Raw genomic sequence first — 57,671 nt, 5'->3', positions numbered from 1 at the left:
CAACGAGAATTGCAGGCAACCCTGGGCCTGGCGACCCGGTTCGATCAAACTGCTCAAGCGTGCACCGAGTTCGGTGCTGCACCCGCTACGGGCGCGGATAAAGGCCATATGGCTCGCGGGAATGGGGGTGGACATGTTCGACTCTCCCGTTGAGAAGTGATGCTCGGCAAGCACAATGAGGGCGTGTTGCCACAGGATCAAAGATAACGGCGCGGCGGTAAGCGCGGTTAGTCAATTCCTGCAGGCTTATTGCACAATCCTGCGAGAAGCGTAGGGAGGACGTTCGGTCTCAGAATTTATTCCAGGCCCAGGCCCCATGTTTCAGGCAGATGACAGGCTGCGTACTTGCCTGATTCACGCGATCTCGCAGGATCAGGCAAGGATGCTGCAGAATCGACGTAACACTTTTTGAAAAGCCGCCGCTAAGCTGAGCCCATCAAAGCCGCGTGTAGAGGACGCCCCATGCCGTCGCCCGAATCCAAGCCCGTTCCCCTCGATGCCGAGATGGAGAAACAACGCGCCGAGCTGGCCAGTATCGTGCACCGCCATACCTGGGAGGACGGCTCCTACGGCACGGCGATCACCTCGCTGTACCTGAACCGCCACAACGCGCCCCGGGATTTCATGCCGGTGCTGGTGGAACCCGCGCTGTGCATCCTAGCCAGTGGCAGTAAGGAAGTGCGCCTGGCCGACGAGATCTTTGCCTACGACCCGCTCAACTACCTGGTGTTCTCGGTGGCGATGCCGGTGGCCGGCCGCATTATTGACGCCACCGCCGAGGACCCGAACCTCTCGGTGCGTATCAATATCGACCCGGCGCAGCTCACCGCGCTGATCGCAGAGGCCGGGCCGATGGGCGTGCCCTCGCGCCCGACCTCACGAGGCATGTACGTCGACCGCATCGATCACGCACTGCTCGACGCGGTGCTGCGCCTGACCCGCTTGCTGGACACGCCTAAAGACATCGCGATGCTCGCGCCCTTGATCAACCGTGAAATTCTCTACCGCTTGCTGCGTGGCCCGCAGGGTTATCGCCTGTATGAAATCGCTGTGGCTAACAGCCAGAGCCATCGGGTGAGCCAGGCGATCACCTGGCTGAACGGCAACTATGAACAGCCGCTGCGTATCGACGACCTAGCCAAGGAAGTGAACCTGAGCGTCTCGACCTTGCACCATCGCTTCAAAGCGATCACGGCCATGAGCCCGCTGCAATACCAGAAGCAACTGCGCTTGCAGGAAGCCCGGCGGCTGATGATTGCCGAAGGGCTGGAGGCCTCGGCGGCGGGCTATCGGGTGGGGTATGAAAGCCCGTCCCAGTTCAGCCGGGAGTACAGCCGGTTGTTCGGTGCGCCGCCGCTGCGCGACCTGGCCCGGTTGCGCCAGAGCATCTGATGTACGCAGAGCAACATGTGGGAGCTGGCTTGCCTGCAATGGCGGTGTGTCAGTCACTAATGAGTCAACTGAACCACCGCTATCGCAGGCAAGCCAGCTCCCACATTTGATCTCAGGTGTTTGTTAGTCCAAGGTTCTTGGTAGTTGCAGGGTGACGCGCAGGCCGCCTTCGCGCAGGTTCTGCAAACTCACTTCGCCACCATGGCTATGGGCAATATTGCGCGCAATGCCCAACCCCAGTCCGTAACCCTGCTGCTGGCCGGCCAGTCGAAAGTGCGGTTCAAATACCTGTTCCAGCCGCTGCTGCGGCACACCAGGCCCCTCGTCATCCACATGCAGAATGAACTGCGCGCCATCGTCCTCGATATGCAAATGCGCGTTCTGCCCGTACTTCAGCGCGTTGTCGATCAGGTTGCCGATGCAACGCTTGAGCGCCAGCGGCTTGCCTGGGTAGGCTGACAGCGCCGCGCCATCGAGGGTCACTCGGCCATTGCCATGGGGTGCCAGGTATGGCTCCACCAGGCATTCGAGGACGTGGTTGAGGTCCACCGGCTGGATGTTTTCGTGAATATCGGTGTCTTTCACGCATTGCAACGCACCCTTGACCAGCAATTCCAATTCATCCAGGTCACGGCCGAATTTGTTTTGCAGGTTCTCGTCCTCCAGCAATTCCACGCGCAGGCGCAGGCGGGTGATGGGTGTGCGCAGGTCATGGGAAATCGCGCTGAACAACTGGCTGCGCTCGGTCAGGTAACGGCTGATGCGTTCACGCATGGCATTGAACGCACGGCCCACTTCCACCACTTCACTGCCGCCGCCTTCAGCCACCGGCTCCACATCGGCGCCCAGGGACATGTCCCGCGCCGCTCGCGCCAGGCGCTTGAGCGGTCGGCTTTGCCAGTGCACCAGCAGGCCGATGAACAGCAGCAGAAAACCGCTGGTGAGCACGATGAACCACACCTGCTGGGACGGCAGGCCTTGCTCTTCCAGGCTGGTGTAGGGCTCGGGCAATAGCGAGGCGATGTACAGCCATTCACCGGGTGCCAGTTGGATCTGGGTGACCAGCACCGGCGGGTTCACCGGCTCCAGGGTCAACGCGTAATGGGCCCAGGAGCGTGGCAGTTCGTCGAGCTTCAGGCCGGCATTGAAGATGCGCAGGTCTTCGGCGCTGACGAACTCCACCGAGATATGCACGTCGGCACCCAGGGTCTGGCGCAGCACTTCATCCACTGCCACCAGCACCGCCTGCTTGCGTGGGGTTTCGGGCAATAGCTGCATGTCCAGCGGGCGATCATTGAGGGTCACCACAAAACGCGTGCCGCCCATGCTGCGCAATTGGTCCAGCACCAACGGGCGATAGGCCACCGGCAGCGACCGGAAGTAACTCACGCTGGCAGTCATTGAATGCGCTAGGCTGCGGGCGCTGGTGACCAAGCCCTCAAGCTGGGTGGCGCGCAATTGCGACACCCAGATCACGCTGGACAGCGCCTGGGCGAACAGCACCGCCAGCAAGGTCAACAGTAACATGCGCCCCAGCAGCGAGCGGGGTACCGGGAAGCGGCGGCGACGTTCGTTCAGCGCTTCAGTGGGCATTGCCGGCAACCACGCTGGCTGCCAGTTGATAGCCGCTGCCGCGCACGGTGCGGATCAGCCGCGGAGGTTTCTCGGTGTCGCGCAGGCGCTGGCGCAAGCGGCTGACGGCCATGTCGACGATACGGTCCAAGGGCATGAGGTCGCGGCCACGGGTGGCGTTGCCGATGGTGTCGCGGTCGAGGATCTGTTGCGGGTGGTCGAGAAACAACTTGAGCAAGGCGAAGTCGGCACCGGAGAGGATCACCTCTTCACCATCCACATGAAACAAGCGGTGGCTGATCATATCCAGGCGCCATTCATCGAACACCCACACATCACCGCCGCTGCTGCGCTCCTGGCCGAATTGGCAGCGGCGCAGCAGTGCCTTGATACGCGCCTGCAACTCGCGGGGGCTGAATGGTTTGCCGATATAGTCATCGGCGCCCAGCTCCAGGCCGATCACGCGGTCGGCTTCGTCGGAACTGGCGGTGAGCATGATGATCGGCACCTGCGCCTGGCGCGGGTGCTGGCGAATCCAGCGGCACAGGCTGAAGCCGTCTTCGTCTGGCAACATGACATCGAGGATGACCAGGTCGCACGGCGCCTCGTTCATTGCCTGGCGGAACCCCGCACCGTCGGACACGCCACGGACCTGGAAGCCGGCGCGACTGAGGTAGGTTTGCAGCAATTCGCGGATTTCCTGGTCGTCGTCGACGAGGAGAATGGATTTACTGATTACGCTCACGGGGGCCTCCTTGTTGTTATGGCCTGGCTTAAATCATCGGGTGCGCTTTAGGCCGTCATCGCAGGCAAGCCAGCTCCCACACTTGGAATGCATTCCAGACTGTGGGAGCTGGCTTGCCTGCGACGGCGCCATTATGACCTATGCAAAAGCTTGCTCAAGCGCCACACCCGCCCCAGTCAGCCCGGAATACGGCGCCGTCACCAACCACACTGGAATACCTTTGAAGTAGTCGCTCATGCAGCCTTTATCCGCGAAGCTTTTAGCGAAACCACTGGCGATAAAGAAGTCGGCAAACCTCGGTATCACCCCACCCACGATGTACACGCCACCGCGTCCACCGGTGGTCAAGACGTTATTGCCCGCCACCCGGCCCAGCCAGATGCTGAACTGGTCCAATACTTCCATCGCCACCGGATCGCCGGCCAGGCCCGCCGCCGTGATGGCTTCGGGGGTGTCGAGCACCGGCTCATGCCCATCCACCGCACAAATCGCCCGGTACAGCCGCGGCAGGCCGCCGCCGCTTAACGCGGTTTCGGCGCTGACATGCCCGATCTCGCTGTAGATGTGTTGCCACAGCTGGGTTTCCCGTGGGCTGCTCAGGGGCAGGTCGACATGCCCACCCTCCCCCGGCAATGCTGCCCAACGGCCTGCGCCGAGGTCCAGCAAGGTGCCGACACCAAGACCCGTACCTGGGCCGATCACCACGGCCGGGCGCAAGGGCTCCGGCGTGCCTTCGCAGACCACGCGGAATTCGTCGGGCTTGAGCCGGGTCATGCCCAGGGCCATGGCCGAGAAGTCGTTGACCAGCAACAGTTCATCCACCTGCAGGGCCTGGCAAAACGCGGTTTTGCTCAGGCGCCAGTGGTTGTTGGTGAACTTGAATTCATCGCCACTCACCGGCCCGGCCACCGACAGGCACACCGCACCGATGTCGCCGATTTCCAGGCCTTCCTCTTTGAGATAGACCTTGATCGCCTCTTCAGGGCTGCCGTGATCCGCCGTGGCATGCACGCGGATCGAATGCAGTTCCTGATCCCGCCATAACGCAAAACGGGCGTTAGTCCCCCCGATGTCACCGACCAGCGCAAGCTTCACTTAAGCGTCTCCAAGGCAGAGGTAAAGGCGCTGGCGCCCTGCTCTGCGGAGCTTGCGGCCAAGCGCATGAATGCAAACAGCTCGCGACCGGCTCCCACGTTATTGCCCAACAGGCCCGTGGCAGGCGTGCGCGCTGCAAATACTTTGGCGTCCACCTTAAGCTCCAGGGTGCCGGTAACGCCATCCACACGGATAATATCGCCATCCTGGACCCGCGCCAGCGGCCCGCCGCTCTGGGCTTCGGGGTTGACGTGGATCGCGGCAGGGATCTTACCCGACGCGCCGGACATGCGCCCATCTGTTACCAGCGCCACTTTGAAACCACGGTCCTGCAACACGCCCAGGAACGGGGTCATCTTGTGCAGTTCCGGCATGCCGTTGGAGCGCGGCCCCTGGAAGCGCATCACCGCAACGAAGTCTTTTTCCAACAAGCCGGCCTTGAAGGCATCGGCCAGGTCCTGCTGGTCCTGGAACACCACCGCCGGCGCTTCGACAACCTGATGCTCCGGGGCCACCGCCGACACCTTCATCACGCCACGGCCAAGGTTGCCTTCCATCACGCGCAAGCCGCCTTCCGGCGAGAACGCACGGGCCACCGGGCGCAGGATGGTTTCGTCGAGGCTTTCGATCGGGCCGTCGCGCCAGACCAGTTCGCCATCCACCAGGAAAGGTTCCTGGATATAGCGGCTCAGGCCCTTGCCGGCCACGGTGTTGACGTCTTCGTGGAGCAGGCCGGCTTCCAGCAGTTCGCGGATCAGGAACGACATACCGCCCGCCGCCTGGAAGTGGTTGATGTCAGCCTTGCCATTTGGATACACGTGGGACAGGGTCGGCACCACCTCGGAGAGGTCGGCCATGTCCTGCCAGGTCAGGATGATGCCTGCCGACATGGCAATGGCCGGCATGTGCAGGGTGTGGTTGGTGGAGCCGCCAGTGGCGTTGAGCGCAACGATGGAGTTGACGATGGACTTCTCGTCGACAATCTCGCCAATCGGCGTGAAGTTGCCATTGGCCTTGGTCAAACGCGTAACCTGGTGCGCAGCTTCACGGGTCAACGCATCCCGCAGGGGCGTGTACGGGTTGACGAACGAAGCGCCAGGCAAGTGCAGGCCCATGACTTCCATCAGCAACTGGTTGGTGTTGGCGGTGCCGTAGAAAGTGCAGGTGCCGGGGCTGTGGTAGGACTTCATCTCCGATTCCAGCAGTTCTTCGCGGCTGGCCTTGCCTTCGGCATAGCGCTGGCGCACATCGGCCTTCTGCTTGTTGGAGATACCCGAGGGCATCGGCCCGCCTGGCACGAAAATCATCGGCAGGTGGCCGTAGCGCAGCGCGCCCATCATCAGGCCAGGAACAATCTTGTCGCAGATGCCCAGCATCAGCGCGGCGTCGAACATGTTGTGGGACAGCGCTACCGCCGTGGACATGGCAATGACTTCACGGCTGAGCAGGCTCAGTTCCATGCCCGGCTCGCCCTGGGTCACGCCGTCGCACATGGCGGGGGTGCCGCCGGCGAACTGGCCGACCGAGCCGACTTCGCGCAGCGCCTTTTTGATTTGTTCGGGGAAATGCTCGTAGGGCTGATGCGCCGAGAGCATGTCGTTATAAGAAGAAACAATTGCAACGTTGGCGGCATTCATCATGCGCAGGCTGTTTTTGTCTTCGGTGCCGCAACCGGCCACGCCGTGGGCGAAGTTGGCGCATTGCAGCTTGCCGCGCATCGGACCGTCGCTGGCTGCGCCGCGAATGAGCGCAAGGTAAGCCTCGCGGGTGGCGCGGCTGCGGGCGATAAGCCGTTCGGTGACCTCAAGAACGCGGGGATGCATGTATAGAACTCCAGGCTAACGGATGTGGCGACCTGAGAGTCTATGCTGATCAAACGCCCACGGCTCATGGGATGGCAGGGGGTCGTTTGGATCATCGGACCAGTTGATTCAGGTCACTCGTTGTAGATTGAACAAAATATTGCCACTAAAAAGGCTTGTTTTCTATTTTTATGCGAATAATCTTGTAATTCTTACAACAAATCGACGACAGGCACTTTCCGATGACTCTTCGAATCGCAATCAATGGTTTTGGCCGTATCGGCCGTAATGTCCTGCGCGCACTGTATACCCAAGGCTATCGCCAGGATCTGCAGATCGTCGCCATCAACGATTTGGGCGACAGTTCGATCAATGCCCACCTGCTCAAGTACGACACCGTACACGGCACTTTCGACGCAGAGGTTGCCCACGATCAGGAAAGCCTGACCGTCAATGGTGACCGGATTGCCGTGAGTGCCATTCGCAACCCCGCCGACCTGCCGTGGGCTGCGCACAAGATTGACGTGGTGTTCGAATGCACCGGCCTGTTCACCGACCGTGACAAGGCTGCCGCGCATATTAGCGCTGGCGCGCGCAAGGTGATCATCTCCGCCCCGGCCAAAGGCGCGGACGCGACTGTGGTCTACGGGGTAAACCATGACATTTTGCGTCAATCCCACCAGATCATTTCCAACGCATCGTGCACCACCAACTGCCTGGCGCCCGTCGCCCAGGTGCTGCATCGCGAGCTGGGCATCGAAAGCGGGCTGATGACCACTATTCACGCCTACACCAACGACCAGAACCTCACCGACGTGTACCACACCGACCCGTACCGCGCGCGTTCGGCCACCCAGAACATGATCCCGAGCAAGACCGGCGCCGCTGAAGCGGTGGGCCTGGTGCTGCCGGAACTGGCAGGCAAGCTGACCGGCATGGCGGTGCGTGTACCGGTGATCAACGTGTCGCTGGTGGACCTCACCGTGCAGTTGAAGAAAGAAGCCACGGCCGATGAAGTCAACGCCCTGCTCAAACACGCCAGCCAGCATTCGAAGATCCTCGGCTACAACACCCTGCCGCTGGTTTCCAGCGACTTCAACCATAACCCGCTGTCGTCGATCTTCGACGCTAATCACACCAAGGTCAGCGGCAAATTGCTCAAAGTGCTCGCGTGGTATGACAACGAGTGGGGCTTCTCCAACCGTATGCTGGATAACTGCCTGGCGTTGTGTAACGCCGAATAAGCCCCGGGCTGGATTGTGTGAACTGGCTTGTGTGGGAGCCGGGCTTGCCCGCGATGCAGGCGACTCGGTCGTTCAGTCAAACCGAGGTGATGCTATCGCAGGCAAGCCAGCTCCCACATAAGCCTGGCTCCCACACAATCTCCAAGGCATCTCAAAGTGCCACTTGCCATTTCAGTTGATGATAAGCATTATCATTCACTGCAAATCGGTCTGGTATCACTGTGAGCCAATCTCGCTTCAACCACGTCTTCCTCACCCAACGGGTGATCCTGCTACGAACTCTGCAACGCATGGTGCATAACCACAGCACTGCCGAGGACCTGTTGCAGGAAACCTACCTGCGCGTGACTCGGGCCCTGAGCGAGCGGCCAATCGACCACCTTGAACCCTTTGTCTACCAGACAGCCCGCAACCTGGCCCTGGATCACTTGCGTTCGCGCAGGATTCAGGCGCGTACCCTGCAGGAGGATGTCCCGCTGGATGTCCTGCAAAGCGTCGCCGCGCCGGCCAGCACGCCGGAGGAAGCTACCCAGGCAGAGCAGTTGCTGGAGCACTTGAGTGTCAGCCTCGGCCAGTTGAGCGCCCGCCAGCAACGGATTTTCATCCTCAGCCGCCTGCACGGTTGCAGCTACCAAGAGATTGCCGATCAATTGGGCGTGTCCTTGAGCACGGTGCAAAAGGAACTCAAATTGATCATGGCTATCTGTGTGGGTGTGGCCGAACGGCTGGATCAGCCTTAAGCTTCACCCGACAGAGGTGTCGATCCAAGCTGTAGGAAAAATGAATAAAACGTGGCGAAGACCCGAGGAACACCGTGACGGACCCGAATAAACTGCGCCCCCATGCGTTGGCTCATGAGGTGTTGCAAGACGCGGCCATGGACCAAGCCCTCGATTGGCTGATCGCCTTGCAGTGCCCGCAACCTGGGCAGCAGGCCGCGTTCGACGCCTGGCTGGCCCAGGACCCGGCGCATGTCCACGCCTTCAGCAAGGCCCAGGCCGCCTGGGGGGACGCGCCGGTACACAGCGCCGCCGTGGCCCTCGCCGCACCGCGCAAGCCCAGCGGCTGGCGCCGGATCAGACCGCACTGGAAACCCCTGGCCACCGCCGCCGTGTTACTGGTCGGCCTGTTCAGTTTCAGCAACCTGCCGGTGCGTTTGCAGGCCGACCATCTGACGGTGGTGGGCGAGCGCCAGCGCCTGCAACTGGACGATGGCTCCAAGGTGCTGCTGAACACCAATTCGGCGTTTTCCAGCACCATCAAGGACCATCAGCGCATTGCCCGCCTCTACCAGGGCGAAGCGTACTTTGAAATAGCGCCCACCCGTGGCCTGCCGCTGGAGATCGACGCGGGCCCGGTGCGCGCCAGCGTGCGCGACACCGCCTTTGCCGTGCGCTACCTCAATGGCGAAGCCCAGGTTCAAGTGCAGCGCGGCGATGTCGACCTGAGCAACACGTTCGACGATGCCCGCGTGCGCCTGAGCGCCGGTGAAAGCATCCGCATCGGCCCCAAGGGTTTCGGCCAACCGGCCAAGCTCGACCCCAGCAAGGATCTGGCCTGGGTGCAGGGCCGGCTGGTATTCGAAAACTGCCCGCTGAGCGAAGTGCTGGCTGAGCTGCGCCGCTATTACCCCGGCTGGATCGTCAACAACAACGAGCAGTTGGCCAGCGTCGCTGTCACCGGCAACTACCGCCTCGACCAGCCCCTGGACGTGGTGCGCTCTCTGGCTCACATCACCTCGGCCAAGCTGTCGGAGTACCCGGCGCTGGTGATCCTGAACTAAATGAGAATTATTTTTACTCGATATTAACCGGCGATACGTCTCGTTATAGCCAATGCAACTGATTCCTATTTGGTTCGGTTCGCAACTATAAGATTCGTATCCCGGAGCGCTCTCGATGTCCTCTCGTTTCAACCGCCGGTCTGCTTCGCCCGTTTTGTCCTTGCTGACCGCCGCGATCCTGCTGGCTGGTACGCCCGTCATGAGCGCCACCGCCGCGGAACCTGCCGCTCGCAGCCACGCCAATTACACGTTCAGCATCGAACAGCAGCCACTGGTGTCGGCACTCAACGCCTTCACCGCAGTGACCGGCTGGCAAGTCGGCCTGCCGGCCGAACTGGGCCAGGGCGTGTCGTCCCCTGGCGTGCGCGGCCCGCTGCCAGCGGAAAAAGCCCTGGAGCGGCTGTTGGTGGGGACCAACCTGAGCTATCGCAAACTGGGCACCAACAACATCGTGCTGGAAAAACGTAGCGCCGGCAGCGCCCTCGCCCTGCAACAGGTGACCATCAGCGCCACCCGCAATGAACAGGATGTGAACAGTGTACCGAGCACCGTCAGCGTGCACGACCGCGCAGAACTGGACCGCCAGCACGTCAACAACATCCGTGAACTGGTGCGCTACGAACCCGGCGTCTCCGTAGGCGGCGCCGGTACGCGCTCGGGTAACGCGGGCTACAACATTCGCGGTATCGACGGCGACCGCGTCCTCACCCAGGTGGATGGCGTCGAAGTGCCGGACAATTTCTTCAACGGCCCTTACGCCAAGACCCGCCGCAATTACGTCGACCCGGAAATCGTCAAGCGCGTGGAGATCCTGCGCGGCCCGGCCTCGGCCCTGTACGGCAGCAGCGCCATCGGCGGCGCGGTGAGTTATTTCACCCTCGACCCGGATGACATCATCAAACCAGGCCAAGACGTCGGCGCCCGCCTGAAGACCGGCTACAGCTCCGCCGACGAGAGCTGGCTGACCTCCGGCACCTTCGCCGGGCGTGTGCAAGACTTCGACGGTTTGCTGCACCTGAGCCAGCGCAATGGCCATGAAACCGAGTCCTACGATGGCAACAACGCCACCGGCCTGGCCCGTACCGGCGCCAACCCGGAAGATGCGCGCACCACCAACGTGCTGGCCAAGCTGGGCTGGAACTATGGCGATGACAACCGCCTGGGCCTGACCTATGAGAAGTTCAAGGATGACCGCGACGTCAATCTGAAAAACGCAGTGGGCGGTCCGTTCATCGGTGGTCGGGGCATGAACCTGTACCGCGACCGTCGCGGTAACGACACCATTACCCGCGAGCGCTTCGGCCTGGAAAACACCTTCGCCCTGGAGTCGCCGATTGCCGACCGCATCAAGACCAGCCTCAACTACCAGATCGCCAAGACCGACCAGACCACCGCCGAAATCTACCAGGCCGGCCGTCGCGTCTTGCGTACCCGCGACACCCTTTACGAAGAAAAACAGTGGGTCTTCGACGCGCAACTGGACAAAGCATTCAGCCTCGGCGAAACCGACCACCAGGTGACCTACGGCACCACCCTCAAGCAGCAGAAAGTCACCGGCTCACGCGAAGGCTCGGCCTCGTGCCTGGCCATTGGCGCCGGCTGCACCGCCATCGGCGCGCCCAGCCCATCAGCCAGCGACAGCGTGAAGAAGGCCAGCGACTTCCCCGACCCGACCATCAACACCTACTCGCTGTTCGCCCAGGACCAGATCACCTGGGACAAATGGACCTTCCTGCCCGCCGTGCGTTATGACTACACCCGACTCAAGCCCAAGCTGACCCAGGAATTCCTCAACACCGTCAACCCGACCGGCGCCTATACCGTCGATGGCAAAGACAAGACCTGGAACCGCGTCACACCCAAGTTCGGCCTCACCTATGCCCTGACCGACAACTACACCTGGTTCGGCCAATACGCCGAGGGGTTCCGCACGCCGTCTGCCAAAGCACTGTACGGTCGCTTCGAAAACCTCAACCTGGGCTACACCGTCGAACCCAACCCCGACCTCAAGCCGGAAACCAGCAAAGGCATCGAAACCGGGATTCGCGGCAAATTCGACGAAGGCTCTTTCGATATTGCGGTGTACTACAACAAGTACCGCGACTTTATCGACGAAGACAACGCCGTGGTCGGCGGCACCGTGGAGCAGTTCCAGGCGGTCAACATCAAGCGCGCCACCATCAAGGGCGTGGAAGCCAAGGGCCGCCTGAACCTGGATACCCTCGGCGCGCCGAAGGGTCTGTATACCCAAGGCTCGGTTGCCTACACCTACGGTCGCAACGACGACAATGGCGAGCCGTTGAACAGCGTCAACCCGCTCAAGGGCGTGTTTGGCCTGGGCTACGATCAGGACAACTACGGTGGCCTGGTGAGCTGGACCGTGGTGAAAAAACAGAACCGCGTCGACAGCACCACCTTCCACGCGCCCGACGGCGGCACCGACGGCCCGTTCAAGACCCCGGGCTTCGGCATCCTCGACCTGACCGCTTACTACAAGGTGAGCAAAGACGTGACCGTCAACGGTGGCCTCTACAACCTCACCGACAAGAAGTACTGGAACTGGGATGACGTGCGCAGCTACGACAGCGTCGGCGAAGCCGGTGTGACCGGCCCGGCCAACCTCGACCGCCTGACCCAGCCCGGTCGCAACTTTGCGATCAACGTGATCTGGGACATCTGACCCATCCGCCTCACCTCGCCGCCCTTGCAGCCGCGGCGAGGTGAGGATTTTTTACTGTGCCGCGTCTTCTTGTTCGTCTAGTTGATAACAGCTCTCTTCAGGGCGCCCAGGCGCTTCTCTTCTCAAGGACTTTTTTCATGACCGCTTCTTCCACCGCAGAACGCCCAAGCCTGCGCTCCCAACGCCTGAACCAGATCACCAACGCGCCGCACACCAAGCTCGACGCCTTGGTGAAAGCTCACGCGCCGTTCGAAACCCAAGCCAACTTCGCCCGTTTCGTGGTGGCCCAGTACCTGTTCCAATCGGAACTGGTGGCCTTGTACAACGATGCCGAGTTGAACCAGATCATCCCTGACCTGGCCGCCCGCTGCCGCGCCGAAGCGGCCAAGCTCGACCTGGCAGACCTGGACACCGAAATCCCGGCCCCGGTTGCCGGTGCGGTGAACAACCCCAGCAAAGCCGAAGCTTTGGGCTGGCTGTTCGTCTCCGAAGGCTCCAAGCTGGGCGCTGCGTTCCTGATCAAGCGCGCCGTGGGCCTGGGCCTGAGCGAAACCTTCGGTGCCCGCCACCTGGGCGAGCCGGCCGGTGGCCGCGCCGAAGGCTGGAAAAGCTTCACCCGCACCCTCGACGGCCTGGCATTCAGTGCCGAAGAAGAAGCTGCCGTGGAAAAAGGCGCGATTGATGCGTTTGTGCGCTTCACCGTGTTGCTGGAACAGGCGTACGCTAGCGCCCCAGAACTGGCGTAAGTGTTCTGGTAATCAGCGGTTCAATGTGGGAGCTGGCTTGCCTGCGATGGCGGTGGGTCAGCTCCGGATATTTAACCTGATACACCGCCATCGCAGGCAAGCCAGCTCCCACACTTGGGTGCATTTCATGGCTGATAATGTGTAAACCTTCCCACCAGAAAACTGCAGCATGACCGGCAAACCCCAATCCTCCTCCAAAATCGCCCAAGTCCTCTTTGGCCTGCTGGCCTACGTGAGCCTGGGGATCGGCTTGGTGGCGATTGTCATACCGGGGTTGCCCACCACCGAATTCATCTTGCTCGCTGCCTGGGCCGCCACCAAAAGCTCGCCGCGCCTCAGCGCCTGGCTGGAAAACCATCGCCTGTTCGGGCCGATTCTGTCCAACTGGCGCAATGGCAAGATCATCGCCCGCCGCGCCAAGGTCAGCGCCACGGTGAGCATGTTGCTGTGCGCCGTGCTGATGCTGGTGATGCTCGATCACGGCTGGCCGGTGTACCTGGCGATTGCCGGGATGAGCCTGGGCAACCTGTGGATCTGGTCCCGCCCCGAGCAGCTCGCACGCCCCGTATAACGGCCGGTGTAGGCATTTTCCTACCGCTCATCGCCTATTTCTCATGAATTGATTTGTGACGCCGATGTTTCAGGTACGGCGCCGAATGGACTTGGCTCTTCTGCGTGCATTCCAACAAGTCCATTCGTGAGTGAACCTATGTTCGACACCCTCTCCATCCGCTTGAAAATCGTGTTGCTGTCCGGCCTGTGCCTGCTGGGTGTGATTGCACTGGTGGTCGGCATCAATATCTACAACACCAACCAGAACGATCGGTTGGTCAGTGATTCAAGCTCACGAATGCTCACCGCCAGCGTTGAGCAGTTGCTGCAATCCAAAGCGGCCGAACAGGCCGGCCACTTGCAGCAGACCTTCGGCGAAAACCTGCTGGTGGTCACCGCCCTGGCCGACCAGATCAAAGACCTGCGTCAGTTGGGCACCCAACGCGCCCTTGAAGCCGGGGCCCTGCGTGAAGAGCTCAACCGCAGCGTCAAAACCGCGTTCGAGCGCAACACCAAAGTGCTGGGCATCTGGTTGTCGTTCGAACCCAACGGGCTGGATGGCAAGGACAGCGAATTCATCGACGACAAGGCCCGCGTCTCCAATGAAAAAGGCCGGTTTTCCAGCTACTGGAGTCGTGCTGGCGGCGAAGGCCAGAACACCATCATGGTCGAAGATGACCTGACCAAGACCACCCTCAACCTCAGCGGCACGCCCTACAACATCTGGTACACCTGCCCACGGGACACGCGCAGTACGTGCCTGCTGGACCCGTACGAAGACACGGTGGCCGGCAAACCGGTACTGATGACCACCATTTCCCTGCCGCTGATCGTCGACGGCAAAGTCATCGGTGTCGTCGGCGTGGACATCGCCCTCACCGCCCTGCAAGCGACCACCGATGCTGCGCAGAAAGACCTGTTCAACGGTGCCGCCCACCTGGAGATTCTGTCCAGCACCGGCCTAATCGCCGCCTACAGTGGTGAACCGGCCAAAGTCGGCAAGAACCTGATCGACAGCATCGGCGCCGAAGGCAAGGAGATCGTGCAACTGTTGGCCAATGACCGTCCGGTGATCCGTGAGCAGGACGACACCATTCGTGCCGTGTACCCGCTCAAGCCGATTGCCGGTGCCAAATCCTGGGGCGTGGTGATCAAGCTGCCCAAAGCGGTGATGCTGGCCGACAACGAAAAACTGCAAGCCGTACTCGACGAGGCCCAGGCAACAGGCACGCTAAAAGCCCTGCTGGTGGCCGCCGCCGCTGGCCTGCTGGGCTTGCTGTTGATCTGGCTGACCGCTACTGGCGTGACCCGCCCTATCAATAGCGTGGCCGCCATGCTCAAGGACATCGCCAGCGGTGACGGCGACCTCACCCAACGCCTGGCCTACGCCAAGAAAGACGAACTGGGCGAGCTGGTGAACTGGTTCAACCGCTTCCTCGACAAACTGCAGCCGACCATTGCGCAGATCAAGCAAAGCATTACCGAAGCCCGCGGGACGGCCGATCAGTCGTCCGCCATTGCGCGCCAGACCAGCGAAGGCATGCAGGTGCAGTTCCGTGAAATCGACCAGGTCGCCACCGCGTCGAACGAAATGAGCGCCACCGCCCACGACGTGGCCAACAGCGCCTCCAATGCCGCCAGCGCGGCACGCGGTGCCGACCAGTCGGCTCGCGAAGGCATGTCGATCATCGAGCAGAGCACCCGCGATATCACCACCCTGGCCGACGAAGTCAGCAAAGCCGTGGGCGAAGTCGAAGCCCTGGCGGTCAACAGCGAGCAAATCGGTTCAGTGCTGGAGGTGATCCGCAGCATTGCCGAACAGACCAACCTGCTGGCGTTGAATGCGGCGATTGAAGCGGCACGCGCCGGGGAAAGCGGACGTGGCTTTGCGGTGGTGGCCGACGAAGTGCGCAACCTGGCCAAACGCACCCAGGACTCGGTGGAAGAAATCCGCCTGGTGATCGAGCGTATCCAGAGCGGTACTCGTGGCGTAGTGGCGACCATGCACTCCAGCCAGCACCAGGCGCAGAGCAATGCCGGGCAGATCCATCAAGCCGTGCAAGCCCTGGGCAAGATCAGCGACGCGGTCACCGTGATCAGCGACATGAACCTGCAAATCGCCAGCGCGGCCGAACAGCAGAGCGCGGTGGCCGAAGAGGTCAACCGCAACGTCTCGGCGATTCGCACCGTGACCGAAACCCTCACGGGCCAGGCCACCGAGTCGGCGGCGATCAGCAGCCAGCTCAATGCGCTGGCCAGCCAGCAGATGAAGTTGATGGATCAGTTCAGGGTCTGACTCGGTTCTGAAAACACTAAACATCTGGGTGGGAGCCGGGCTCGCCCGCGATGCAGACAACTCGGTGTATCTGTGAAACCGAGTCGATGCCATCGCAGGCAAGCCAGCTCTCACATAGAGCAGAACAGCGGTGAATTACCGGCCGGGCCAGGCCTGGACGAACGGCGCCAGGTCTTCCTTCGGCGCCGTACGCGGTGGGTTCTGCGGTGTGCCCAGGTAGAGAAAGCCAATCACTTCTTCATTCGCCGCCAACCCCAGGCCTTTGGCGACATGGGCCGAGTAGGACAATTCGCCAGTACGCCACACCGCGCCAATACCCTGGGCATACGCCGCCAGCAGAATGCCGTGGGCCGCACAGGCGGCGGCCAGCAATTGCTCGGACTTGGGCACTTTGAAATGCTCTTGCAAGCGTGCAATCACCACCACCACCAGCGGCGCACGCAGCGGGCCGTTCTGGGCTTTATCGATGGCGGCTTGCGGTGCGTCGGCGTCTTGCAGGCGGGCGGCTTCAGCCAACAGCGTGCCCATCTGTTCACGGGCTGCGCCTTCGACGGTGAGGAAACGCCACGGGCGCAGTTGACCGTGATCGGGCGCGCGCATGGCGGCGGCGAACAGCAGGTCGCGCTGCTCCTGGGTCGGTGCCGGGTCGAGCAAACGGGGCACGGAAACACGGTTGAGCAAAGCGTCGAGAGCCTGCATTGGCCACCTCCATAAAAAAATGTGCAGCCATTCTAGCGGGAAAGAATCGGGATGCCACCAAACGATAATTGCTCTTATTCAATCTGCCCTGCCCTGTTAGACTTTGCGCCTTAATTTTCTGCCCTCGTCCAGGAATCTCGATGTTCCGTGCGCTTTTGTACCTGCCTGCAGCGTTGATGGCTTTAAGCCTGACTGCTTGCGATGACGCCCCTCGCTTCACGAAAGCAGAGCCGGGTGAATCGCGGGCCGGTGGCGCGGCGACGGTAAACAAGCGCGACCAGAACGCCTTTTCCCTGCCCTCGGCCAACCTCGCGCCCACGCGGCGCCTGGACTTCAGCGTCGGCAACAGTTTCTTTCGCAACCCGTGGGTGATTGCGCCGTCCACCACCACGGCGCGCGATGGCCTGGGCCCACTGTTCAATACCAACGCCTGTCAGAACTGCCATATCAAGGATGGCCGTGGCCACCCGCCGCTGCCCGACGCGCCCAATGCCGTGTCGATGCTGGTGCGCCTGTCCATCCATCCCTCTATTACAGAGCAGCCAGCCTACGCCAAGCTCATCGAACAGATCGGCGTGGTACCCGAGCCGGTCTACGGCGGGCAACTCCAGGACATGGCGGTGCCCGGCGTTGCGCCGGAAGGCAAGGTGCGGGTCGACTACACACCGGTCAACGTCAGGTTCAAGGACGGCACGCTCGTTGAATTACGCAAGCCCGACCTGCAGATCACCCAACTCGGCTACGGCCCGATGCACCCTGACACACGCTTCTCGGCGCGTATCGCCCCGCCGATGATCGGCCTGGGCCTGCTCGAAGCGATCAGCGACGCCGATATCCTGCGCAACACCGACCCCAAGACCGCCGACAAAGAGGCTATTGTCGGCCGCGCCAATTGGGTCTGGGATGACGCTCAGGCCAAAACTGTCCTCGGGCGTTTTGGCTGGAAAGCCGGGCAGCCCAACCTCAATCAACAAAACGTTCACGCGTTTTCTGGTGATATGGGCCTCACCACGTCCCTGAGACCCTTCGATGACTGCACCGACGCCCAAGTGGCCTGCAAACAGGCGCCCAACGGCAATGGCCCGCAGGGTGAACCGGAAGTCAGCGATAACATCCTGCGCCTGGTGCTGTTCTACACCCGCAACCTCGCGGTGCCCGCACGTCGGGACGTTGATACGCCGCAAGTGCTGGCCGGCAAGAACCTGTTCTACCAGGCCGGTTGCCAAGGCTGTCACAAGCCCAGCTTCACCACCGCCGCCAATGCAGCCGAACCTGAACTGGCCAACCAGGTGATTCGCCCCTACAGCGACCTGCTGCTGCACGATATGGGCGAAGGCCTGGCCGACAACCGTAGCGAATTCAAAGCCACTGGCCGCGACTGGCGCACCCCGCCGCTGTGGGGCATTGGCCTGACGCAAACCGTGAGTGGTCACACCCAGTTCCTGCATGACGGCCGCGCCCGCAACCTGCTTGAAGCCGTGCTGTGGCATGGCGGTGAAGCCCAAGCGGCGCAGCAACATGTGTTGTCGTTCAATGCCGAGCAGCGTGCCGCGTTGCTGGCGTTCCTGAATTCTTTATAAGCTTTGCCCCACTTACAGAAGGGAGCTCGACATGTTTCGTCCCAAGTTGTTATTCACCAGCCTCGCCGCCCTGGCCTTGGGCGCCTGCTCGCCCCAAGACCCGCAAGCAGTGACCTCGGCAGCCATCGCCAAGCAAGTGATCCTGCCGACCTACAGCCGTTGGGTTGAGGCCGACCGTCAGTTGGCCGTCAGCGCCCTGGCCTACTGCCAAGGCAAGGAAAGCCTGGACACCGCCCGCGCTGACTTCCTGCACGCACAAAAAGCCTGGGCCGAGCTGCAACCGCTGTTGATCGGCCCGCTGGCCGAAGGCAACCGGGCGTGGCAGGTGCAGTTCTGGCCAGACAAGAAGAACCTGGTCGGCCGCCAGGTCGAGCAACTGGTCAGTGCCCAGCCGCAGATCGACGCCGCGGCCCTGGCGAAATCCAGCGTGGTAGTGCAGGGCCTGTCGGCCTACGAATACATCCTCTACGACGCCAAGCCCGACGTCGCCGACGAAGCCCAGAAAGCCCGCTATTGCCCGTTACTGATGGCCATCGGCGAGCGCCAGAAAGTCCTGGCCGAAGAGATCCTGGCCAGCTGGAACAGCACCGACGGCATGCTCGCGCAAATGACCAAGTTTCCGAACCAGCGCTACGCTGATTCCCACGAAGCCATCGCCGATCTGCTGCGCGTGCAAGTGACCGCCCTGGACACCCTGAAGAAAAAACTCGGCACCCCAATGGGCCGCCAGACCAAGGGCATCCCGCAACCGTTCCAAGCCGATGCCTGGCGCAGCCAGTCGTCCCTGCAGAGCCTGGAAGCCAGCCTCGCCGCAGCGCAGACCGTGTGGGTGGGCGTCGATAACAAAGGCCTGCGTGGCCTGCTGCCGGCGGACCAGAAGCCCCTGGCCGAGAAAATCGACGCCGCCTACGCAGCGTCGCTGAAACTGTTCGCCAGCAACCAGCGCACCCTCAACGAACTGTTGAACGACGACGCCGGGCGCCAGCAACTCAACGACATCTACGACAGCCTCAACGTAGTCCATCGCCTGCATGAAGGTGAACTGGCCAAGGCGCTGGGCGTACAACTGGGCTTTAACGCCAACGACGGTGACTGATGATGCTCAGGCGACAGGCTTTGGCGGTGGGCAGCGTGCTGCTCAGCGCTATCACCTTGGGTGGCTGGACGCTGTTCAAGCACAAAGACAAAGGCCCGCTGCTGCTGTCGGCGCGCGATGATGCCGATGGCAAGCACTACGCTGTCGGCTATCGCCTGGACGGCAAGCCGGTATTTGCTACTCAGGTCAGCCAGCGCTGCCATGACATCATCAACCACCCGACGTTGCCGATTGCGTTGTTCGTCGCACGTCGCCCAGGCACCGAGAGCTACCTGATCGACCTGCGCGATGGCGGGCTGCTGCAAACCCTCACCTCCAACGCCAACCGCCATTTCTATGGCCATGCGGTGATCCACAAGAGCGGCGACTGGCTGTACGCCACCGAGAACGACACTTCCGACCCTGGCCGCGGCCTGTTGGGTGTGTATAAGTTTGAAGGTGAGCGGCTGGTGCACAGCGGCGAGATCTCTACCCACGGCATCGGCCCGCATCAGGTCTCGTGGATGCCCGACGGCGAGACGCTGATCGTGGCCAACGGTGGCATTCGCACCGAAGCCGAAAGCCGGGTAGAGATGAACCTCAATGCCATGGAGCCGAGCCTGGTGCTGATGCGGCGCGACGGCAGCCTGATCAGCAAGGAAACCCTGGCCCAGCAGATGAACAGCGTGCGGCACATGGGCATCGCCAGCGATGGCACCATCCTCACCGGGCAACAGTTCATGGGCCCGTCCCAGGAGCGTTCCGAGTTGCTGGCGATCAAGCGCCCGGGGCAGCCGTTCGTGGCGTTCCCAGTGGCGGATGAACAGTTGCAGGCGATGGGGCATTACACCGCCAGCGTGGCGGTGCATAGCGAACTGCGCCTGGTGGCGTTGACAGCACCTCGTGGCAATCGCTTTTTTATCTGGGACATGGACACCGCCGAACTGCGCCTGGATGGGCCCTTGCCGGACTGTGCGGGGGTGGGTGCGGTGGCGGATGGGTTTGTCGTGACATCAGGACAGGGGCGTTGCCGCTTCTATGACTGCCGCCAGGAAAAGTTACTGGCAACACCACTGGAGTTACCGGCAGGGTTCTGGGATAACCACCTGCACTTGGTCTAAAGACCGACGACATCAAAATGTGGGAGCGGGCTTGATCGTTCCCACGCTCTGCGTGGGAATGCAACCCGTGACGCTCTGCGTCACTGGCGCTAACGGACGAGACGCAGAGCGTCTCAAGAGGCATTCCCACGCAGAGCGTGGGAATGATCATGCCTGGCGCACCATAAAAAAAGGGCCTCGCATGGCAAGGCCCTTTTCGGGGTCAATCGTTTCAACTTTGCGGCCTCATCGCTTGAGACATGCCGAACATGAATAACAACAATTCATGGTCGGGCTTGGCCGCCACACTCGTCTTGGCAATGCGTGGCAGCAGGCATTGCCCGCCACCGTCTACCGCACTCAACACTTGTGTACGAGGTTGTTCCCATACCGCCAGGGCCAGGGCTGCAACACCCAATGCCCCGACCAGAAACAAACCTCGTGCGATTTCTAGCTTCATCTGGTTAAACCCTTGATAGCGCTGCCAAACGCCGTCTCGTAAAAGTAGCTGAGTTTTTTCCAGTCGGTATCATTCCACGACGAATGGCGACGCAATTGCAGCATGTCGTGGGACGCGGCCCGATAAGCGGTCAGGCGCTGGCGGCATTTCTCAAAGTCCAGCAGGGCCACTTCCACCGTCGCCGCATCAGGCTCACCGGTAACCCGCACGAAAATGTGCTTGATATACAGGCAACCGTGTTGCCAGCGGCCTTTGTGCATACGGGCCAAGGTGCCGGCCAACTCTTGCAGCAGGCGCTCGTGGACCGCCTCGCCATACTGTTCGCGGCCACCGGCGGCGTACCAGTTTTCAATCTCGTCGAAACCGTCCAGAGACGCGGTGACCAACAGGGCTTTCCACTGGTGCTCTGGGTCGCGACGTGCTTCGCAAAACACCAGTTCCGGCACACGCACATCCAGCAAACGCAGGCCTTTGAGGGCATCACGCTCACGCAGCACGGTCGGACGCCCAAAGGGGTGCAGCCAGCTGCGGTAAATGTGGCCGGTCTGGCGCTTGCAATAGAGCAAACGGCCATTAGGGCTTATGACCCGTTGCACGCCACTTTCACCACCACGGCGACGGTTGGGTTCTTCAACCCACTCACCCTGTTGACGCCAGAAAAAATCAAATCGTTCTTCGGGAGCTACATGACTGCCTACTACGCACTCAACTGCCATCCTGTTACCTCTTGCGCAATACATACACTCGCCACATGGCGTAGAGCGGTATGAAGTCCAGGGATTCCTGAACACGGAAACCGGCCTGCTCGAATTCTGCCTCGACAGTAGCAGCCGGTAACACAAACCGGTTTTGGTAACCTTCTTGCTCACCTTTTTTGCGACGACGCACTTCGCTGCGCTTGCGCTTCCAGGCCTTGAAATTACCGTCTACCCACAGCGAAATAATCACGCTGTCGCGGGTAACACGTTGAAACTCGCGCAATATTGTCAATCTGTGCTCTGGATCACCGATGTGGTGCATCAAGCGCATGCAGAAAATACTGTCGACGGAGTTATCTGGCAAATCGATATCAAAGGCAGACGTCTGCAAAGGGCGTACCCGTTTCACCACCTCTGCCGGTTGGGCAGCGGTGGCGATCTTTAACATCGACGCCGAATTGTCAGCTCCGATAATCACACGGTTGGGTTTTTCGGCCAGCAACGGCCAGAAACGTCCAGCGCCACACGGCAGGTCCAACACCAGGCCCGGCTCACCGGCCATGGCCAAGGCGCCGCGCGCCAACTGCTCGTCGCGTTTGTGGGACAACCGGCGAGCCAGATTGTCCTGATGCTTGAGCAAATATTTCTGCGCGTGTTGATCGTCGTACTTGTCAGAAAATTCCAGCTTGATCGGGGAAGGCATCTTACGTCTCCAGTAACTGATGCCTACGACCTTAAGCAGCGAACTGTGATCAACAGGTCAACTCGTTGTGAAAATCTTGTCCTGTCCAATTGCATACATTTCAAGACTTTACAGAAACATTCAGTAGCACCGGGCCATCTTCGCCGAAAAGCGGGCAGTCTGCATCAGCAAAACGACAGACTGAAGGGTCAGGTTTTGACTGGGCTGAGCTCCACGTGAAAACGGCAGCCATTGGGCTCCATAGTGCTCAGGCTTACGCTCCAGCCCTGGCTTTCGCAGATCCGTTGCACCAGTGAGAGCCCAAGGCCAAGGCCCTCGCCACGCTTCTCGCTACCGCGCACGAACGGCTCGAACATCGCTTCGCGCTTCTCTTCGGGGATGCCGACACCGGAGTCCTCCACCGTGAAACCACTGGGCTCCAGGGTCAGGCGGATAAACCCGTGCTCGGTGTAATGCAGTGCGTTGCGCAGCAGGTTGCCCATCACCGCATGCAAGAAGGTGGTGTTGTAGCAGGTGTCCAGGGGGTTGCCTGGCAGGTAGATCAACGTCAGGCCTTTTTTCTCGATGGGCTCGCGCCAGATACCGAGCAGGTCTTCGGCCACCTGGGTGAGGTTGCCTTGGGGCGAACTGGCGGCGTCGTCGTGTTTGGCGCGGGCCAGCATCAGGAAGGTTTGCACCAGTTCGCGCATTTCTTCACAGGCACGGGCAATTCGTTCTACCTGATTGCGACCGCGCTGATCGATGGCCGGGTTTTCGCGCAACAGTTCGCAGGAGCTGGCCAGGACCATCAAGGGCGTGCGCAACTCATGGCTCACATCGCTGGTAAACAATTGCTCACGTGACAGCGCCTGGCGTAAACGACCCAAGGTGGCGTCGAACGCCACCGCCAGTTCGCCCACTTCATCGGCGGCGTAATCCGGCGCCAGGGGCGGTGCCAGGCCCAACAGTTGGTCACGATGACGGACCTGACGGGCCAGGCGTACCACCGGCGCCATCACCTTGCGGGCCAGCACCCAGCCGAGGAACGCCGCCAGCGCCAGGCTGAGTACGAACCCCACCAGCACCACCGCAAACAGCACGCGCTCACGCTCTTCGAAATCGCTCTGGTCTTGCAGCAACACATAACGTCGGCCATCGACCACTTCAACCATGGCGTGGTACGACAGCGCCTCGCGAAACACCTCATGAAACCCCGGGTCCAGATGGCGCAGGTCCTTGGGCAGTTCAAAATCGCCACGCCCGCCGCTGAAATAGAACAGCTGGTCCGGCTCCGGCCGATGGTTCCAGTCTTCGACGCTGTCCATCAACAGCAGGCGTTGCAAGTCGCCGCCCAAGCCCGCCGAGATCAACTTCTCTTCCACCAGGTGCACGGTCGCAATGATGCCGATGGCGAAGGCCCCCGCCACCAACGCACTCATCAAGGCGAAGGCGATGATGATCCGTTGGGCAAGGCTTTGCTTAAACTCCATCACGACCCTCGGCCAGGCGATAACCCACACCATGCACCGTTTGCAGCAATGGCTTGGCGAAGGGTTTGTCGATCACTTGGCGCAATTGGTGAACATGGCTGCGCAGGCTGTCGCTGTCCGGGCAGTCGTCTCCCCACAGGGCTTCTTCGAGAACTTCCCGACGCAGAACGTGCGGGCTTTTCTGCATCAGCACGGCGAGCAGTTTCAGACCCACGGGGTTGAGCTTGAGCAGGCGCCCTTCGCGGGTGACTTCCAGCGTATCGAGGTCGTAGTTCAGGTCACCCACTTGCAGGGCACGACGCCCGCCACCCTGGGCACGGCGCAACACCGCTTCGATACGGGCGGCCAGTTCCGACAAGGCGAAGGGTTTGAGCAGGTAGTCATCGGCGCCAGACTTGAAGCCCTGCAGCCGGTCGTCCAGTTGGTCGCGAGCGGTAAGCATGATTACCGGAGTGTCACGGCGCGCGTCTTCGCGCAGGCGCTTGCACAGGGTGTAGCCATCGATGCCGGGCAACATGATGTCGAGCACGATCAGGTCGTAATGCTCGGTGGCCGCCAGGTGCAGGCCCGACAAACCGTCCTGCGCACAGTCCACTGTGTAGCCTTTGAGCCCCAGGTAATCGGCCAGGTTGGCGAGGATATCGCGGTTGTCTTCAACCAATAGAATTCGCATGGGCAGTGTCTCCGTACGCGGTAACGGCCGTGTTGGCTCGCGCAGCTTAAGGCCAAGCGGGGCTCAGGGATAGAGCGCAGAGCCCCGCTGATAAAGGTTTTCAACTGTTTGCAGAGCCGAACAAGTTTTTCACTATAGCTTCACAAACTGACTACAGCCTCAGGAAGAAGATCGCCCCCCATTGATCTAAGGAACATAGACATGGGTTTTTTCAAAACTGCACCAATGCGCTATTTGTTGTTGATTACCGGTACCTGGTTACTGGTTTTCCTGCTTACCCGCAGTGTGCTGCTCATCACTCACCTGGATGAAGTCGGCGGCAACCTGCTGCCGGTGTTTGGCGTAGGTGTGCTCTACGACCTGGCCTTCCTCGCCTACGCAGCCTTGCCGCTTGGCCTGTATTTGCTGCTCTGCCCGCCAGCTCTGTGGCGCCGCCGTGGCCATCGCTGGTTCCTGCAAGCGGTGCTGACCGTCAGCCTGTTCGCCATGCTGTTCACCTCGGTGGCCGAATGGTTGTTCTGGGATGAGTTTGGCGTGCGCTTCAACTTTATCGCTGTCGATTACCTGGTGTACTCCGATGAGGTACTGAACAACCTGCTGGAGTCTTACCCGATCGGCAAGCTGCTGAGCCTGCTGGCGATGCTTGCACTGATTCTGAGCGTGGCTCTGCGCAAGCCCTTCAATGCCGCGATGGCAGCGCCCTTGCCTGCGCTGCGTGGCCGTTTGGTCAACGCCCTGGGCCTGCTGGTGCTCGCCGGCCTCAGCCTGCAACTGGTCAGCCAGGACAGCCCACGCACCCAAGGCGGTAACGCGTACAACAACGAATTGGCCAGCAACGGGCCTTATCAGTTCTTCGCCGCCTTCCGTAACAACGAACTGGATTACACCCAGTTCTACAAAAGCCTGCCGACCGACGTCGTCGCCAAGCAGTTGCGCGCCGAACTGAGTGAGCCCAACGCCCGCTTTATCGACCCGGACCCGCTGGATATTCGCCGTGCCATCACCAACCCCGGCACACTGCGCAAGCCCAACATCGTACTGGTGACCATCGAGAGTTTCAGCGCCAAGTACATGGGCAGCAATGGCGATGCGCGCAACCTCACGCCCAATCTGGATGCATTGCGCCAACAGAGCCTGTACTTCAATAACTTCTACGCCACCGGTACGCGTACCGACCGAGGCCTGGAAGCCATTACCCTGGCAATCCCGCCGACGCCGGGACGTTCGATCGTCAAGCGCATCGGCCGCGAAAGCGGGTTCGCCAGCCTGGGGCAACAGCTCTCGGCCATCGGTTATGACAGCGTATTTGTCTACGGCGGGCGCGGTTACTTCGACAATATGAACGCGTTCTTCAGCGGCAACGGTTATCGGGTGGTGGACCAGAGCAGCGTGCCCGAGTCAGAAATCTCGTTCAAAAACGCCTGGGGCATGGCCGACGAAGACCTGTTCAAACAGACCTTGAAACTGGCCGACGCCGACTACGCCAAGCAACAGCCGTTCTTGCTGCAACTGATGACCACCTCCAACCACCGTCCTTATACCTACCCGGACGGGCGCATCGACATCAAGTCCGGCAAGGGCCGCGACGGCGCGGTGAAATACACCGACTACGCCATCGGCCAGTTCCTTGAGGCGGCGCGCCAGAAGCCGTGGTTCGATAACACGATCTTCGTGTTCGTCGCCGACCACACGGCCGGCAGCGCGGGCAAGGAAGACCTGCCGATCACCAACTACCAGATACCGCTGTTTATCTACGCGCCCAAGCTGATCGACGCACGGGAATCCGCCCAACTGGCCAGCCAGATCGACCTGGCGCCGACCTTGCTGGGCCTGCTCAACCTGAGCTACGAATCAACATTCTTTGGCCGCAACCTGCTGCAAGACAACCCATTGCCTGCACGGGTAGTGGTGGGCAATTACCAGCACCTGGGTCTGTTCGATGGCAAGGACCTGGCAATCCTCAGCCCGCGCCAAGGCTTGCGTCGCCACGACCAGGCCTTGGGCGAGAGCCAGGAGCTGCGCGTCGGTAGCGATGACCCCTTGATTCAACGGGCGATCACCTACTACCAGGCCGCCAGTTATGACTACAAACAGCAACTGCTGAGCTGGAAAGCGCCCAAGGAAGAGGCTCCAGTCTTAAGCAAACGCTAATCAAAAAGCCCCGTGCAGGTGAGCACGGGGCTTTTCTACCAAGGTTCGTGATGAAATCCGCCTCCTCTTTACCGGTTTCCAAACCGCTTGATTTTTGGCTGTGCCTGGGCCTGCCTGCCAGCGCTGCGGTGGCCTTGCTGTTGCTTGAACTGACGTCACTGGACATGGACCTGGCCAGGCATTTCTATAGCGCAGAGGCTGGCGGCTTCATTGGCCGCTATAGCTTCTTCCTTGAAGACATCCTGCATGACCGTGCCAAGCAACTGGTGATCCTGTTTTCGGTGCTGGCGATTCTGGGCCTGGTCGGCAGCTTCATCCTGCAGCGGCTCAAGCCGTACCGCCGTGAACTGGTGTGCCTGGTGCTGTCGCTGGGAATGGCGACGGCGTTCGTGTCGCCATTGAAAACCATCACCGCCGTGCAATGCCCCTGGAGCCTCAAGGAGTTCGGCGGCCAGGAAACCTACAGCGAACTGCTCAGCCCGCGCCCGCCGACCGATAAACCCGGCCGCTGCTGGCCCGGCGGGCATGCCGCCACCGGGTTTGCCTTGTTCGCCTGGTTCTTCGCGCTGCGGGATCGACGGCCACGGCTGGCGCGCTACGCGTTCATCTTTGCTGCCGGCCTGGGCAGCGTGTTTTCAGTCAGCCGTATGCTGCAAGGGGCGCATTTCTTTTCCCACAATGTGTGGACAGCGATCTTTTGCTGGCTGATCTGCCTGGGGCTGTATTGCTTGTTGCTGTACCGGCCTTCACGGCAAGCCGTAATGCCGGTCAGTTAAGCGAATGCAACGAAGATCAAATGTGGGAGCTGGCTTGCCTGCGATTGGCCATAAGTATCGACACAACTTTGCAGCGGTCGACGGCAACTACAACCTCGATAACCACGCTGGTCGAACGCAGGCTTGAACTCCTGGGTAACCCGGCAGGATGCGCTCTGATCCAACATTCCTGCAGGCTGGCAGGCCGTCTTCGCAGGCAAGCCAGCTCCCACATTTTGACCGCCGTGCATCAGTTAGATAAGCGTGGCTGTCAGGCCGCCGTCGGGTGGGTACAGCCGTGCATAAAAAAGCCCCGCCTGCATCACTGCAGGCGGGGCTTTTTATAGCGCCGGGTAGGCTGGCTTACATCATGCCGCCCATGCCACCCATGCCGCCCATGTCTGGCATACCGCCGCCAGCCGAGCCTTCTTTCTTCGGTGCTTCAGCGATCGCAGCTTCGGTGGTCAGGATCAGACCGCCGATGGAGGATGCTGCTTGCAGCGCGGAACGAGTCACCTTGGTTGGATCCAGGATGCCCATTTCGATCATGTCGCCGTACACGCCAGTCGCAGCGTTGTAACCGTAGTTACCTTTGCCGTTCTTGACTTCGTTGACCACAACGCTTGGCTCGTCGCCGGAGTTGGCAGCGATCTGGCGCAGCGGTGCTTCAACGGCACGACGCAGTACAGCGATACCGACGTTCTGGTCAGCGTTGTCGCCGGTCAGCTCAGTCAGGGCTTCCAGAGCACGGATCAGCGCAACGCCACCGCCAGGTACCACGCCTTCTTCAACGGCTGCACGGGTTGCGTGCAGGGCGTCTTCAACGCGGGCCTTCTTCTCTTTCATTTCAACTTCGGAGCCAGCGCCAACCTTGATCACTGCAACGCCGCCAGACAGCTTGGCCAGGCGCTCTTGCAGTTTTTCACGGTCGTAGTCCGAGGAAGTCTCGGCAACCTGTGCACGGATCTGAGCGATACGGGACTCGATGTCGCCTTCAACGCCAGCACCGTCAACGATGATGGTGTTTTCCTTGGACAGGGTCACGCGCTTGGCGCTACCCAGGTTTTCCAGGGTGGCGCTTTCCAGGCTCAGGCCGATCTCTTCGGAGATAACGGTACCGCCGGTCAGAACGGCGATGTCCTGCAGCATGGCCTTGCGACGGTCGCCGAAGCCTGGCGCCTTGACGGCTGCAACCTTGACGATGCCACGCATGTTGTTCACAACCAGAGTCGCCAGGGCTTCGCCTTCAACGTCTTCAGCCACGATCAGCAGTGGGCGGCCGGCTTTGGCAACGGCTTCCAGCACTGGCAGCATTTCGCGGATGTTGGAGATCTTTTTGTCGACCAGCAGGATCAGCGGGCTGTCCAGCTCGGCAACCATGGTGTCCGGCTTGTTGACGAAGTACGGGGACAGGTAGCCACGGTCGAACTGCATGCCTTCTACAACCGACAGTTCGTTTTCCAGGCCCGAGCCTTCTTCAACGGTGATCACGCCTTCTTTACCGACTTTTTCCATGGCTTCGGCAATGATGTCGCCGATGGAGCTGTCGGAGTTGGCAGAGATGGTGCCTACCTGAGCGATGGCCTTGGTGTCGGCGCATGGCTTGGACAGGTTCTTCAGCTCTTTGACGATGGCGATGGTCGCCTTGTCGATACCGCGCTTGAGGTCCATCGGGTTCATGCCGGCAGCAACGGCCTTCAGGCCTTCGTTGACGATCGACTGAGCCAGTACGGTTGCGGTGGTAGTACCGTCACCTGCGTCATCGTTGGCACGGGAGGCAACGTCTTTGACCAGCTGCGCGCCCATGTTTTCGAAACGGTCTTCCAGTTCGATTTCTTTGGCGACGGAAACGCCGTCCTTGGTGATGGTCGGAGCGCCGAAGCTCTTCTCGATGATCACGTTACGGCCTTTCGGGCCCAAGGTCGCTTTTACTGCGTCAGCCAGTACGTTGACGCCAGTGAGCATTTTCTTGCGGGCGGAGTCGCCGAATTTAACTTCTTTAGCAGCCATGATCGATATTCCTTAAATACTTTGTAGTAACGGGAAAATGAGCGAGGAAATCAGTCTTCCAGAACGGCGAGAATTTCGTTCTCAGCCATTACCAGCAGGTCTTCGCCGTCTACTTTCACAGTGTTGCTGCCGGAGTAAGGGCCGAAAACAACCTTGTCACCCACTTTCACGGCCAGTGCGCGTACATCACCGTTCTCCAGGGTTTTGCCTGGGCCAGCAGCGACGATCACACCGTGGTTGGCTTTTTCAGCAGCCGAACCTGGCAGAACGATCCCGCCAGCGGTTTTCTTTTCTTCTTCGCTGCGACGGATTACGACGCGGTCGTGCAGAGGACGAAGCTTCATTGTCGATCTCTCCTAATTGTGTTTTTCATCGGCCGGTATCAATTCCGGCGGGTTAAATTCCGGCGGTGCCGGTCGCGGCTCGCGGGGCGAGACGCGGAAGTCTGTCTGATGTCACCACCAGAAACCTTGCGGTGACCGTTACATAAGGGCGCCCAGGCTTATTACAAGGGGCCGAGGATGAAATTTTTTGTGTCGGCTCAAGGGTAAATGCAACACGGCACCCGAAGGTGCCGTGCCAGTGAAGCGGTTACTTAGGGTCGCGGTGTTCGAACTCGCCTTCGATCACATCACCTTCACGCCCCAGGGGTTGGCGTGGAGCCGGGCCACCACGGGGTTGCAGGTCGTCGGCGAACGCACGCTGGCGCATCGCGGCCTCTTCAGCACGCTGGCGCATTTTGCCGGCCAGCAGCTTGCGGGTGAACGGCAGCAACAGCACCAGGCCGAGCACGTCGCTGATAAAGCCCGGCAGGATCAGCAGGCCACCGGCCAGGGCCATCATCAGGCCCTCAAGCATGGTCTGGGCCGGCAGTTGGCCGCGGTTCAGGCTTTCACGGGCACGCAGCGCGGTGGCCAGGCCGGCGACACGCAGCACCAGGACGCCGAGCATGGAGCCTACGATGATCAGCAACAGCGCCGGGAAGAAACCGATCGCACCGCTGACTTTAACGAATACGAACAGCTCCAACACCGGAAACAGCAGAAAGAGCAATAAAAAAGGGCGCATCAAATGGTTCCTCAACGCAAGAATGCCTTGCCAGTTCACCTTAGATGACGTCGCCGTTGTGTGAATTCAAGCAGTAGCCGCGGTTTTTTTCGGCCAGACTTCAGCGTGCGCCAATGAAACCAGGGCTTCACGCACTTGTGTCGGCGTATTGCAGGGCTCGGCAAACCCTAGCCAATGTAACGATTGGCCAATGCGCAGGTGCATGCCTTCGCTGTCGATGCCGGCCAACTGTGCAGGCTCGGTGGTTGGCAAGCCGCCCAGCTCGACGTAATGGGCGATGGCCTTGGTGTGATCGCTGTTCATGTGCTCGATCATGCTGCGCTCGGCCTTGCCCGCAAACGGGTTGGCCAAGGTTAACTGGTCGACCCAATGGATCGCGCCAAACCCACCGATGTAACGGTGACGGACGGGGTTGAGCACCCAGAAATCGAAATCGTGGGCCTTGTGGTAGTTGGCCGAATCAGGGAAGTAGCGGTAGTAGCGCTCGGCCGCAGCTTCGATGACGGCGGGGTCTTCCAGCTTCTCGGCTTCGGCCAGGTAGGTCAGGCGCCCCACGGCTTGCACATCATCGGCCTCGCGCTCACCCACCAACAGCGAACACTTGGGATCTTTTTGCAGGTTGTGGGTGTGCTGGGCAATGCGGCTGATCAGGATCAGCGGGCGGCCCTGCTCGTCCAGGCAGTAGGGCACCACCGAGCCAAAGGGAAAGCCGGGCATGGCTTTGGACTGTGTGGCGAGCGCCCCACGGTATTCCTTGAGCAACAGCTCTCGGGCGTTCTTGGCAACCTGCGTGCTCAATAGATGACTCCTCGGGTGTTCCGCCGCCCATGGCATATGGGAATGGATCTCAACACAAGGTAATCAATATCTGCGCAGGTTGCCAGAGTGGCCGACGCCGGTTTACCAGGCCACGCCGAAGCCTGCGGTGTAACGGGTCTTGCTCAAGCTGCTATCGGAGTCGCCGCTGATGACGTCACGCTCGGCCTTGAGATTGAGGGACGCCCATTCGGTGACTTTGTAGCGCAGGCCCATCTCGGCATCCAGGGAGTAATCGGCCGGGCCGTCCAGAGGCTTGCCCAATTCGCCGTTGGTGAAGAACTCCACGGTCTTGCCCACCAGGTAGCGGTTGTAATTCCACTTCATAGCCAGAGAGTAGAAGTTGTCCTTGCCGCCGTCGGCATATTCGTAATCGGTACGGTTGACCAGCGATCCGAGGGAGAACGCGCCCAACTCATCGTCCCAGAACTGGTAGCCCGGGCCGGTACCCACGGTGCGCTGGCGCGCCAGGTCTTCGACCTTGTCGCGTTTGTAGGTCAGGCGCCCCTGCCAGAACCAGTGCTCGGTGATAAAACGGTCCAGGTCGTATTCCAGGGCCCAGTTGTCGGTGGTGGTGACGTCGTCCTGGAACTCGCGGTTATATTCGCCCTTGCCCGTATGACGCCACTGGCCGTGACGGGCCGAGGTCTTGAAGTCGATGTCGTAGTCGTTGGTGTCTTTGTCCGCGCGTTTGTAGTCCAGCGCCAGGTCGACATTACCCTTCCACACCAGGTCTTCGATCACGGGCTTGGGCTTCATGATCTGTTGGATACTTGCCAGTTCCACCGTCTTGGGCGCCTCGCCATTGGCCAGCACCACCTTGCCGTCATCCGATGCCTGCAAGGACTTGGCCTTTTCACCGCTGTAGGCGTCTTGCTTGACCAGCAGCTCCTGGTCACTTTCCAGGGTTTTGACCTGCTTCCAGTCCACCGGAATGGAGCCTGCGTAGGTGGTTTGGATCAGCAACTTGCCACCGTCGAAGACTTTTATCTTGCCAGTGAGCCGGTCACCGTTTTTCAACCAGACGGTATCGGCGAGCAAGGGCGTGGAAGCACTGAAAACAGCAAGGCACAACAGGGTTCTGGACAACATAAGCAGGTACGGGGCTCAGGATAGGCGAAAAAAGGGGCGTTATAGTGTTACATGGCTAGAACTGACTCAAGGATTTATATTGAGTTCAATACTCATCGTCATGTTTACAGACGTTTCTGACAAAACAACGACGATCTCAACGGATATCTCCACAGTGATCCCACCTGCAGATGCACCACAAAGCCCTGCCGAGATGCGCCGCACCGCCTTGTACCTGACGTTATCGCAGGTGCCCGAAGGCTGCGTGGTGAGTTACGGCGAGCTGGCCCACCTGGCGGGTCTGGGCCGTGCTGCCCGCTGGGTCGGGCGCACCCTGAGCCAGTTGCCGCAAGACACGCGGTTGCCCTGGCATCGGGTGCTGGGTGCCGGTGGTCGGATAAGCCTGCCGGTGGGCAGTGCCTCGGGCGACGAACAACGTGCGCGTTTACGTAGCGAAGGCGTCACTATCCTGAACAATCGTGTTGATATTCAGCGTCATGGCTGGCGCCCGGTAGAGCACAGCGGTTAGAGTGCGCGCTTTGTTTCCGCAAATCTGAGGCAGACTCCAGCCCATGCCCCGTAAAACCTGGCGCGCCGCGCTCGCCGCCTATGCCAGCCCTTCGACGTTAGTGCTGTTGTTGCTCGGTTTCGCCGCCGGCATGCCTTACATGTTGGTGTTTTCGACGCTTTCGGTGTGGCTGCGTGAAGCCGGTGTGGCTCGCGAGACCATTGGCTATGCGAGCCTGATCGGCCTGGCCTACGCCTTTAAATGGGTCTGGTCGCCGCTGCTCGACCAATGGCGCCTGCCGTTGCTTGGCAAACTGGGGCGTCGTCGCTCCTGGCTGGTGCTGGCCCAATCGCTGGTGATCCTCGGATTGATCGGCATGGGTTTTTGTGACCCGCAAAAACACCTGTCCTGGTTGATCGCCATCGCGGTGATCGTCGCCTTCGCGTCGGCCACCCAAGATATCGCCGTGGATGCCTACCGCCTGGAAATTGCCGACGACAGCCGTCAGGCCGCCCTGGCGGCAAGCTACATGTCCGGCTATCGCATTGCCGCCCTGCTGGCCACGGCCGGTGCGCTGTTCTTTGCCGAAGGCTTTGGCTCCACCGGCTTCAACTATAAACACTCGGCCTGGACCGGCACCTATGTGCTGTTCGGCGTGTTGATGGTGCCGGCGTTGCTCACCACCTTCCTCATGCGTGAACCTGATGTGCCACTGCGCACCCAGTTGCAGGCCGGCCGCTACAGTTTCATGCACCAGTTGGTGTCGGTGTTTGTGCTGATCGTGCTGTTGGTCTCGGTGCCGGCGATGTTCACTCAGTTGTACAACACCGACTTCGCCAGCGTGCTGTTCCAGGGCGTGAGTTTGTGGGAACTGCTGATGGAAGACCGCGCGTTCCTGCGCGCCATCCTCTATATCATCCTCACTACCCTGTGCCTTTCAGCCATGGGCCGCCGGGGCCTGGCGCCCGTGCTCACGCCGGTCAATGACTTTATCCTGCGCTACCGTTGGCAGGCGCTGCTGCTGCTCGGGCTGATTGCCACCTATCGCATGTCCGACACGGTGATGGGCGTCATGGCCAACGTGTTCTATATCGACCAGGGTTTCACCAAGGACCAGATCGCCGGAGTGAGCAAGATCTTCGGCCTGATCATGACCCTGCTCGGCGCCGGCATGGGCGGCCTGTTGATCGTGCGGTTCGGCATATTGCCGATCCTGTTCATCGGCGGCGTGGCCTCGGCCGGTACCAACCTGCTGTTCGTGATGCTCGCCGACATGGGCCCCGACCTGCAGATGTTGATCGTCACCATCTCCCTGGACAACTTCAGTTCGGGCATGGCCACCTCGGCATTCGTGGCTTACCTGTCGAGCCTCACCAACCTCAAGTTCTCCGCCACCCAATATGCGCTGCTCAGTTCGATCATGCTGTTGCTGCCACGTTTGATCGGCGGCTATTCAGGCGTGATGGTGGAGAAGTTCGGTTACCACAACTTCTTTATGATCACCTGCCTGCTGGGCGTGCCGACGCTGCTCCTGATTGCGTTGCATTGGTTCCAGGAGAACCGCCGCGCCCGGCTGAATCCCCCGCCGGAAGACTGACACGACTCAGTCAATGTGGGAGCTGGCTTGCCTGCGATAGCGGTGGTGAACCCAGCGCCGCTATCGCAGGCAAGCCAGCTCCCACACAAGCGACCGTTACGACAGATACGCCCCGCCACCTCACGCCTGTACTCCGGCGACAAGCGCCCGTACAATCCCAAGTCATTTCAAGTCCAAGCAACCGACAACGGCCTACCATGCGTACCAGTCAATATTTGCTCGCCACACAGAAAGAAACGCCTTCCGACGCGGTTGTAATCAGCCATCAGTTGATGCTGCGCGCCGGTATGATCCGCAAACTGGCCTCGGGCCTGTACACCTGGTTGCCCATGGGCTTGAAGGTGATGCGCAAGGTCGAAGCCATCGTTCGTGAAGAAATGAACGCTGCCGGCTCTCTGGAAGTGTTGATGCCGAGCACCCAACCGGCTGAGTTGTGGCAGGAATCCGGGCGCTGGGAAGAGTACGGCCCTGAGTTGCTGCGCTTCAAAGACCGTCATGGCCGCGATTTCTGCGCCGGCCCGACGCACGAAGAAGTCATCACCGACCTGATGCGCAACGAGTTGAGCAGCTATAAGCAGTTGCCGCTCAACCTGTATCAGATCCAGACCAAGTTCCGTGATGAGATCCGCCCACGCTTCGGCTTGATGCGTGGCCGCGAATTCATCATGAAGGACGCCTATTCGTTCCACGCCGACCAGGCTTCCCTGCAAGCGACCTACGACCGCATGCACCAGGCCTACTGCAACGTGTTCACGCGCCTGGGCCTGAAGTTCCGCCCGGTTGAAGCGGACAACGGCTCCATCGGCGGTGCCGGCTCCCACGAATTCCACGTGCTGGCCGAGTCTGGTGAAGACGATATCGTGTTCAGCAACGGTTCCGACTACGCGGCGAACATCGAGAAGGCCGAAGCCATACCACGTGAAACCTCGCGCCCTGCTCCCACCGAGGAGCTGCGCCTGGTCGATACGCCAGACACCAAGACCATCGCGGCCCTGGTGGAGAAATTCAATCTGCCGATTGAAAAGACCATCAAGACCCTGATCGTGCGCGCCGAAGAAGAAGGCAAGCTGATCGCCCTGGTGATCCGTGGTGACCACGAGCTCAACGAAATCAAGGCCGCTAACCAGCCTGGCGTAGCCAGCCCGCTGGTCATGGCCACCGATGCCGAACTGCGCGACGCCATTGGCGCCGGTGCCGGTTCCCTCGGCCCGCTGAACCTGCCACTGCCGATCATCATCGACCGTTCCGTTGAGCTGATGAGCGACTTCGGTATCGGCGCCAACATCGACGACAAGCACTACTTCGGCGTGAACTGGGAGCGTGACCTGCCGGTTCCGACCGTGGCCGACCTGCGCAACGTCGTGGCCGGCGACCCGAGCCCGGATGGCAAGGGCACCCTGGAGATCAAGCGCGGCATCGAAGTCGGGCACATCTTCCAGCTGGGCAACAAGTACAGCAAGGCGATGAAGTGCGAAGTACTGGGTGAGAACGGCAAGCCGATCACCCTGGACATGGGCTGCTACGGCATTGGCGTATCCCGCGTGGTTGCCGCTGCCATCGAGCAGAACAACGACGAGAAAGGCATCATCTGGAGTGACGCGCTGGCGCCGTTCCAGGTGGCCCTGGTGCCATTGCGCTATGAAACCGAGCAAGTACGCGAAGCCACCGACAAACTGTACGCGCAACTCACCGCCGCCGGTTTTGAAGTGCTGCTCGATGATCGGGACAAGAAAACCAGCCCGGGCATCAAGTTCGCCGACATGGAACTGATTGGCATCCCGCACCGGATCGTGGTCAGTGACCGCGGCCTGGCGGATGGCAATCTGGAATACAAGAGCCGGACCGAAGCCGAAGCCCAACCGTTGCCGGTGGCTGAGGTGCTGTCTTTCCTCCAGGCGCGTATTCGTCGCTGAAAACCAGATCAAGAGAAGTCATGTTCAAGCGAAACACCAGAGCCCTGGGGGGCGCCGCCTTGTGCGGCGCCCTGCTGGTCAGCGGCTGCGCCAATCAGATGTCGCAACGCAGTGAACACGAGGAGCGGGTCGAGCGTAAGTTGCTCGACCACAGCCTGCAGATCGATGTAGGCGAGCCTAAAGTGCTGGAGCTACCGCAACGCCGGGTTCGCATTCATGAGCAGAAGACCTTCGAGGTCACCGAATTCGAAGTCACCCGTCGTTACGACCGCTACACACCCTACCAGCCCTGGCGCAAACTCTATGAGATGCCCCTGGGTGCCGTGGCGCTGGTGGCGGGCGTGGGTGCTAACGTGGTGAATATCTTCGCCCTCGGCAACCTGCCCACGAGTGTGACCCATGACTGGTTGAGCTATGGCGTGGACGGCATCAACCCGTTCATGAACGTGCAATCCCACGGCCGTGCGCAACAGAACCTGGCGGCCATCGATGAAGTCCAGCGTGACAAGCGCCTGGAGTATTCGAGCCTGCCCTGGAGCGAGCGCCCGGTGCAAGTCACCGCCGGCAAGCAGACCCACGAGCTGACCACCGACCGTAACGGCATCCTGCGCCTTAACCTGTTGGACAGCCCCTTTGCCGAGCAGAACCTGAACCGCGTCACCACGCTGAAAATCACTGTGGCGGATGGCCAGGACGACGTGCATACCGACTCGACCCTGGCGGTCAGCAACACGCTGCGCAGCAAGCTGCTCGAAGCCCATGCCCTGATCTATGACGACCTGGAAGATGACGAAGTGAACCAGTGGGTACACCGGGTCAAACGCTTGTCGGAGCTGGGCCTGGAAGAAGAAGCCAGCGAGCTGGAACAAAGCCTGATTGAACTGACGCGCAATGATCCGGAGTTGCAGCAGGAGTTTGTGCAGGCGTTGACCAAGGATGGGGGGCGGTTAGTCGCCGATCCTGGCGCACGCTGATCGTGCAATACCTGTGAAGATCAAACTGTGGGAGCTGGCTTGCCTGCGATAGCGGTGTATCAGTTAAAGCATTCTTGACTGACACACGGCTATCGCAAGCAAGCCAGCTCCCACATTTGTTTCGGGTTTTTACCAGGAAAACTCGAGCTGTTCGTTGCCGCCGCTCAGGTCCAGCAACCGTACGCCTATCCCCAGCAACCGCACCGGCTTGCCCCCGCGATTGAACGCCTGGGTCATCAACTGCTGATAACTCTCCAGATCCCGCCCTGCCCCGGCCTGCTCCAGCGTCGTCTGGGTAAAGTCATGAAACTTCACTTTGACGAACGGCTTGCCCGCCCGGTAGCTGCTGTCGATACGTGCCATGCGCCCGGCCAGGGTCTCCATCAGTTCCGGCAGCTTCGCCAGGCAACTTGAAAGATCGGGCAAGTCCACGTCGAAGGTATTTTCTACACTGATGGATTGCCGCCGGCTGTCGTTTTGCACCACACGATCATCAATCCCACGGGCCAGGCTCCAGAGGCGCTCGCCAAAACTGCCGAATTCGCGCACCAGCGCCAGTTTGTTCCAGTCGCGCAATTGCAGGCAGTCTTCGATGCCCAGGCGCGCCAGCTTGTCAGCGGTGACCTTGCCCACGCCATGCAGCTTGCTGACACGCAACTGCGAGACAAAGTCTTCAACCTGATCCGGCGTGATCACAAACAGGCCGTTGGGCTTTTTCCAGTCGCTGGCGATCTTGGCCAAAAACTTGTTGGGCGCCACGCCGGCAGACACAGTGATATGCAACTGGTTGGAGACCCGGCGCCGAATGTCCTGGGCAATACGCGTGGCGCTGCCGCCAAAATGCGGGCTGTCAGACACATCAAGGTAAGCCTCATCCAGCGACAACGGCTCGATCAAGTCGGTGTAGTCGCGGAAGATCAGTTGGATTTCTTTCGACGCTTCTTTATAGGCATCCATGCGCGGCTTAACAATGGTCAAGTCCGGGCAGAGCTTCAAGGCATGACGTGACGACATCGCCGAACGCACCCCATACGCTCGCGCCTCGTAGTTGCAGGTAGCGATCACCCCCCGCCGGTCCGCCGAACCGCCCACCGCCAAGGGCTTTTGCGCCAGGCTCGGGTCGTCACGCATCTCGATGGCGGCGTAGAAGCAATCACAGTCAACGTGGATGATTTTGCGCTGCGTCATATAAACGGGGTGTGAACCAACGGGTGGCCAGTATCGCATTCACACCTGTATATAGCACCAGTAGTTTGATTCTTCCTTCCAAGTGGTAGGAAGTTTCCTTGATGAATTTATTTTTTCAATCGAATTCGGGCTTCCGATAGAGCTGAAAGCCTTGGCCTGACTGGCCCAGAGCACTTCACGCCCCCTCTTTGGAGAGCTAACCGATTGAACCACAAGCGCTTTTGTTTGATTCACAGGTTGACACACTCGCGTTCCTCTGTAGAATGCCGACACACAGACGCGGGATGGAGCAGTCTGGTAGCTCGTCGGGCTCATAACCCGAAGGTCGTCGGTTCAAATCCGGCTCCCGCAACCAAACATCAAAAAAGGCTACTCGAAAGAGTGGCCTTTTTTGTGCGCGCTTGTTTTTGCCTGCACAATGCAGCCAACACCTTGATTTCAGAATAATTAGCGCTTATTTCAGCGATCAGCTCATTAACGGTTGACACCCCGCCGCTGGGCTGTAGAATGCCGCCCACAGACGCGGGATGGAGCAGTCTGGTAGCTCGTCGGGCTCATAACCCGAAGGTCGTCGGTTCAAATCCGGCTCCCGCAACCAAACATCAAAAAAGGCTACTCGAAAGAGTGGCCTTTTTTGTATCTGACGAAAAAGTTCTTCTGAAACAATGACATGGCATCTTTCATGAAACCGTAGACGGTTTGCAGAGTCCATCTCATTGCACGCTATGCTCAATGCTCAAGCGCTACCCCTCTACGACCAATGGCCGCAGTCGCCGCGCCCGGTGATCCGCGTTAATATTTGTAATTATTTTGTCCATAGGGATTGGTAACTTGGCTGGATACCTCCATCCTGTCGCGCACAATCCACGAGGTGATTGATGCGCGCCAACTCGTCTGAACCACAAGACACCGTTACAGCAGAACAACCGATCACTCCCACCCGTTTGCGGTGGCTGGACCTGTTGAGCAAATACCGCCAGCCCATCGGCCTGGCCGTGACGCTTCTGCTGTTTGCAATCGCCCTGATCGCCTGCCGGCACCTGCTGCTGGAGCTGGACCTCTACGCCCTGCACGATTCGATCCTGGAAGTGCCCAAGCCGGCCCTATTGGGGGCCTTTGCGGCGGCGGTCGCCGGTTTTGTAGTCCTGCTCGGCTATGAGTTCTCCGGCGCGCGTTATGCCGGCGTGCAATTGCCCGCCAAGACCCTGGCCCTGGGTGGTTTCACCGCCTTTGCTATCGGCAACGCCATTGGCTTGTCGATGCTCTCGGGGGGTTCGGTGCGTTACCGTTTATATGCACGCCATGGCATCGGCGCCTCGGAAGTGGCGCACATGACCGTATTCGCCAGCCTGGCCCTGGGCTGTGCCCTGCCACCGCTGGCCGCGCTGGCCACGTTGAGCAACTTGCCGGCCGCCTCCACTTACCTGCATTTATCGCAAAGCCTGCTCGGCGGCATTGCCGGCGCCGTGCTGCTGTTGTCGGCCCTGCTGTGCATCGGCATCTATCGCCGCCGCCTGCCGGAACAGCCCTACCCCGACAACCTGCTGGTCAAGGCCGGGCGCCGTACCCTGCGCCTGCCTGGCCGACGCCTGACTTTCCTGCAACTGATCATCACCGCACTGGACGTCGCCGCAGCCGCCACCGTGCTGTATCTGCTGTTGCCGGAAGCTCCGCCCTTCGGCCCGTTCCTGTTGGTGTACCTGCTGGCCCTGGCCGCCGGTGTGCTCAGCCATGTTCCGGGCGGGGTGGGGGTATTCGAAGCGATCCTGCTGGCGGCCTTTGCCGACAAACTTGGTGCCGCGCCCCTGGCTGCTGCCTTGCTGCTGTACCGCATGATCTACGTGGTGCTGCCGCTGCTGATCGCCTGTGTATTCCTGCTGGTCAACGAGGCCCAGCGCCTGTTCCAGACCCAGCAAAGTCTGCGGGTAGCGTCGGGGCTGGCAGCGCCAGTATTGGCCGTCCTGGTTTTTTTGTCCGGCGTGGTCCTGCTGTTTTCCGGCGCCACGCCAGAGATCGACTCACGCCTGGAAAACATCGGCTTCCTGATTCCCCATCGTCTGATTGACGCGTCGCACTTCGGTGCCAGCCTGATCGGTGTGTTGTGCCTGTTGCTCGCCCAGGGCCTGCGCCGGCGGTTGTCGGCCGCCTGGATGCTGACCATGGTGTTGCTGCTGGTTGGCGCCCTGCTTTCGCTGCTTAAAGGCTTCGACTGGGAAGAAGCCAGCCTGATGACCATGACCGCAGTGCTGCTGGCCATCTTCCGGCGCTCGTTCTACCGCGCCAGTCGCCTGACCGAGTTGCCGTTTTCGCCGCTGTACCTGGTGGCCAGTGTCTGTGTGCTCGGCGCTTCGATCTGGCTGTTGCTGTTTGCCTACCAGGACGTGCCCTACAGCCACCAACTCTGGTGGCAGTTCACCCTCGACGCCAACGCCCCACGTGGTTTGCGTTCGCTGCTCGGCGCCGCCGTGTTGCTGGTGATCGTGTCGCTGACCTGGCTGCTGCGCACGGCACGCCCGGTCATCCACCTGCCGACCCCGGAAGAGCTGGAGCGCGCCAGCAAGATTCTGATGGCCTCGTCCCAACCCGACGGCGGCCTGGCGCTCACCGGCGACAAGGCGCTGCTGTTTCACCCTAACGATGAAGCCTTCCTGATGTATGCCCGTCGCGGGCGTAGCCTGGTGGCCTTGTACGACCCGATCGGCCCGACCCAACCGCGCGCCGAGATGATCTGGCAGTTCCGCGACCTGTGCGACATCCACCACGCCCGTCCGGTGTTCTATCAGGTACGCGCCGAGAACCTGCCGTATTACATGGACATCGGCCTCACCGCGATCAAACTGGGTGAAGAAGCCCGCGTCGACCTGAAACGCTTTGACCTGGAAGCCAAGGGCAAAGAAATGAAGGATTTGCGCTACACCTGGAACCGTGGCACCCGGGACGGCCTGTCCCTGGAAATCTGCGAACCGGGCAAGGCGCCGATGGATGAATTAAAAGTCATCTCCGACGCCTGGCTTACAGGTAAGAATGTGCGGGAAAAAGGCTTCTCCCTGGGCCGTTTCAGCGATGACTACCTCAAGCACTTTCGTATCGCGATCATTCGCTTCGAAGGGCGCCCGGTGGCCTTCGCCAACCTGCTCGAAACCTACAACCATGACCTGGCCAGCCTCGACCTGATGCGTGCCCACCCGGACGCGCCCAAGTTGACCATGGAGTTCATGATGGTGGGCCTGATTCAACACTATAAGAGCCACGACTACGCGCGCTTCAGCCTCGGCATGGTGCCGTTGTCGGGCTTGCAACCGCGCCGTGGCGCACCGCTGACCCAGCGCCTGGGCTCGATGGTGTTCCGCCGTGGCGAGCAACTGTATAACTTTCAAGGTTTGCGCCGCTTCAAAGACAAGTTCCAGCCCGACTGGGAACCCCGTTACATGGCCGTGCCCGCAGGACTGGATCCGCTGGTGGCATTGGCCGATACCGCCGCCCTGATCGCGGGCGGCTTGACTGGATTGGTGAAACGCTGATGATTCGACGCTCCTGGCGGTATGTATTGGCTTTAGTGGTGCTGCTTGCGCTGATCGCGGCGGGTGGCTTCTGGTACTGGAACCGCCCCGCCCCGCAACCGACCCTGGAGCACTTGCCCCAGACCGACGGTTCGGTAATGACCCGCGTAACCCCGGCCAGCAACGCAAAAGCCCGCGTGGCCGTGGCGGTGATGGCCGACGAAACCCTGACCGACAGCCAACTGATTGCCCTGAGCCAGGGCGGTGCTGCGCAACTGGTTCAGGTGGTGCTGCCCAAGGATGACTGCGCACTGCAGGAAAAAGCCCTGCAAGGCGCCCTGGCCCAGCTCAAAGGCCCGGCAACCCTGGTCAGCGGCATCGGCCCTGGCGCCGCACTCGCCTGGCGCTGGCTGGCCACCCAGAACGACGACAAGGCCAACGCCATCTCCGTGGGCTTCGCCCTGAAACAGGAAGGCTGCAACGACCCGCTGCCGAAAACCGCCGCCCATGGCAGCTGGCTGGTGGCGTGGAACGATAACCCCGACGATGAAAGCGCCAGTTTCGTACGTGACACACCGCGCGCTACTACCAGCATCAGCGACTACGACATTCATTACCCACAGGTGCTGAATAACGAACTGCGCAAGCAACTGGTCGGTTCGGACAACGGCGGCCTGGCGATTCCGGTGGTGGAAGTGCCTGCTGGCCAAGCCAAGGACACCGTGACCCTATTCCTCTCCGGTGACGGCGGCTGGCGCGACCTGGACCGCGACGTGGCGGGCGAGATGGCGAAGATCGGCTACCCGGTGGTGGGCATCGACACCCTGCGCTACTACTGGCAGCACAAGACGCCGGAGCAAAGCGCCAAGGACCTCACCGAGCTGATGCAACACTACCGGCAAAAGTGGGGCACCAAGCGCTTCGTGCTGACCGGTTACTCGTTCGGCGCCGACGTATTGCCGGCCATCTACAACCGTATGCCAGAGAACGAACAGCAACGGGTAGACGCGATCATCCTGCTGGCCTTCGCCCGTACCGGCAGCTTTGAAATCGAAGTGGAAGGCTGGCTGGGCAACGCCGGCAAAGAAGCCGCCACCGGCCCGGAAATGGCCAAGCTGCCGCCTGAGAAAGTCGTGTGCATCTACGGCGCCGAAGAAGTCGACGAGAGTGGCTGCACCGACAAGACCGCCGTGGGCGAAGCCATGAAACTGCCGGGCGGGCATCACTTCGATGAGAACTACCCGGCGCTGGCCAAGCGCTTGGTGGATATTATCGTCAAGCATCAGGCCAAAGCCGAATAACTCCAGCTTAACCTAAGACCCAATGTGGGAGCGGGCTTGCCCGCGATAGCGCTGGCTCAGTCACAGTAGCGTTGACTGACACTCCGTCATCGCGGGCAAGCCCGCTCCCACAGTGGTACGTGGTGTTGATGAAAACTAGCGCGGTTCGATGTGCGCAATCATCAGTTGCACCGTCTCATTGCCACGAAATTCATTCACATCCAGCTTGTAGGCCAATTCCACCCAACGCACCGTCGGGTTTGGCCACACTTCGCGGTCCACACCAAAGGCGATGCCATCGAGCTTCACCGACCCGCACTCGCTCTTGAGCACCACTTTCAAATGCCGCTCGCCCACCACCCGCTGCTCCACCAATTGGAATACCCCGTGAAACAACGGCTCGGGAAAGTGCTGCCCCCACGGGCCGGCATGGCGCAGGGCGCGGGCCAGTTCCAGGTGAAATTCTTCCACCGCCAGGGTGCCGTCTGAAAGCAGGCGGCCGGTGAGGTCTTCTTCGCGCAATTGCCGACGCACTTCGGCATCGAAGGCTTGCGCAAACAACGGGAAGTTGGCCTCGGGCAAGGTCAGCCCCGCCGCCATGGCGTGGCCGCCGTACTTGGTGATCAGGTTGGGGTGCTGGCTGGCGACGACCGCCAGCGCATCGCGGATATGAAAGCCTTGCACCGAGCGTCCAGAGCCCTTGAGCAGGCCATCACCGGCATCGGCGAAGGCGATGGTCGGGCGGAAATAACGCTCCTTCATGCGTGACGCGAGGATCCCGATCACCCCTTGGTGCCACTCCGGGTCAAACAGGCACAGACCGTACGGCATCGACTCCACCGGCAGGTCCTTGAGCTGGGCCAGGGCCTCGCGTTGCATGCCTTGCTCGATGGATTTACGGTCCTGGTTCATGCCGTCCAGTTGCGCGGCCATTTCCCGTGCGGCGGCGAAGTCCGTGGTAAGCAAGCATTCAATGCCCAGGCTCATGTCATCCAGGCGTCCGGCCGCGTTCAGACGCGGGCCGAGGATGAAACCCAGGTCGGTGGAGGTGATACGCGCATGATCACGCTTGGCCACTTCCAGGATCGCCTTGATCCCCGGCCGCGCCCGACCGGCCCGAATACGCTCCAGCCCCTGATGCACGAGGATGCGGTTGTTGGCGTCCAGCGGCACCACGTCAGCGACGCTGCCCAGGGCCACCAGATCAAGCAGTTCACCGATGTTCGGCTGGGGCTTGTTGTCATACCAACCCAGGCTGCGCAACCGTGCACGCAGGGCCATCAATACATAGAAGATCACGCCGACGCCGGCCAGGGCCTTGCTGGGAAATGTGCAGCCCGGCTGGTTAGGATTGACGATGGCGTCAGCGGCCGGCAGTTCATCGCCGGGCAAGTGGTGGTCGGTCACCAGCACCTGCAACCCCGCCGCTTTCGCCGCCGCCACGCCTTCGACGCTGGAGATACCGTTGTCCACGGTGATCAGCAACTGCGGCTCGCGCTCCAGCGCCACCGCGACGATTTCCGGGGTCAGGCCGTAGCCGTATTCGAAGCGGTTGGGCACCAGGTAATCGACATGGGCCGCGCCAAGCAAACGCAGGCCCAGGGTGCCCACGGTACTCGCCGTGGCGCCATCGGCGTCGAAGTCACCGACGATCAGGATGCGCTGGCGTTGCTCCAGGGCCGTCACCAGCAAGTCCACCGCCGCATCGATGCCCTTGAGCTGCTGATAGGGAATCAACCGCGCCAGGCTCTTGTCCAGCTCGGCCTCCGACTGCACCCCGCGTGCGGCGTAAAGGCGGGTCAACAGCGGCGGCAGTTCACCGAGAAAAGGCAGGACGGCGGGCAATGGGCGGGGATCGATACGCATGGGGTGACGGGAGCTTCTCTTCTAATACATCGGTTAAACACAGAGAGTGAACGCAGCAGAGATCAAGTGTGGGAGCTGGCTTGCCTGCGATGCATACGACTCGGTACATCAGACACACCGAGTGGATGCCCTCGCAGGCAAGCCAGCTCCCACCTTTTCAACCGCGCTCGCCGACCAGCCATTGCAGTTGCACTTCATGCTGGCCACGGTCATCGGTCACAAAGATCGTGCCTTCGCTGATCATCACGTCCCACTTGATCACCCGCGGCATGTCCTTGGCCAGGGTCTCCAAGACTTCCTGGGGCACGGCAGCGATGTGCACGTTTTTCAGGTTGTTGGCCACCGGCACCACCTTGCCTTCCCACACGCGCAGGCTGCCATAGGCCAGCAGGCTGGTGCGTTCGGTGCGGCGCGAACACCAGGTCAGGCGGTCGGCATCTGGCTGGCCGACTTCGATCCAGTGCAAAACCCGATCATCCAGGCTTTTTTCCCACAGGGCCGGTTCGTCTACATCCGACAGGCCACGCCCGAACGCCAACTGCTCGTTGTACCAGAGGGCGTAGGCCAGCAGGCGCACGGTCATGCGCTCTTCGGTTTCCGAAGGGTGGCGGGCGATGGTCTGTTTGACGCTCTCGTACACCGAGCGGTCGAGGTCGGTGAGGTTGAGTTCGAATTTGTAGGTCGTGGACGGCTGGGCCATGAACGGGCTTCTAAAGACAAGGAAAGGCGGCCAGTCTAACCGATGGCGAGGGCATTGAACGAATACTGCGCTGCATCCGGGCGGCTCGCCTATGTTAAAAAGCAGGACATCATCGTCCCGCGCTCGTAAGGATCCCCATGTCGCTCACTGCCAAACCACTTGCCGGCCTGAAAGTCATTGAACTGGGCACTTTGATCGCCGGCCCGTTTGCCTCACGCATTTGCGCTGAATTCGGCGCCGAGGTGATCAAGGTCGAATCCCCGGACGGCGGCGACCCGCTGCGCAAATGGCGCAAGCTGTATGAAGGCACTTCGCTGTGGTGGTTCGTACAGGCGCGCAACAAGCAGTCGCTGACCCTCAACCTCAAGCACCCTGAAGGCCTGGCGATCCTCAAGCAACTGTTGGCCGACGCCGACATCCTGATTGAAAACTTCCGCCCAGGCGTGCTGGAAAAACTCGGCCTGAGCTGGGAAACCCTGCACGCCCTCAACCCCAAGCTGGTGATGGTACGCCTCTCGGGCTTCGGCCAGACGGGACCGATGAAGGACCAGCCGGGGTTTGGCGCGGTGGGCGAGTCCATGGGCGGCTTGCGCTATATCACCGGCTTCGAGGACCGCCCGCCGGTGCGCACCGGGATTTCCATCGGCGACTCGATTGCCGCGTTGTGGGCAGTGATCGGCGCGCTGATGGCGCTGCGTCACCGCGAAGTCAACGGCGGCTTGGGCCAGGTGGTGGATGTGGCGCTGTATGAAGCCATCTTCGCCATGATGGAAAGCATGATCCCCGAGTTCGATGTGTTCGGGTTTATCCGTGAGCGCACCGGCAACATCATGCCCGGTATCACCCCGTCCTCGATCCACACCACCGCAGACGGCAAGCATGTGCAGATCGGCGCCAATGGCGATGCAATCTTCAAGCGCTTCATGCGGGTGATCGGCCGTGACGACTTGGCGGACGACCCTGCACTGGCCAGCAATGACGGGCGTGACGCTCGCCGCGATGAGCTGTACGGCGTGATTGATCGCTGGGTCAATTCGCTGTCTCTCGACCAGGTGATTGAGCATCTGAACAAAGCCGAGGTGCCCGCCAGCCGCATCTACAGCGCCGAAGACATGCTGGGCGACCCGCAATTCCTGGCCCGGGAAATGTTCCTCAAGGCGCAGTTGCCGGGCGGCAAGGACTTCAAGATGCCCGGCATCGTGCCCAAGCTCTCGGACACACCGGGCAGCTGCGAATGGGTCGGCCCGCAACTGGGTGAACACAACAGCCTGGTGCTCAATGCCTTGGGCTACGACGCGGCGGCTATCACTCGCCTGCGCGAGGATGGCGCGATCTGACAAATCCCAGGCAAAAAGAAACCCCGAGCAGTGGGGAGACAACTCGGGGTTAAACGTGGTCTACAAAAAGACCCGCACAGCAAGCGACAAACACCGGAGCACAATGCCTGCTCTTGCTGTTACAAACTCTGACTGACCACCTTGTAGGAAGGTTCCGAAGAAAGTTAATGTTTCATGCCAGTGCGCCGCCACGGGTTTGGGAGGCGTTGCGCAAGGCAGCGATGACTGAAGGTTCCAGGCGCCCTTCGGCGATTTTCAGGTCGCGGAGCAGGCAATCCACCACATCCACCAGCGCGCGCTTGTCGCTCAATTGCGCACGATCGACTTCACGTTCAACCACGATGGCGCCACCGGGGTTCTTCACGGTTACCAGGCAGTCGTCGCGCATACCGGCAGAGGTCAGCGTAACCTGATAAGGGCTCAGTGCTTGGCTGAGCAATAGGTTGATACTTTCCATCTCGATCACCACTCAATCATTCGAAAAAGGTTCGAAAAACAAAAATGTCACGAAGAGGCTGACATTCAAGTGACCCGTGCTCAAAGCAGAAAGTTCTACCTTTTGTGTAATCCACTGCTTGAGGAAAACGAGCATGCACGGAAAAGATGACAGAGAAAAAACAACGGCGCACAGGCTAGAATCCCTGGATTGTCCCGGGAGCCTGCCTTGAGAGCTGCGTCTGAACCGCCCTTGCGTATCGTGATTGCCGACGATCACCCGATTTTCCTGATTGGCCTGCGCGCCGTGCTCGAGCGTGACACGCACATCAGCATCGTCGGCGAGGCCAATTCCCCCCAGGCCCTCAGTGCGTTGTTGCAACACTGTGCCTGCGATGTGGTGGTGACCGACTTCATGATGCCCGTCGAGCCCCAAGCCGACGGGTTGCGCTTGATCGAGCAACTGCGCCGGCACTATCCGCACCTGCCCATTGTGGTGGTGACCATGCTCAACAATGCCGGGTTGTTTCATTCCATCCTGGCGTTGGGCGTGATGGGCTTGCTGAGCAAGGCCAGCCTGGCCGATGAGCTGCCCCAGGCGATCCGCCAGGTTCGCCAGCAACGTACCTATGTGGCCCAGACCATCCGCCAGGCGCTGAGCCTGGCCGGGGAAGTCGGCGCTGATCGCCTGCACTCCCAGGAGCACCTGTCACCCCGGGAACTGGAGGTGATTCGCCTGTTGGCCAGTGGCATGACGGTGGGCGAGATCGCCGCGCACCTGCACCGCAGCAAGCAGACCGTCAGCGCGCAAAAAGTCAGCGCCATGCGCAAGCTGGGGCTGGTCAACGATGCCGCCCTGTTTATTTACGTGCAGGAACACGGGCTGGCCTAGCCTGGAACGCCATCCATTGCTTGAGCGTCTCGGCCTCCATCGGCCGGGCGATAAAGCAACCTTGCAGCCACGCCGCGCCCAGTTCGCCCACGGCGTGATAATCGGCGGCGGTTTCCACGCCGGTGACCACCACGGCGACATCCAGGCGCGCCGCCATGCTCATGGCGCCCGCCACCACAGCGGCCTTGCGATCATCATTGGCCATCCCACAGGCAAACGCCGGGGGAATTTTCAGCTCGGTAAAAGGCAGTTCCAGCAAATGCTGCAGGCTGGTGCCGCCCATGCCGAAGTCGCCGATGGACAACTGGCAACCCAACATGCGCAAGCGCAGCAACCCAGTGACATGGGCGCTGTCGGTTTTCAGCGTCGAGGTTTCCACCAACTCCAGGGTCAGGCTATGGGCGGGCACACCATGAAGTTGCAGCAAACCTTGCAGCACCTGGGGGAAGTGCTCGCGCTCCAGCATACGCCCGGGAATGTTCACAGCTACCGGCAGCACTCGGCCGCTTTCGCCCATCACCTGGTTCGCCAGGCCAAGCGCCTGCTCCAGCACATGCCAGGTAAACGCCTCTTCCATGCCGGCAAACTCCAGCACTGGCAGGAACTCGTCAGGCAGCAATAGCTCACCGTCCTGCAACTGCCAACGCGCCAGCGCCTCCACCCCTTGCAACACACCGGCCTGACTGACGATGGGCTGGTACCAGACCCTGCCACAGGCTGCGATAGTCGCCTGGCTGACATCCGCCGAGGGCGGCAGTTGTTCCTGCTCGCTCAAGCTCAGCAGTTGACGGACGCGCTCCCAGGACAGCACCGCTGGCCCTGGACGCAAGTGCTCCTGACAATCGCTCAATACTTGCCCGATCAGCTTGGCCGAGGCCGGCTTGGGCAAGCACGCCAAGACCTTGAGCCCCAATTGGCGAGCCATGTTCGCCACGCCTTCCAGCACGTCGGGCTCGGCGTTGCTGAGCAAGATCAACACCTGGGCCAGGCGGCGTTCGGCCAACTCACGGATCAACGCCAGGCCATCGCCCTGCTCCAGGTACAGGTCGCAGATGGCGATATCCACCGGGCCTTTGCTGTCCAGGGACTGGCGGGCAATTTCGACCGTTTCCGCGGCCCGCACATTGAACACACCGTTGGCATTGAGCATCTGGTGCAGGGCCATCAGTTGAAACGGGTTGTCTTCGAGGATCAGGACGTTCAGGGATCGCATGGGTAAGGGTGTCGGTACAGAGAAAGACCTGCACAGTAGCCATACGCTGCGCCGTGTCCCATAGGACGTGTCCTAAAAGCTTCTTTAAATGTGGGAGGGGCAAGCCTTGTCGGTCAAGCGCAGACCTCCTGTGGGAGCTGGCTTGCCTGCGAAGGCGGTGTGTCAGTCGCTACATCTGTTACTGCACTACCGCTATCGCCGGCAAGCCAGCTCCCACATTTGATCGTCGTTGCCTTGAGCATTGCGTTCGCTTGGCTGATCGGCATACGGGCTGGGTTACGCATCCAGATGAGGTTGCAGGTCGCGACGAAACGCCTTGAGCACCTCGGACAAGCGCAACCAGGGTTCTTCAAGCTCGGCGCCGCGCTGTTCACGGGCGCATTGCTCAAGGGCGACACAGGCCTTGGCCAGTGGCAGTGCGTCCACCAGCGAGCAAATGCCCTTGAGCCGGTGCAGCGATGCATTCAAGCGTGCCACGTCGCGCTCGGCCAGGGCACCCGCCAACACCTCGTGTTCGTGGTCCAGGCTCTTGGCCAGTTCCTGCAACATGCTTTGCAGCACCGGGCCATCGGCCTGGGTCATGGTGCGCAGGGCCTGGATATCGAACGAACGCTGGGGTGCCAGGCGTGCCAGCACTTGGGTCCAGTGTTCCAAGGTCACCGGCTTGACCAGCAGTTCATCCATACCGGCGTCCTCGCAGCGGCGTTGTTCATCTTTCATGGCGTTCGCGGTGCAACCCACCAGCGCGCTACGAGGCCGTTGCTCCTCGGCTTCGAGGCGCCGTATCGTCGCACTCAAGGCATAACCGGACATGCCGGGCATCTGGCAATCGGTGACCAACACGTCAAAACGCTGCTCACGCCAGCGTTGCAACGCGGCCTCGGCCGACTCCAGGGCGACCACTTGATGACCGAGGAACTGCAACTGCTGCGCCAGCACCAGGCGGTTGGCCGCCAAATCATCCACCACCAGTATCGACAGGCTGCGCCCCGTCGGTGACAACGTCGCGGTGGGCGTTGCCGGCACATCATCGGTGCTGACCCGGTCCAGGCGCAGGTCAATGCACACCACCGTCCCCTCGCCCACCACGCTGTCGAGGTGAATGCTGCCGCCCATCAATTCCACCAGTTGCTTGCAGATACTCAGGCCCAGCCCGGTGCCACCGTGTTGCGCAGCGGTCAGGGCGCTCACTTGGGTAAACGGCTTGAACACCCGCGGCTGTTGCTCGGCGCTGATGCCTGGGCCGCTGTCCTTGACGCACAGGTGCAGGTATTCGGTATCGGTCTCATCCCGTTGGCAGGTCACGCTGAGGTGAACCCCGCCCCGCTCGGTAAATTTGAGCGCATTGCCCAACAGGTTGTGCATCACCTGGCGTAACCGCAGCGGGTCGAACCAGTAATAACCCTGAGCAGCCGGATCAAACGCCAGGGTCAGGTGCAGGCCCTTCTTTTGCGCTGTGGCTTCGAACAGGCTCTGAATGCCCTCGAAAAAACGCTTCAACTCGGTGGTCTGTGGCGCCAGTTGCAGGTGGCCGGCCTCGATCTTGGCCAAGTCCAGGCTGTCGCCCATCAGCGCAATCAGCTCGCGCGCCGAACGATGGGCCACCTGCAGCGCCTCGGAAACCGGCTGGCCGCTTGCCAGGCAACGCTCTTGCTCCAGTTCGAGCAAGCCAATGATGGCAGTCATGGGAGTGCGAATCTCGTGGCTCAAGGCCGAGAGAAATGCACTTTTGGCGTAGTTCGCTTCGTCGGCGGCCTGGCGTGCGTCCATCAACTGGCGCTCCAGGTCTTTGCGTTCGTTGATATCGATCCAACCGCCCAACAACCCCTGCAGGCGGCCCTGGGCGTCAAAAAAAGGCACGGTCCACTGGTAGACGTGATAACTGCCGCCGTTGAGTTCCAATTGCCGGTCGACAAACAACGGCTGCTGCGTGGCCAATTGCTCCATGTGGCCTTCGTGCAGCCGCGCCGCTGTGGCGTCGGGCACGACCTTGCTCTCCATCAGCGTCAGGCCCTGGATCAGCTCCAGCCGGGTCGCCAATTGCTGTTCATAACTTTTATTGCAGGTCACCAGGCGCCCGTCCAGGTCGCGGACGAACAGCGGGTTGGGCATGCCGTCGAGCAGTGCGCGCTTGAACGCCAACTGGTCGTTGAGCCGTTGCTCGGCCTCCAGCCGTTGGCGAATCTGGCGCTTGAGCCGGCTGTTCCACACCAGCGACACCAACACAAACAGCAGCGCCGTGGCCACCGTCCAATAGGCCCATGGCGGTACGCGTTGCCAGGCCGGCAGCGGAATCGCCACGGCACCGATCCAACGCAGGCGCAACGCACTCAGCTCAGCCACCGGCAACGCCTCCAGGGCCTTGTTCAGAATGCTCAGCAGCTCAGGTTGGTCCTTGCGCACCGACAGGCAGTTGGACGACCACTTGCCATCGACACTGCGTCCGATACGCAGACCATCTTCCGGGTAACTCTGCACTTCCACTTCAGTTTGAATGGTAGCGGCCGCCTCGCCCCGTCGTACCAGCTCACGGGCCTGGTTGTAATTGTCTACCAGGCGCAAGGTGATGTTCGGATGCGCATGGCGAATATCATTTTCCAATACATGACGTGCCGGCAGCGCCAGCACCTTGCCGTCCAACTGCTTCAAGCCCGTCAGGGGCGAGGCATCGGCACGTTCGATAAACACCCAGCCGGACCCGCCAAAACCATGACTGAAGTTGAGCAACGCACTGCGCTCCTGATTCACAGCCAGGGTCGTGTTCATCTGTGCCCGGCCGGTTTCCAGCCATTCCAGGGTTTGCGCAGTAGAACCCACCTCTTCATAGACGAACTGCAAACCGGTCATGCGCGAGATGCGATTCAACAGGTCGACATTCAGGCCAACCCACTGGCCGTCCTTGTCCCTGAAAATGTAAGGCGACATCTGCTGGGCCACCACCACGACATGGGGATGCTCACGCACCCAGGCCTGTTCCGACGCCGACAACGCAACGCGCTCACCACTGATACCGACGCCGAGCCCGGTGGTCCAGCGCGCAAGAATTTCGCGCTGCACCGACTCGTCGAGGCTTGCCAGCGCGCGATTCATCATGGCCCCCAACAACGGATCTGCCTGGCGGGTGGCGAAGGCAAAACCGATGGGCGCCAGCCGGCTCTGCTCCTTGATCTGCAACCCCAGGTAAGGCCGCAGCGATTTATAGGCGCGCACAATCACTTCGTTGCCGATAAACGCATCGACGTCACCTTGCTTCAAGGCTTCGAGGCCGCTGTAGAGGTTGGGGGCGAGCATGATGTGGCTGTCGGGATACGCCGCGTGCACCTTCTGCACGTTGGCGTAGCCGTCGAGCAACACCAGCTTCTTGCCGGCCAGATCGTCGCCTTGGGTATCGTCGCGACGCAGCACCACCACCGAGCGGTCGGGCATGTAGTCCGGGGTGAATTGCAGGCCAGGTACGTCACGCTCGTAACCATTGGCACTGGTGAGAATGTCGATGGTGCCGTTGCGCAGCGCTTCGACCGCCTGGGCGCGCTCGGAGAAGCCCAGCACTTGCATGGGCACACCCAGCCGCGCGCCAACCAGGCTCAAATAATCGGCGCTGATGCCCTGGTAGCGATTGCGGTCGCGGGTGATATCGATCGGCTGGTAGTCATCTATCGAGATACCCACTTTGAGTGTCCGATGCGCCGCCAACCACTGCTGCTCCGTTGGCGCCAGCGGCATAGGTTCAAGCGGGATAAACGCCGGGACCAGTTTGAACGGCAGGCTGACGGCGGCCAGGCTCATGGGCACCTGGATGAGCCACAACAGGCACACCAGCTTCAACGTCCATTGGATCAACACCTGCACCGGTTGGGTTTCCTTGATTGGGCGACTGGGCAAGTATGGCTCGCCAGAATGAAAAAGCCCGTCACGAGGACGGGCTTGGCCGACTGCAAAAAGCTGAATGCATACCTGTAGCAGCCTGATATCCGCCTCAGGGTCAGCGGGTGAGTTAGCTGAATGTGGGAGCCGGGCTTGCCCGCGATGCAGACGCCTGGGTATTCAGTCGTACCGAGGCGCCTGCATCGCAGGCAAGCCAGCTCCCACACAAACCCGCTACCCCATTCTTGATTAGAGCGGTTTGCCCCGATTGCCATGCTGGCTGACAAACGCCTGCACTGTCTTCAGGTCATTGGCCAATACGGTGCAGCGCTCTTCGCGCTCGAACAGGTCGGTCAAATGCTCCGGCAACTCCAGGGCCTTGCCAATGCCGGCTTTCTCGACCGCTTCCGGGAACTTGACCGGGTGCGCGGTACCGAGGATCACCATTGGAATATCCAGGCTGCGGCGGCATTCGCGGGCGGCTTTCACGCCGATAGCCGTGTGCGGGTCGAGCACTTCGCCGGTTTCGGCATAGACCTGCGCGATGGTTTCGCAGGTCTGCGCATCGTCCACGGCCAGGGAATCGAACAGCTTGCGGGTTTCGGTCCAGCGCTCTTGCTCGACGCTGAAACCGCCACCTTGCTTGAAGCTGTTCATCAACTCGGCCAGGGCTGCGCCGTTGCGACCGTGCATGTCGAACAGCAAGCGTTCGAAGTTCGACGAGACCATGATGTCCATGGACGGCGACAGCGTGGCGTGCAGGGTTTCCTTCACATACTGGTTGCCGCTCATGAAGCGATGCAGGATGTCGTTGCGGTTGGTGGCGACGATCAACTGGTTGATCGGCAGGCCCATGTTGCGTGCCAGGTAACCGGCGAAGATGTCGCCGAAGTTGCCGGTCGGCACCGAGAACGACACCGAACGCGCCGGGCCGCCCAACTGCAGCGATGCATGGAAGTAGTAGACGATCTGGGCCATGATCCGCGCCCAGTTGATCGAGTTCACCGCCACCAGACGCGTGCCCTTGAGGAAGCTCTGGTCAGCGAAGCTGTTCTTGACCATTTCCTGGCAGTCGTCGAAGTTGCCTTCGATGGCGATGTTGTGAATGTTCTCACCGAAGATGGTGGTCATCTGCCGACGTTGCACCTCCGACACGCGCTTGTGCGGGTGCAGGATGAAGATATCGACGTTTTCGCAGTGCTTGCACCCTTCGATGGCCGCCGAGCCGGTGTCGCCGGAGGTGGCGCCGATGATCACCACGCGCTCGCCGCGCTTTTCCAGCACGTAGTCGAGCAGGCGACCGAGCAGTTGCAGGGCGAAGTCCTTGAACGCCAGGGTCGGGCCGTGGAACAGCTCCAGTACCCACTCGTTGCCGTTCAACTGGCGCAGAGGTGCGATGGCGCTATGGGCAAACACGCCGTACGTCTCTTCCAGGATCTTTTTAAAATCCGCATCCGGAATGCTGCCGGTGACGAACGGGCGCATCACTCGGAAAGCCAGCTCGTGATACGGCAGGCCGGCCCAGGAGGCGATTTCTTCCTGGGTGAAGCGTGGCAGGTTTTCCGGCACATACAGGCCGCCGTCGGTGGCAAGGCCTGCCAGCAGAACGTCTTCGAAATTCAGGGCCGGTGCCTGGCCGCGGGTGCTGATGTAACGCATGACTGGCTCCTCTAAAACATTCTCGAACAGGGGCCGCCGAATGGACGGGGCCCCTGGAACAAATCGGTTAGTTCAAGTGCTCGACGCGAATGCGCACCACCGGGCCGACCACGCCTTGCAGGGCTTCGAGGGCATGGATGGCATCGTTGATGTGCTGTTCGAGCACGCGGTGGGTCAGCAGGATCATCGGCACCTGGCCGTTTTGTTCCTCGACTTCCTTCTGCATGATCGACTCGATGTTGATACCGCGCTCCGACAGGATGCTGGCCACCTGGGCCAGCACGCCTGGATGGTCCTGGGCCTGGATGCGCAGGTAGTAGGCACTTTCGCAGGCTTCGATCGGCAGGATCGGGTGGGCCGACAGCGAGTCCGGCTGGAAGGCCAGGTGCGGCACACGGTTTTCCGGGTCGCTGGTCATGGCGCGAACCACGTCCACCAGGTCGGCGATCACTGACGAAGCGGTCGGCTCCATGCCGGCACCGGCGCCGTAGAACAGGGTGGAACCGGCGGCGTCACCGTTGACCATCACCGCGTTCATCACGCCATTGACGTTGGCGATCAGGCGGTCGGCCGGGATCAGCGTCGGGTGCACCCGCAATTCGATACCGGCCGGGGTGCTGCGCGCTACGCCCAGGTGCTTGATGCGGTAGCCCAGGGCTTCGGCGTAGTTCACGTCGGCGGTGGTCAGCTTGGTGATGCCTTCGGTGTAGGCCTTGTCGAATTGCAGCGGGATACCAAAAGCGATGGACGCCAGGATGGTCAGCTTGTGGGCCGCGTCGATGCCTTCCACGTCGAAGGTCGGGTCGGCTTCGGCGTAACCCAGGGCCTGGGCTTCGGCCAGCACGTCTTCGAAGGTACGGCCCTTCTCGCGCATTTCGGTGAGGATGAAGTTACCGGTGCCGTTGATGATGCCGGCCACCCAGTTGATGCGGTTGGCGGACAGGCCTTCACGGATCGCCTTGATCACCGGGATACCACCGGCCACCGCGGCTTCGAACGCCACGATCACGCCTTTCTCGCGGGCCTTGGCGAAGATTTCGTTGCCGTGCACGGCGATCAGCGCCTTGTTGGCGGTGACCACGTGCTTGCCGTTTTCGATGGCCTTGAGCACCAGCTCGCGGGCCACGGTGTAGCCGCCAACCAGTTCGATGACGATATCGATCTCAGGGTTGGTGGCCACGGCGAACACATCGTTGGTAATCGCAATACCGGTCGTTTCGAACTGAGGCTTTGGCGAACGCGTGGCAATCTGCGCCACTTCAATCCCGCGACCTGCGCGGCGGGAAATTTCTTCAGCGTTACGCTGAAGTACGTTGAAGGTACCGCCACCGACGGTCCCTAACCCACAGATGCCTACTTTGACCGGTTTCACTGAAGAACTCCCCATGAAACGGCCGACGCTAGGTCGGCCGTGAAAACAGCCGCACAACTGCGGCTCTCAATTAATGACTCGCCGACGGTTCGGCGGGCCATGATCGTCAAAGGCTCAACGATAAATGCTTACTTGGCACCCAGTGCCAGTTTGGCAACTTGCGGCGCCGGCTGGTAGCCCGGAATCACCTGGCCGTCGGCCAAAACGATGGCCGGTGTACCGTTCACACCAATGGACTGGCCCAGGGCGAACTGCTTGGAAACCGGGTTGGCGCATTTGGCCGATTTGATTTCCTTGCCGTCGACCATCTTGTCCATGGCCGCCTTTTTGTCGGCCGAACACCATACGGCTTGCAACTGCTCGTCACCCGGCGAACCCAGGCCCTGGCGCGGGAACGCGACGTAGCGCACTTCCACGCCCAGCTTGTTCAGTGCCGGGATTTCAGCGTGCAGCTTGTGGCAGTACGGGCAGGTGGTGTCGGTGAACACGGTGATGTGGGTCTTGGTCTCGCCGATGGCCGGGTACACCACGGTTTCAGCCACCGGGATACCGTTGATCAGCTTGGACACACCCAGGCGCTCGGCCTTCTCGGTCAGGTTGACCGGCTTGCCGTCCTTGAGCTGGAACAGGTAGCCCTGGACGATGTACTGGCCATCGGCACTGGCGTACAGCACACGGCTGCCCTTGAGCTTGACTTCATACAGGCCGGCCATGGGGCTGGCGCTGATGCTTTCGATCGGGGTGTCGAGCGCCAGGTTGGCCAGGCTCTTGCGAATGGTTTGCTCGGCCGCATCATCGGCGACCGCAAAGGTGGAAACCAACGCAATGGCTGCGGCGGCAATAATCTGGGTCAAGCGCATGGGAACTCCTGAAGGCAGAGGCAGGGACGGGAGCAGAATACTGATCTGGAACACAACGGGTGCCGTCCCCTTTGCGAACCGGCAAAGCCTACCACAGTTGGGCGGGAGGGCAGACCGCGACAGCTAAAATGGGCCATTTCTGACGGTTTTATCCGCGCGGGTGGTGCTTGGCGTGCATGTCCTGCAAACGTGCGCGTGCCACATGGGTGTAGATCTGGGTTGTGGATAAGTCGCTGTGGCCGAGCAGCATCTGTACCACGCGCAAATCCGCGCCGTGG

Annotated in this window: 47 protein-coding genes, 2 tRNA genes and 1 pseudogene (2 of these 50 only partly in view); 24 read left to right on the top strand and 26 right to left on the bottom strand. The window is 60.9% G+C overall.

The features are described from left to right. Positions 1-135: the beginning of an antibiotic biosynthesis monooxygenase family protein gene (locus AC4PS6_RS28680; protein ID WP_003193915.1), read on the bottom strand. It extends 207 nt beyond the left edge of the window; only the first 135 of its 342 coding nucleotides appear in the window; its start codon is at positions 133-135; its stop codon lies beyond the left edge, outside the window. A 327-nt stretch (positions 136-462) separates the two neighbouring features. On the opposite strand from AC4PS6_RS28680, the gene AC4PS6_RS28675 reads away from it, so the two are divergent. Further along, positions 463-1,392 carry an AraC family transcriptional regulator gene (locus AC4PS6_RS28675; RefSeq protein ID WP_003193916.1) on the top strand — a complete coding sequence of 310 codons (930 nt, stop codon included), beginning with the start codon at positions 463-465 and terminating at the stop codon, positions 1,390-1,392. Between the two features lie 123 nt (positions 1,393-1,515). Here the strand turns inward: AC4PS6_RS28675 and AC4PS6_RS28670 are convergent, their stop codons facing one another. From AC4PS6_RS28670 to edd, 4 genes are all read right to left on the bottom strand, one after another. Then, positions 1,516-2,985: an ATP-binding protein gene (locus tag AC4PS6_RS28670; RefSeq protein ID WP_014719750.1), complete on the bottom strand. Its 1,470-nt coding sequence runs from the start codon at positions 2,983-2,985 to the stop codon at positions 1,516-1,518. Beyond that, on the bottom strand, positions 2,975-3,709 hold the full coding sequence (locus AC4PS6_RS28665) for a response regulator (protein WP_003193918.1): 735 nt from the start codon (positions 3,707-3,709) through the stop codon (positions 2,975-2,977). The genes AC4PS6_RS28670 and AC4PS6_RS28665 overlap by 11 nt, the downstream gene beginning before the upstream one ends. Positions 3,710-3,847: 138 nt before the next feature. Next, complete coding sequence (locus tag AC4PS6_RS28660; RefSeq protein ID WP_014719751.1) at positions 3,848-4,804, bottom strand: glucokinase; 957 nt, start codon at positions 4,802-4,804, stop codon at positions 3,848-3,850. Next, positions 4,801-6,627 (bottom strand): phosphogluconate dehydratase, encoded by a 1,827-nt coding sequence (gene edd, locus AC4PS6_RS28655; RefSeq protein ID WP_336827416.1) that lies wholly within the window; start codon positions 6,625-6,627, stop codon positions 4,801-4,803. The genes AC4PS6_RS28660 and edd overlap by 4 nt, the downstream gene beginning before the upstream one ends. Positions 6,628-6,848: 221 nt before the next feature. Here edd and gap point away from each other — a divergent pair, with 221 nt between their 5' ends. From gap to AC4PS6_RS28615, 8 genes and pseudogenes are all read left to right on the top strand, one after another. Then, positions 6,849-7,850: a type I glyceraldehyde-3-phosphate dehydrogenase gene (gap, locus tag AC4PS6_RS28650; RefSeq protein WP_003193921.1), complete on the top strand. Its 1,002-nt coding sequence runs from the start codon at positions 6,849-6,851 to the stop codon at positions 7,848-7,850. A 221-nt stretch (positions 7,851-8,071) separates the two neighbouring features. Continuing rightward, positions 8,072-8,590, top strand: a complete 519-nt coding sequence (locus AC4PS6_RS28645; RefSeq protein WP_003193922.1) for an RNA polymerase sigma factor — start codon at positions 8,072-8,074, stop codon at positions 8,588-8,590. Between the two features lie 74 nt (positions 8,591-8,664). Continuing rightward, positions 8,665-9,633 carry a FecR family protein gene (locus AC4PS6_RS28640; RefSeq protein ID WP_019817338.1) on the top strand — a complete coding sequence of 323 codons (969 nt, stop codon included), beginning with the start codon at positions 8,665-8,667 and terminating at the stop codon, positions 9,631-9,633. A gap of 115 nt (positions 9,634-9,748) precedes the next feature. Further along, the gene (locus tag AC4PS6_RS28635) at positions 9,749-12,313 is read left to right on the top strand and encodes a TonB-dependent receptor (protein ID WP_336827415.1); all 2,565 of its coding nucleotides are present in this window, start codon (positions 9,749-9,751) and stop codon (positions 12,311-12,313) included. 137 nt (positions 12,314-12,450) lie between these two features. After that, complete coding sequence (locus AC4PS6_RS28630) at positions 12,451-13,059, top strand: biliverdin-producing heme oxygenase (protein WP_014719756.1); 609 nt, start codon at positions 12,451-12,453, stop codon at positions 13,057-13,059. Between the two features lie 169 nt (positions 13,060-13,228). Then, entirely contained in the window at positions 13,229-13,630 is a 402-nt protein-coding gene (locus tag AC4PS6_RS28625; RefSeq protein WP_014719757.1) for a YbaN family protein, read from the top strand. A gap of 138 nt (positions 13,631-13,768) precedes the next feature. Beyond that, positions 13,769-15,049: pseudogene (locus AC4PS6_RS28620) on the top strand (methyl-accepting chemotaxis protein); the annotation flags it as partial. A gap of 102 nt (positions 15,050-15,151) precedes the next feature. Further along, on the top strand, positions 15,152-15,907 hold the full coding sequence (locus AC4PS6_RS28615) for a methyl-accepting chemotaxis protein (protein WP_370706227.1): 756 nt from the start codon (positions 15,152-15,154) through the stop codon (positions 15,905-15,907). Positions 15,908-16,042: 135 nt separating this feature from the next. Here AC4PS6_RS28615 and AC4PS6_RS28610 read toward each other — a convergent pair whose 3' ends face one another. Beyond that, positions 16,043-16,606, bottom strand: coding sequence for an NAD(P)H nitroreductase (locus AC4PS6_RS28610; RefSeq protein ID WP_020301346.1), 564 nt, complete (start codon positions 16,604-16,606; stop codon positions 16,043-16,045). A 140-nt stretch (positions 16,607-16,746) separates the two neighbouring features. Between AC4PS6_RS28610 and AC4PS6_RS28605 the strand changes: the two genes are divergently transcribed. Genes AC4PS6_RS28605 through AC4PS6_RS28595 form a run of 3 tightly spaced genes read left to right on the top strand, consistent with a single transcriptional unit; the run spans position 16,747 to position 20,382 of the window. After that, positions 16,747-18,186, top strand: coding sequence for a di-heme oxidoreductase family protein (locus AC4PS6_RS28605; RefSeq protein WP_020301347.1), 1,440 nt, complete (start codon positions 16,747-16,749; stop codon positions 18,184-18,186). 31 nt (positions 18,187-18,217) lie between these two features. Further along, positions 18,218-19,282: an imelysin family protein gene (locus AC4PS6_RS28600; RefSeq protein ID WP_020301348.1), complete on the top strand. Its 1,065-nt coding sequence runs from the start codon at positions 18,218-18,220 to the stop codon at positions 19,280-19,282. Between the two features lie 2 nt (positions 19,283-19,284). Next, positions 19,285-20,382 (top strand): DUF1513 domain-containing protein, encoded by a 1,098-nt coding sequence (locus AC4PS6_RS28595; protein ID WP_336827422.1) that lies wholly within the window; start codon positions 19,285-19,287, stop codon positions 20,380-20,382. Between the two features lie 211 nt (positions 20,383-20,593). Here AC4PS6_RS28595 and AC4PS6_RS28590 read toward each other — a convergent pair whose 3' ends face one another. The 5 genes from AC4PS6_RS28590 to colR form a co-directional block, all read right to left on the bottom strand. After that, entirely contained in the window at positions 20,594-20,821 is a 228-nt protein-coding gene (locus AC4PS6_RS28590; RefSeq protein WP_003193932.1) for a hypothetical protein, read from the bottom strand. Further along, entirely contained in the window at positions 20,818-21,537 is a 720-nt protein-coding gene (locus AC4PS6_RS28585) for a lipopolysaccharide kinase InaA family protein (RefSeq protein WP_019817333.1), read from the bottom strand. Before AC4PS6_RS28585 ends, AC4PS6_RS28590 begins: the two co-directional genes overlap by 4 nt. Before the next feature lie 4 nt (positions 21,538-21,541). Beyond that, a complete protein-coding gene (locus AC4PS6_RS28580) occupies positions 21,542-22,222 on the bottom strand; it encodes a class I SAM-dependent methyltransferase (protein ID WP_019817332.1) in 681 nt (226 codons plus the stop codon). A 188-nt stretch (positions 22,223-22,410) separates the two neighbouring features. Beyond that, a complete protein-coding gene (locus AC4PS6_RS28575) occupies positions 22,411-23,691 on the bottom strand; it encodes a sensor histidine kinase (protein ID WP_168224026.1) in 1,281 nt (426 codons plus the stop codon). Next, positions 23,681-24,364, bottom strand: coding sequence for a two-component system response regulator ColR (gene colR / locus AC4PS6_RS28570; RefSeq protein WP_003193936.1), 684 nt, complete (start codon positions 24,362-24,364; stop codon positions 23,681-23,683). The genes AC4PS6_RS28575 and colR overlap by 11 nt, the downstream gene beginning before the upstream one ends. A gap of 201 nt (positions 24,365-24,565) precedes the next feature. On the opposite strand from colR, the gene AC4PS6_RS28565 reads away from it, so the two are divergent. Then, entirely contained in the window at positions 24,566-26,515 is a 1,950-nt protein-coding gene (locus tag AC4PS6_RS28565; protein WP_032902717.1) for an LTA synthase family protein, read from the top strand. Between the two features lie 50 nt (positions 26,516-26,565). Then, positions 26,566-27,291: a phosphatase PAP2 family protein gene (locus AC4PS6_RS28560; RefSeq protein ID WP_336827414.1), complete on the top strand. Its 726-nt coding sequence runs from the start codon at positions 26,566-26,568 to the stop codon at positions 27,289-27,291. Positions 27,292-27,633: 342 nt separating this feature from the next. Here the strand turns inward: AC4PS6_RS28560 and groL are convergent, their stop codons facing one another. The 5 genes from groL to AC4PS6_RS28535 all read right to left on the bottom strand — a co-directional run bounded on the left by groL (position 27,634) and on the right by AC4PS6_RS28535 (position 32,256). Beyond that, positions 27,634-29,280, bottom strand: a complete 1,647-nt coding sequence (groL, locus tag AC4PS6_RS28555) for a chaperonin GroEL (protein ID WP_014719767.1) — start codon at positions 29,278-29,280, stop codon at positions 27,634-27,636. 50 nt (positions 29,281-29,330) lie between these two features. Next, positions 29,331-29,624, bottom strand: coding sequence for a co-chaperone GroES (locus AC4PS6_RS28550; protein WP_003193940.1), 294 nt, complete (start codon positions 29,622-29,624; stop codon positions 29,331-29,333). A 247-nt stretch (positions 29,625-29,871) separates the two neighbouring features. Next, positions 29,872-30,348 (bottom strand): FxsA family protein, encoded by a 477-nt coding sequence (locus AC4PS6_RS28545; RefSeq protein ID WP_492181069.1) that lies wholly within the window; start codon positions 30,346-30,348, stop codon positions 29,872-29,874. 66 nt (positions 30,349-30,414) lie between these two features. After that, a complete protein-coding gene (locus AC4PS6_RS28540; protein ID WP_058409962.1) occupies positions 30,415-31,146 on the bottom strand; it encodes a HugZ family pyridoxamine 5'-phosphate oxidase in 732 nt (243 codons plus the stop codon). Positions 31,147-31,248: 102 nt separating this feature from the next. After that, entirely contained in the window at positions 31,249-32,256 is a 1,008-nt protein-coding gene (locus AC4PS6_RS28535) for a DUF481 domain-containing protein (RefSeq protein ID WP_014719769.1), read from the bottom strand. Positions 32,257-32,449: 193 nt separating this feature from the next. Between AC4PS6_RS28535 and AC4PS6_RS28530 the strand changes: the two genes are divergently transcribed. The 4 genes from AC4PS6_RS28530 (at position 32,450) to AC4PS6_RS28515 (ending at position 37,227) form a co-directional block, all read left to right on the top strand. Beyond that, positions 32,450-32,764: an MGMT family protein gene (locus AC4PS6_RS28530; RefSeq protein ID WP_020301352.1), complete on the top strand. Its 315-nt coding sequence runs from the start codon at positions 32,450-32,452 to the stop codon at positions 32,762-32,764. Between the two features lie 43 nt (positions 32,765-32,807). Then, on the top strand, positions 32,808-34,340 hold the full coding sequence (locus AC4PS6_RS28525) for an AmpG family muropeptide MFS transporter (RefSeq protein WP_014719771.1): 1,533 nt from the start codon (positions 32,808-32,810) through the stop codon (positions 34,338-34,340). 197 nt (positions 34,341-34,537) lie between these two features. Then, the gene (locus AC4PS6_RS28520) at positions 34,538-36,253 is read left to right on the top strand and encodes a proline--tRNA ligase (protein WP_014719772.1); all 1,716 of its coding nucleotides are present in this window, start codon (positions 34,538-34,540) and stop codon (positions 36,251-36,253) included. 20 nt (positions 36,254-36,273) lie between these two features. Further along, positions 36,274-37,227: a hypothetical protein gene (locus AC4PS6_RS28515; RefSeq protein WP_020301353.1), complete on the top strand. Its 954-nt coding sequence runs from the start codon at positions 36,274-36,276 to the stop codon at positions 37,225-37,227. A 129-nt stretch (positions 37,228-37,356) separates the two neighbouring features. Here AC4PS6_RS28515 and dinB read toward each other — a convergent pair whose 3' ends face one another. Then, positions 37,357-38,415, bottom strand: coding sequence for a DNA polymerase IV (gene dinB / locus AC4PS6_RS28510; protein WP_020301354.1), 1,059 nt, complete (start codon positions 38,413-38,415; stop codon positions 37,357-37,359). 278 nt (positions 38,416-38,693) lie between these two features. Here dinB and AC4PS6_RS28505 point away from each other — a divergent pair. The 4 genes from AC4PS6_RS28505 (at position 38,694) to AC4PS6_RS28490 (ending at position 43,216) form a co-directional block, all read left to right on the top strand. Then, positions 38,694-38,770, top strand: a tRNA-Met gene (locus AC4PS6_RS28505). A 166-nt stretch (positions 38,771-38,936) separates the two neighbouring features. Next, positions 38,937-39,013, top strand: a tRNA-Met gene (locus tag AC4PS6_RS28500). A 280-nt stretch (positions 39,014-39,293) separates the two neighbouring features. Further along, the gene (gene mprF / locus AC4PS6_RS28495; RefSeq protein WP_336827175.1) at positions 39,294-41,936 is read left to right on the top strand and encodes a bifunctional lysylphosphatidylglycerol flippase/synthetase MprF; all 2,643 of its coding nucleotides are present in this window, start codon (positions 39,294-39,296) and stop codon (positions 41,934-41,936) included. Next, a complete protein-coding gene (locus AC4PS6_RS28490; RefSeq protein WP_336827174.1) occupies positions 41,936-43,216 on the top strand; it encodes a virulence factor family protein in 1,281 nt (426 codons plus the stop codon). Before mprF ends, AC4PS6_RS28490 begins: the two co-directional genes overlap by 1 nt. A 135-nt stretch (positions 43,217-43,351) precedes the next feature. On the opposite strand, the gene recJ is transcribed toward AC4PS6_RS28490, so the two are convergent. Continuing rightward, positions 43,352-45,061: a single-stranded-DNA-specific exonuclease RecJ gene (gene recJ / locus AC4PS6_RS28485; protein WP_014719777.1), complete on the bottom strand. Its 1,710-nt coding sequence runs from the start codon at positions 45,059-45,061 to the stop codon at positions 43,352-43,354. Between the two features lie 157 nt (positions 45,062-45,218). Next, positions 45,219-45,761: a YaeQ family protein gene (locus AC4PS6_RS28480; protein ID WP_003193952.1), complete on the bottom strand. Its 543-nt coding sequence runs from the start codon at positions 45,759-45,761 to the stop codon at positions 45,219-45,221. Positions 45,762-45,898: 137 nt separating this feature from the next. Here AC4PS6_RS28480 and AC4PS6_RS28475 point away from each other — a divergent pair, with 137 nt between their 5' ends. Beyond that, a complete protein-coding gene (locus tag AC4PS6_RS28475; RefSeq protein WP_019817243.1) occupies positions 45,899-47,098 on the top strand; it encodes a CaiB/BaiF CoA transferase family protein in 1,200 nt (399 codons plus the stop codon). A gap of 172 nt (positions 47,099-47,270) precedes the next feature. On the opposite strand, the gene AC4PS6_RS28470 is transcribed toward AC4PS6_RS28475, so the two are convergent. Then, positions 47,271-47,555, bottom strand: a complete 285-nt coding sequence (locus AC4PS6_RS28470) for a DUF3509 domain-containing protein (protein WP_020301357.1) — start codon at positions 47,553-47,555, stop codon at positions 47,271-47,273. Positions 47,556-47,762: 207 nt separating this feature from the next. Here AC4PS6_RS28470 and AC4PS6_RS28465 point away from each other — a divergent pair, with 207 nt between their 5' ends. Then, positions 47,763-48,425, top strand: coding sequence for a response regulator (locus AC4PS6_RS28465; RefSeq protein ID WP_003193955.1), 663 nt, complete (start codon positions 47,763-47,765; stop codon positions 48,423-48,425). On the opposite strand, the gene AC4PS6_RS28460 is transcribed toward AC4PS6_RS28465, so the two are convergent. The 6 genes from AC4PS6_RS28460 to xerD form a co-directional block, all read right to left on the bottom strand. Then, positions 48,394-49,638 carry an EAL domain-containing response regulator gene (locus AC4PS6_RS28460; protein ID WP_122300949.1) on the bottom strand — a complete coding sequence of 415 codons (1,245 nt, stop codon included), beginning with the start codon at positions 49,636-49,638 and terminating at the stop codon, positions 48,394-48,396. The genes AC4PS6_RS28465 and AC4PS6_RS28460 overlap by 32 nt on opposite strands. Before the next feature lie 276 nt (positions 49,639-49,914). Beyond that, complete coding sequence (locus AC4PS6_RS28455) at positions 49,915-53,487, bottom strand: transporter substrate-binding domain-containing protein (RefSeq protein WP_336827176.1); 3,573 nt, start codon at positions 53,485-53,487, stop codon at positions 49,915-49,917. A gap of 264 nt (positions 53,488-53,751) precedes the next feature. Then, positions 53,752-55,161: a threonine synthase gene (thrC, locus tag AC4PS6_RS28450; protein WP_014719782.1), complete on the bottom strand. Its 1,410-nt coding sequence runs from the start codon at positions 55,159-55,161 to the stop codon at positions 53,752-53,754. A 67-nt stretch (positions 55,162-55,228) separates the two neighbouring features. Continuing rightward, a complete protein-coding gene (locus tag AC4PS6_RS28445; protein ID WP_003193959.1) occupies positions 55,229-56,533 on the bottom strand; it encodes a homoserine dehydrogenase in 1,305 nt (434 codons plus the stop codon). A gap of 128 nt (positions 56,534-56,661) precedes the next feature. Next, the gene (locus AC4PS6_RS28440; protein ID WP_005791088.1) at positions 56,662-57,393 is read right to left on the bottom strand and encodes a thioredoxin fold domain-containing protein; all 732 of its coding nucleotides are present in this window, start codon (positions 57,391-57,393) and stop codon (positions 56,662-56,664) included. A 148-nt stretch (positions 57,394-57,541) separates the two neighbouring features. After that, positions 57,542-57,671, bottom strand: partial view of a site-specific tyrosine recombinase XerD gene (xerD, locus tag AC4PS6_RS28435; RefSeq protein WP_014719783.1) — the 3' end only. Its footprint extends 767 nt past the window's final position; 130 of the gene's 897 nt are visible here — the last part of the coding sequence; its start codon lies off the right edge, out of view; it ends in the stop codon at positions 57,542-57,544.

Source organism: Pseudomonas sp. DW-iso17 (genome assembly GCF_058725345.1).
The sequence above is the reverse complement of the archived record's forward strand: the minus strand, read 5'-3'. Positions and strand labels throughout refer to the sequence as shown.

What these genes read in the sequence shown, in the direction of transcription:
- dinB (WP_020301354.1), bottom strand. Translation starts at nt 38,415, where the DNA reads ATGACGCAGCGCAAAATCATCCACGTTGACTGTGATTGCTTCTACGCC.
- AC4PS6_RS28580 (WP_019817332.1), bottom strand. Translation starts at nt 22,222, where the DNA reads ATGCCTTCCCCGATCAAGCTGGAATTTTCTGACAAGTACGACGATCAA.
- AC4PS6_RS28470 (WP_020301357.1), bottom strand. Translation starts at nt 47,555, where the DNA reads ATGGAAAGTATCAACCTATTGCTCAGCCAAGCACTGAGCCCTTATCAG.
- AC4PS6_RS28635 (WP_336827415.1), top strand. Translation starts at nt 9,749, where the DNA reads ATGTCCTCTCGTTTCAACCGCCGGTCTGCTTCGCCCGTTTTGTCCTTG.
- AC4PS6_RS28565 (WP_032902717.1), top strand. Translation starts at nt 24,566, where the DNA reads ATGGGTTTTTTCAAAACTGCACCAATGCGCTATTTGTTGTTGATTACC.
- AC4PS6_RS28590 (WP_003193932.1), bottom strand. Translation starts at nt 20,821, where the DNA reads ATGAAGCTAGAAATCGCACGAGGTTTGTTTCTGGTCGGGGCATTGGGT.
- AC4PS6_RS28520 (WP_014719772.1), top strand. Translation starts at nt 34,538, where the DNA reads ATGCGTACCAGTCAATATTTGCTCGCCACACAGAAAGAAACGCCTTCC.
- colR (WP_003193936.1), bottom strand. Translation starts at nt 24,364, where the DNA reads ATGCGAATTCTATTGGTTGAAGACAACCGCGATATCCTCGCCAACCTG.
- AC4PS6_RS28560 (WP_336827414.1), top strand. Translation starts at nt 26,566, where the DNA reads ATGAAATCCGCCTCCTCTTTACCGGTTTCCAAACCGCTTGATTTTTGG.
- thrC (WP_014719782.1), bottom strand. Translation starts at nt 55,161, where the DNA reads ATGCGTTACATCAGCACCCGCGGCCAGGCACCGGCCCTGAATTTCGAA.
- AC4PS6_RS28440 (WP_005791088.1), bottom strand. Translation starts at nt 57,393, where the DNA reads ATGCGCTTGACCCAGATTATTGCCGCCGCAGCCATTGCGTTGGTTTCC.
- AC4PS6_RS28595 (WP_336827422.1), top strand. Translation starts at nt 19,285, where the DNA reads ATGCTCAGGCGACAGGCTTTGGCGGTGGGCAGCGTGCTGCTCAGCGCT.
- AC4PS6_RS28670 (WP_014719750.1), bottom strand. Translation starts at nt 2,985, where the DNA reads ATGCCCACTGAAGCGCTGAACGAACGTCGCCGCCGCTTCCCGGTACCC.
- AC4PS6_RS28675 (WP_003193916.1), top strand. Translation starts at nt 463, where the DNA reads ATGCCGTCGCCCGAATCCAAGCCCGTTCCCCTCGATGCCGAGATGGAG.
- AC4PS6_RS28525 (WP_014719771.1), top strand. Translation starts at nt 32,808, where the DNA reads ATGCCCCGTAAAACCTGGCGCGCCGCGCTCGCCGCCTATGCCAGCCCT.
- AC4PS6_RS28585 (WP_019817333.1), bottom strand. Translation starts at nt 21,537, where the DNA reads ATGGCAGTTGAGTGCGTAGTAGGCAGTCATGTAGCTCCCGAAGAACGA.
- AC4PS6_RS28600 (WP_020301348.1), top strand. Translation starts at nt 18,218, where the DNA reads ATGTTTCGTCCCAAGTTGTTATTCACCAGCCTCGCCGCCCTGGCCTTG.
- AC4PS6_RS28550 (WP_003193940.1), bottom strand. Translation starts at nt 29,624, where the DNA reads ATGAAGCTTCGTCCTCTGCACGACCGCGTCGTAATCCGTCGCAGCGAA.
- groL (WP_014719767.1), bottom strand. Translation starts at nt 29,280, where the DNA reads ATGGCTGCTAAAGAAGTTAAATTCGGCGACTCCGCCCGCAAGAAAATG.
- AC4PS6_RS28605 (WP_020301347.1), top strand. Translation starts at nt 16,747, where the DNA reads ATGTTCCGTGCGCTTTTGTACCTGCCTGCAGCGTTGATGGCTTTAAGC.
- edd (WP_336827416.1), bottom strand. Translation starts at nt 6,627, where the DNA reads ATGCATCCCCGCGTTCTTGAGGTCACCGAACGGCTTATCGCCCGCAGC.
- AC4PS6_RS28575 (WP_168224026.1), bottom strand. Translation starts at nt 23,691, where the DNA reads ATGGAGTTTAAGCAAAGCCTTGCCCAACGGATCATCATCGCCTTCGCC.
- gap (WP_003193921.1), top strand. Translation starts at nt 6,849, where the DNA reads ATGACTCTTCGAATCGCAATCAATGGTTTTGGCCGTATCGGCCGTAAT.
- AC4PS6_RS28475 (WP_019817243.1), top strand. Translation starts at nt 45,899, where the DNA reads ATGTCGCTCACTGCCAAACCACTTGCCGGCCTGAAAGTCATTGAACTG.
- AC4PS6_RS28480 (WP_003193952.1), bottom strand. Translation starts at nt 45,761, where the DNA reads ATGGCCCAGCCGTCCACGACCTACAAATTCGAACTCAACCTCACCGAC.
- AC4PS6_RS28545 (WP_492181069.1), bottom strand. Translation starts at nt 30,348, where the DNA reads ATGCGCCCTTTTTTATTGCTCTTTCTGCTGTTTCCGGTGTTGGAGCTG.
- AC4PS6_RS28610 (WP_020301346.1), bottom strand. Translation starts at nt 16,606, where the DNA reads ATGCAGGCTCTCGACGCTTTGCTCAACCGTGTTTCCGTGCCCCGTTTG.
- AC4PS6_RS28625 (WP_014719757.1), top strand. Translation starts at nt 13,229, where the DNA reads ATGACCGGCAAACCCCAATCCTCCTCCAAAATCGCCCAAGTCCTCTTT.
- AC4PS6_RS28515 (WP_020301353.1), top strand. Translation starts at nt 36,274, where the DNA reads ATGTTCAAGCGAAACACCAGAGCCCTGGGGGGCGCCGCCTTGTGCGGC.
- AC4PS6_RS28530 (WP_020301352.1), top strand. Translation starts at nt 32,450, where the DNA reads ATGCGCCGCACCGCCTTGTACCTGACGTTATCGCAGGTGCCCGAAGGC.
- AC4PS6_RS28460 (WP_122300949.1), bottom strand. Translation starts at nt 49,638, where the DNA reads ATGCGATCCCTGAACGTCCTGATCCTCGAAGACAACCCGTTTCAACTG.
- AC4PS6_RS28490 (WP_336827174.1), top strand. Translation starts at nt 41,936, where the DNA reads ATGATTCGACGCTCCTGGCGGTATGTATTGGCTTTAGTGGTGCTGCTT.
- AC4PS6_RS28615 (WP_370706227.1), top strand. Translation starts at nt 15,152, where the DNA reads ATGCAGGTGCAGTTCCGTGAAATCGACCAGGTCGCCACCGCGTCGAAC.
- recJ (WP_014719777.1), bottom strand. Translation starts at nt 45,061, where the DNA reads ATGCGTATCGATCCCCGCCCATTGCCCGCCGTCCTGCCTTTTCTCGGT.
- mprF (WP_336827175.1), top strand. Translation starts at nt 39,294, where the DNA reads ATGCGCGCCAACTCGTCTGAACCACAAGACACCGTTACAGCAGAACAA.
- AC4PS6_RS28630 (WP_014719756.1), top strand. Translation starts at nt 12,451, where the DNA reads ATGACCGCTTCTTCCACCGCAGAACGCCCAAGCCTGCGCTCCCAACGC.
- AC4PS6_RS28535 (WP_014719769.1), bottom strand. Translation starts at nt 32,256, where the DNA reads ATGTTGTCCAGAACCCTGTTGTGCCTTGCTGTTTTCAGTGCTTCCACG.